Below are 56,612 nucleotides of genomic sequence, written 5' to 3'. Positions count from 1 at the left end.
CACGAAACGCTCGTGCCGGAGCGATGCGGCTTCGCCTGGCGGGGCGCGCATCTGGGGAGTGGCTTCAACGTGGCGAGGTGGTTCATCGAGGAGCGGCACATTCGCCGTCGTCGATGCTGCCCGCCATCTGAAATCCAATGCAGTTCCGGAGGAACGAAACATGGCGGGTCACACACGCGGTTCGGGTCGGCCGAACCAGTGGCTGCGGAACCTGAATGCGAAGCTGGCTTCTATCCCGATGATCCTGACGGCCGTCGTCATCTTTCTCGGCGGCACGGTCTGGACGGTGGTCTATTCCTTCACCAATTCCAAGCTGCTGCCGCGGCTTTCCTTCGTCGGCCTTGACCAGTACGAGCGGCTGTGGGCGGCGCCACGATGGCTGATCTCGGTCCAGAATCTGGTGATCTACGGCTTTTTCTCGCTGATCTTCAGTCTCGTGATCGGCTTTCTGCTGGCGGCGCTGATGGATCAGAAGATCCGCTTCGAAAACACCTTCCGCACGATCATGCTCTATCCCTTCGCGCTGTCCTTCATCGTGACGGGTCTCGTGTGGCAATGGCTGCTCAATCCGGAATACGGCATCCAGTCGGTGGTGCGCTCGCTCGGCTGGACGAGCTTTGCCTTCGATCCGCTCTATAACTCCAACATCGTCATCTACGGCATCCTGATTGCGGCCCTTTGGCAGGGAACCGGCCTTGTGATGTGCCTGATGCTCGCGGGCTTGCGCGGTATCGACGAGGATATCTGGAAGGCTGCCCGCGTCGACGGCATCCCGATGTGGAAGACCTATCTTTTGGTGATCATCCCGATGATGCGCGGCGTGTTCATCACCACGCTGGTGATCATCGCAAGCGGCATCGTCAAGGTGTACGACCTCGTGGTGGCGCAGACGAGCGGCGGCCCGGGCATCGCCTCGGAAGTGCCGGCCAAATATGTCTACGACTACATGTTCCAGGCACAGAATCTCGGCCAGGGATTCGCGGCCTCGACCATGATGCTCGTGACTGTTGCCATCATCATCGTGCCCTGGGCCTATCTCGAATTTGGGGGAGGGCGCAAGCGTGCCTGAGATCGTCGCTTTCAACGCTATTGCCGCAGGCATCGAACCGGAGGCCGAAAAGGACCCGGTTGCCCTATCGGGACCCTGGGGACGCAAACCGCGCCGGGCGCTCTCGCCGCGCAACATCATTATCTACGGCACGCTGATCGTCGTGGCGCTCTACTATCTGCTGCCGCTCTACGTGATGGTCATGACGTCGCTGAAGGGCATGCCGGAAATCCGGCTCGGCAACATCTTTGCGCCGCCGCTCGAAATCACCTTCGAGCCCTGGGCCAAGGCCTGGTCGAGCGCCTGCACCGGCCTCAATTGCGACGGGCTTTCGCGCGGTTTCTGGAACTCGGTGCGCATCACCGTCCCTTCGACGATCGTGTCGATCGCGATTGCTTCGGTGAATGGCTATGCGCTGGCAAACTGGCGCTTCAAGGGCGCCGATCTGTTCTTCACCATCCTGATCGTCGGCGCCTTCATTCCCTATCAGGTAATGATCTATCCGATCGTCATCGTGCTCAGGGAGCTTGGCGTCTATGGCTCGCTGACCGGCCTGATCATCGTGCACACCATCTTCGGCATGCCGATCCTGACGCTTCTGTTCCGCAACTATTTCGCCGGCCTTCCGGAGGAATTGTTCAAGGCGGCGCGTGTCGACGGCGCGGGCTTCTGGACCATCTATTTCCGCATCATGCTGCCGATGTCGATGCCGATCTTCGTCGTGGCGATGATCCTGCAGGTCACCGGCATCTGGAACGACTTCCTGTTCGGCGTGGTGTTCACCCGGCCGGAATACTACCCGATGACCGTCCAGCTCAACAACATCGTCAACTCGGTGCAGGGCGTGAAGGAATACAACGTCAACATGGCGGCCACCATCCTCACCGGTGCCGTTCCGCTCATCGTCTACTTCGTCTCCGGGCGGCTATTTGTCCGCGGCATCGCCGCCGGCGCAGTGAAAGGGTAAGGGCATGGAAAACGTCAGCGTATCGGTCAAGGATCTGTCGTTGAGCTTCGGTGCCGTCACGGTGCTGGACACGCTCAACCTCGACATCAAGGACGGAGAATTCCTGGTTCTACTCGGCTCGTCCGGCTGCGGCAAGTCGACCTTGCTCAACTGCATCGCTGGCCTCCTGGATGTCAGCGAGGGCCAGATCTTCATCAAGAACAAGAACGTCACCTGGGAGGAGCCGAAGGACCGCGGCATCGGCATGGTGTTCCAGTCCTACGCGCTCTATCCGCAGATGTCGGTGGAGAAGAACCTGTCCTTCGGCCTGAAGGTCGCCAAGGTGGAAAAGGCCGAGATCGACAAGCGCGTCAGCCGTGCCGCCGAAATATTGCAGATTCAGCCGCTGCTGAAGCGCAAGCCGGCCGAACTTTCCGGTGGCCAGCGCCAGCGCGTGGCGATCGGCCGGGCGCTGGTGCGCGATGTCGACGTGTTCCTGTTCGACGAGCCGCTGTCGAACCTCGACGCCAAGCTGCGCTCGGAACTGCGCGTCGAGATCAAGCGGCTGCATCAATCGCTGAAGAACACGATGATCTACGTCACCCACGACCAGATCGAGGCGCTGACGCTCGCCGATCGCATCGCGGTCATGAAGAGCGGCGTCATCCAGCAGCTTGCCGACCCGATGACGATCTACAACGCGCCGGAAAACCTGTTCGTCGCCGGCTTCATCGGTTCGCCGTCGATGAACTTCTTCCGTGGCGAGCTGCAGTTGAGGGATGAGCGGGCCTTCGTGCATGCCAATGGTGTCGATTTCGACGTGTCGGCCTATCCGTCGCGCGGACCTTTCAGGGACGGGCAGAAGGTCGTCCTGGGTGTCAGGCCGGAGCATGTGCGTGTCGACGAGGCGCTGAGCCGCCAGCTGTCGCACCAGGCGGTCGTCGATATCGAGGAACCGATGGGCGCCGACAACCTGCTTTGGCTGAAGCTAGCCGGCCAGTCGATGTCCGTGCGCATCGCCGGCCAGCGCCGCTACAAGCCGGGCACGGCGGTCACGCTCTCCTTCGACATGGCGGTCGCCTCGATCTTCGACGCGGTCAGCGAAAACCGTCTGTGAGCAACGAGGGAACGCGCCGGCTTCCATCATCCGGCGCGTTTCGACACACTGGCATGCCGGCACTGTCGCCGGCGATCAACGGAATATGGAAATGCTCTCTGAGGATCTGAACCGAACCGCTGTCCATCTCAACCTGGCGGGCGAATGGCAGCTCGCCTCCGGCGATCGAAACCACGCGACCACCATGGTCTTGCCGGGCGACGTGCACACGGCGCTGCAGAAGGCCGGCGTCATCGACGATCCCTATGCCGGCCGCAACGAGGACGACGTGCAGTGGGTGGCCCACAAGGACTGGGTGATCGAGCGCACGGTGTCGATCGATGCCGGTGATCTCGGCGGCTACTGGTATCTCGACCTCGAATGCATCGACACCGTCGCCTCGGTCTTCGTCAACGACCGCCCCGTGCTTGAGGCCGACAACTGCTTCCGCCGCCATCGCCCCGACGTTTCCCGCGCGCTGGTTGCCGGTGAGAACCGTATTCGCATCGTGCTGCCGTCCGCGATAACAGAGGGCGCGCGCCGGCAGGCGGCGCAACCCTTCTACGTGCCCTACCATCCGGGCAATTCGCCGATCGCCAACGGCAACATGCTGCGCAAGCCGCAGTGCCATTTCGGCTGGGACTGGAACATCGCCATCGCGCCGCTCGGCGTCTACGGCACACTCGCCCTGCGTCGGCTAGAGATCGCCCGCATCGAGCATGTGACGACACGGCAGGTCTGGCTCGACGACGGCTCGGTCGACCTGCAGGTAACTGTCACCCTCTTTGCCGACGGCCCCGGCATCGTCCCGGTTCATTTTTCGCTCGACGGTCAGAGGGAGCGGCTCGATTGCGCCGTCGGTGCCGGCGAGACCCGCATCACCCATGTCTTTACCGTCAGCGACCCGAAACGCTGGTGGCCGGCCGGTAGCGGCGAACAGAACCTTTCGATGCTGACGGTGGAAGTGCCGCAGGAGCAGGTGAGCCGCCAGATCGGTTTCCGCACAATCGAGCTTCTGACCGATAGGGACGAGGCGGGCAGCCGCTTTGCCTTTCGCGTCAACGGCCGCGAGATCTTCTGCCGGGGGGCCAACTGGATCCCGGCCGATGCGCTGATGTCGCGCGTGACGCAGGAGGGCGTAGAGGATCTGCTCACCTCGGCGGTCGACGCCAACATGAACATGATCCGCGTCTGGGGCGGCGGGTTCTACGAGCCGGACTGGTTCTACGATCTCTGCGACCGGCTGGGCCTGATGGTCTGGCAGGACTTCATGTTCGCCTGCAACCTCTACCCCTCGACGCCCGATTTTCTCGACAATGTCGCAGCCGAGGTCGACTATCAGGTCAAACGTCTGTCGTCCCACCCGTCGATCGCGCTCTGGTGTGGCGACAACGAGCTGGTCGGCGCGCTCACCTGGTTCGACGAGCCGCGCAAGGACCGCGACCGTTATCTCGTTTCCTACGACCGGCTGAACCGCACGGTGGAGGTGGCACTGAAGGCGGCCTTGCCGGAGGCGCTGTGGTGGCCGTCGAGCCCGGCGTCGGGCTATCTCGATTTTGGCGATGCCTGGCATTCGGACGGTTCCGGCGACATGCACTACTGGTCGGTGTGGCACGAGAACAAATCCTTCGACAATTACCGCGCCGTGCGCCCGCGCTTCTGCTCGGAGTTCGGTTTCCAGTCCTATACCTCGATGCCGGTGATCCGGCAGTTCGCGGCGGAGAAGGACCTCAACATCGCCGCGCCCGTGATCGAGAGCCACCAGAAGAATGTCGGCGGCAACGAGCGCATCGCCGGCACGATGTTTCGCTATTTCCGCTTCCCCAAGGATTTCCCGAGTTTCGTCTATCTCAGCCAGGTCCAGCAGGGCCTGGCGATCCGCACCGCTGTCGACTATTGGCGCTCGCTGAAGCCCCATTGCATGGGCACGCTCTACTGGCAGCTCAACGACACCTGGCCGGTCGCCTCCTGGTCGAGCCTCGATTACGGCGGCAGCTGGAAGGCGATGCACTACATGGTGCGGCGCTTCTTCCAGCCTGTTTCCGTCGCGGCGATCCCATCCGCCGACGGCAAGGAAATTGCCTTTTCGATGGTCAATGACACGGCCGCGCCGGTGACGGTGGAGCTGCAGGCCTTCGTCGTCACGCTCGATGGCGTGCGCACGCCGTTGATGGCGGCAGCCGGAACCTGCCCGCCGGACCGGGCGGCAACGCTGGTGAGCATCGCGGCGCGCGACATTCCCGCAAACGCGCTGTTGTTCTGGTCCTTCGAGGCGTCGAACGGCATGCGCGGCGCGGGGCATCACGTGCCCGGCACCTACAAGGCGCTCGACCTTCAGCCCTCCGGGCTTTCGCTTGAGGTCCTGCCGGTCGGCGACGGCAGCTACGATGTTTCGGTCACGGCGAGCGGCCTGGCGCTGCACGTGATGATCGAGGCCGATGTCGCCGGGCGCTACTCCGACAATGCCTTCGATCTCACCGCCGGCGAAACGAAGGTCATTCGCTTCACGCCGAAAACACCGCTTGCCGGAGGCACATTGCCGCGCTTTGCCGCCTTCGATCTCGAATCCTGCCAGGGAAAGGGGTGACCCACCATGAAACGCAGCCACGTCAACGACATCATCGCCCGCAGCGATGCCTTCATGAAGAGCTTCGGCTTCGTGCTTCCGCCCTTTGCCTATTGGTCGCCTGAAGAAATGAAGTCACGCGTCGCTTCCGATTGCCCGACGATCTATGATGCCCGTCTCGGCTGGGACATCACCGATTACGGCAAGGGTCGTTTCGACGAATTCGGTCTCGTGCTCTTCACGCTGCGCAACGGCGATGCTTCCAATCTGAAGACGGGGCAGGGCATGGTCTATGCCGAGAAGCTGATGATTACCCGTAACGGCCAAGTCAATCCGCTGCATCGCCACGCTGTCAAGACCGAGGACATCATCAACCGCGGCGGCGGAACGCTGGTCCTGCAGATGTACAATTCGCGCTCCGACGGCACCGTCGACGAGGAAAGCGATGTCGAGGTGGCGACCGATGCGCGGCTGAGAAGGCTGAGGGCCGGCGATCTGCTGAAGCTCTTGCCCGGCGAAAGCGTGACGTTGCTGCCCGGCAACTGGCACGCTTTCTGGGCAGAAGACGGCGACGTGTTGATGGGCGAGGTTTCGACCGTCAACGACGACCTGACCGACAACTACTTCCGCGAACCCGTCGGTCGCTTCTCGGCGATCGAGGAGGATGCAGCACCCGTCCATCTGCTGGTGTCGGACTACGACGGCTGGCTCAGGGCCGGATGACAACAAACGCGGGCGGTTCTTGTTCCGCCCTTACCGTTCAGACCGATCACGATGATTTCCCAAGGAGGATTTTCGATGAAAGACGTCAGTTTCCAGCTCTATAGCGCCCGCAACTTCCCGCCCTTCGCCGATGTGCTGAAGGCGCTCGGCGAGGCCGGTTACAGCCAGGTCGAAGGCTATGGCGCGCTCTATGCAGCGCTCAGCGATGCGGAGATCGTCAGCTTCAAGCACGGCCTCGACGAGAATGGCCTGGCGATGCCGACAGCGCATTTCGGCCTTGATATGCTCGAGAGCGATCCGGCGCGGGTGCTGGAAATCGCCAAGGCGCTCGGCATCCGGGCGATCTATTGCCCCTATCTCCTGCCGGAGCATCGCCCGACCGACGCTGCCGGCTGGCGCGCTTTCGGAGAGCGACTGCAGGCGGCCGGCAAGCCTTATCGCGATGCCGGCCTGATCTTCGGCTGGCACAACCACGATTTCGAATTCTTCGCCCTGCCGGATGGCAGCATCCCGCAGGACCTGATCTTTGCGGGCGGGCCGGACCTTTCCTGGGAAGCCGATATCGCCTGGATCATCCGCGGCGGCGCCGACCCGATCGCCTGGATCCGGAAATATGCCGACCGGATCACCGCCGTGCACGTGAAGGACATTGCGCCGGCGGGTGAGAAGAAGGACGAGGACGGTTGGGCCGATGTCGGCGAAGGCACGGTCGACTGGAAGGGCCTGTTCCAGGCGCTCTCGGGCACCAAGGCTCGCTACTTCATCGCCGAACACGACAACCCGAGCGATTTCCAGCGCTTTGCCAAGCGCTCGCTCGCCTCCATCCAATCCTACTGAAAAACAGGTAGATCCATGACCAAGGAACTTGGCGTCGGCATCATCGGATGCGGCAACATCTCCACCACCTATTTCAAGCTTGCTCCCCTTTTCAGGGGCATCAAGGTCATTGCCTGCGCGGACATCAATCCGGCGGCGGCTGAAGCGCGCGCGACTGAGTATGGCGTCGAAGCCCAGAGCATCGAGGCGCTTCTGGCAAATCCGGATGTCGACATCGTCGTCAACCTGACCATCCCTGATGCGCATTTCCCGGTATCAAAGAGCATTCTCGAGGCCGGCAAACACGTCTACTCGGAAAAGCCGCTGGTGCTGTCGCTCGCCCAGGGCGAGGAGCTGCGCGCTATCGCCAGGGCCAAGGGGCTGACGGTCGGTTGCGCCCCCGATACATTCCTTGGCGGTGCGCACCAGCTTGCCCGCAGCTACATCGACGCCGGCAAGATCGGCCGCGTCACGTCGGGCACCTGCCATGTGCTCAGCCCGGGCATGGAGATGTGGCATCCGAACCCGGACTTCTTCTTCCTGCCGGGCGGCGGTCCGATCCTCGATCTCGGGCCTTACTACATTGCCAACCTGATCAACCTCATCGGCCCGGTGAAGCGCGTCGCGGCGCTGTCGTCCATGGCCAACCCGACGCGCACCATCACCAGCGAGCCGCGCAACGGCGAGGTCATTCCGGTGAAGACGCCGACCAACATCCATGCGCTGCTGGAGTTCCAGAACGGCGCGACGATCACGCTGTCGGCGAGCTGGGATGTCTGGTCGCATCGCCACGCCAACATGGAGCTTTACGGTACGGAAGGCTCGATCTTCGTGCCCGATCCCAACTTCTTCGGCGGCAAGGTGGAAGCAAGCGGCCGCGACAAGGATATCCAGCCGCTCGAAATGTGGGATCATCCTTTTGCCGTCGAAAACCAGGAACACCCGCAGGGCCCGATGGCGAACTACCGCACTGCCGGCCTTGCCGACATGGCGATCGCCATTCTCGAAGGCCGCGATGCCCGCTGCTCGCTCGACCGGGCGCTGCACGGCGTCGACGTGATGGTATCGATCCTGAAGTCGGGCGAGGAAGGGCGGTTCATCGAACTGTCGACCACCTGCACCCAGCCGGCCGCGCTCGGGATCGAGGAGGCGCGGGCGCTGCTCATCGAGCCGCTGGAAGAAATATCGGGAAATCGTGCCGCTGCTGCTTCATAGCCGCGCCGGACCAGTTTAGACGTTTGTGAACAGGGGTTTCCGCAGCCGCGGAAACCTTTCTCATTTGCAGGATGGCGGACACTTGTCGCCATCGGGACCTGATCGCGGAGGAATTGCGATGACCTGGCAGCCGGCGGAAAACCGCTACGACACCATGAAGTACAACCGCGTCGGACGGTCCGGCCTGAAGCTGCCGGCGATCTCGCTCGGGCTATGGCACAATTTCGGCGGCGACACGCCGCATGATCGCAAGATCGACATGTGCCGCACCGCCTTCGATCTCGGCATCACCCATTTCGACCTCGCCAACAATTATGGCCCGCCTCCGGGATCCGCCGAAACCGCCTTCGGCGAGATCATGCGCACGGACTTCGCGCATCTGCGCGACGAGCTGATCATCTCGTCCAAGGCCGGCTACGACATGTGGCCGGGTCCCTATGGCGAGTGGGGCAGCCGCAAGTATCTGATCGCGTCCTGCGACCAGAGCCTGAAGCGCATGGGCCTCGACTATGTCGATATCTTCTACTCGCACCGCTTCGATCCGGATACGCCACTGGAGGAAACCTGCGGCGCCCTCGACCATATCGTGCGGTCCGGCCGGGCGCTTTATGTCGGCATCTCCTCCTACAACTCGCAGCGCACCCGCGAGGCGGCCGCGATCCTGAAGGACCTTGGCACGCCCTGCCTGATCCACCAGCCGAGCTATTCCATGCTCAATCGCTGGATCGAGGACGACGGCCTCGTTCACACGCTCGAAGATCTCGGCATCGGCTCGATCGTCTTCTCGCCGCTCGCCCAGGGCATGCTGACGACGAAGTATCTCGGTGGCATTCCGCAGGATAGCCGCGCGGCGCAGAACCACTTCCTCAAGAAGGACTTCATCCGTCCTGAGATCATCGACAATATCCGCAAGCTGAACGGAATTGCCGAAAAGCGCGGCCAGACGCTGGCGCAGATGGCGCTCGCCTGGGTGCTGCGCGGCGGGCGCATCACCTCGGCGCTGATCGGCGCCAGCCGCTCCGAGCAGATCGTCGATTGCGTCAAGGCGCTAGACAATGACTCGTTCACGGCGGAGGAACTGGCCGAGATCGACCTTTATGCGCGCGAGGCCGACGTCAATCTCTGGGCCTCTTCGGCCGAGCGCTGAGTTTGGCTGAAAACATTGATTTGCCTTGATTTTAGGCAAAGAACACAGCTTTCCGGCGCATTAGACAAAAGTCGAATAGGCGCCGGAAGGCGCCTTCTGGACATGGACCAGCGAGCGTGTAAGGTGCGCTCCTGCCGATGGTTTGCGGGGCTGCTTTGCTGCTCTCGCCACGGTGGAAAGAGGAGGAGAGGGACCAATCGACTGTCCGTTGCGGCAGCGGGTCTCATTGGACGCGGCGCAGCGTCTGCTGCGCCGGAGTCTGCCCCGGCGGAAATAGGGAGGAACCATGGATCGCCGTTCATTCATCAAAAACGCAAGCCTCGGTGGTCTGGCTGCGGCCGGCGCATCCGCGCTTGCCTCGCCGGCCATTGCGCAGGCAAACCCGAAAATCAACTGGCGCCTCGCCTCGTCGTTCCCGAAGTCGCTCGACACGATCTACGGCGGCGGCGAAGTGCTGGCCAAACACATCTCCGAAGCGACCGACGGCAATTTCCAGATCCAGGTCTTTGCTGCCGGTGAAATCGTGCCCGGCCTGCAGGCCGCTGACGCGGCTGCGGCCGGTACGGTCGAAGCCTGCCACACGGTCGCCTACTACTACTGGGGCAAGGACCCGACCTGGGCGCTCGGTGCAGCCGTTCCCTTCGCGCTCAATGCGCGCGGCATGAACGCCTGGCACTATCATGGCGGCGGCATCGATCTCTTCAACGAATTCCTCGGAACCCAGGGCCTCGTCGGCTTCCCCAACGGCAACACCGGCGTGCAGATGGGCGGTTGGTTCCGCAAGGAGATCAAGACGGTTGCCGACATGCAGGGCCTGAAGATGCGCATCGGCGGCTTCGCCGGCAAGGTCGTCGAAAAGCTGGGCGTCGTGCCGCAGCAGATCGCCGGCGGCGACATCTATCCGGCGCTGGAAAAGGGCACGATCGACGCGGCCGAATGGGTCGGACCCTATGACGACGAGAAGCTCGGCTTCTACAAAGTCGCGCCGTACTACTACTATCCCGGCTGGTGGGAAGGTGGCCCGACGGTCCATGCCATGTTCAACAAGGCGGCCTTCGACGGCCTGCCGAAGAACTACCAGTCGCTGCTGCGCACCGCCTGCCAGGCGACCGACGCGAACATGCTGCAGAAGTACGACTACCTGAACCCGTCGGCGATCAAGCGGCTTGTCGCCTCCGGTGCGAAGCTCAGCCCGTTCAGCGCGGAAATCCTTTCGGCCTGCTTCGACAAGGCGAACGAAGTCTACGGCGAAATGGAAGACTCGAACCCGAACTTCAAAAAGATCTGGGACTCGATCAAGGCGTTCCGCGGCGAGTACTACCTGAACGCCCAGATCGCCGAATACAACTACGACACCTTCATGATGATCCAGCAGCGGGGCGGCAAGCTCTAGGCTTGCATCCGCCAAGGGTGCTTTCCATCCCTGATGGGAAGCGGCATCAAGCTGAAATGAAAGCCGCCCGCAACCTCGGTTGCGGGCGGCTTTTTGCTTCCTGCTACCGGCGGGATACGGTCTCTTGTTTTCGTGGTAGGGTTGCTGCCTCAACGCTCGAGCAGGAGGATGCCATGGCGAGCGAAAGCCAATCGATCGTGCTCGGGCCGGATGGCGGCCGGCGCTACGACATGGGCGCGATACAGGCCGTCTTCAAAGCCGACGGCCCGGAAACCCAGGGCCGGTTCTCAATCTCCGAATGGTGGGTCGAGGCGCGGCATGAAGGGCCGGGGGCGCACAAGCACGACGGCAATGACGAGATCTTCTACGTGATCGAGGGGACCGCCAGCATCCTGGTTGGCGACGCCTGGCACCAAATGGCGAAGGGATCGATCTGCGTCATCCCGCGCGGAACCATGCACGACTTCCGTAACGAGAGCACGGCCCGCATGGGCCTGCTCAACGTTTTTGTGGGGGGCCCATTTGAGGAAATGATGCCTGCCATCGTCGACTGGTATTGCGACAATCCGGCGAAGCGGCTGGACTGATGCAGGTTGCCCTGCCTACTGAATGTCTCCTTAAATCGTCGCCGATTTAGGGACAAAACATGCAGCCATTCAATGGTCGCTGTCGGTCGGGTGGGGCCGGAAAGAAAAACGGGCGGCCCTTTGTGAGGCCGCCCGGCGCTGGTCTCACTTGAACGATGGTGGCTGACTGAGATCGTTCGCAGGCGGAGTTTGCGTGCCGCCATTTGGGTCCGCGGGCTTCTGGTCGAGCGGACTGCCGCCCGGAAGCTGGAGGCCGCCGGGAAGGCCGAGGCCGCCGCCATTGTCGGGCAGGGTGAGCCCGCCGCCGCCGGCCCCGAAGCCGGGCACCTCGATCTTGATCGTATTCGGATCGATGACCTCGCCGCCTCCCTTGTAGTGCATGACCATCTGCGGGAACATGATCGTCAGCGCCACCATCAGGAGCTGGATGCCGACAAAGGGTACGGCGCCCCAGTAGATCTGGCCGGTGGTCACCGGTTGGATCTTCTTGCCGGTGATCTTATCCAGATAGGGCACCCTGGCTGCGACCGAGCGCAGATAGAAGAGCGCGAAGCCGAAGGGCGGATGCATGAAGCTCGTCTGCATGTTGATGCCCAGCAGCACGCCGAACCAGATGAGGTCGATGCCGAGCTTGTCGGCGGCCGGCGCCAAGAGCGGCACGATGATGAAGGCGAGCTCGAAGAAATCCAGGAAGAAGGCCAGGAAGAAGACGAGGACGTTGACGGTGATGAGGAAGCCGGTCTCGCCGCCCGGCATCGCCGTCAGCAGATGTTCGACCCATATGTGGCCGTTGACCCCGTAGAAGGTGAGCGAGAAGACGCGCGCACCGATCAGGATGAACAGCACGAAAGCTGAAAGCCGGGTGGTCGCCGTCAGCGCGCCGCGTACGACATCCATGGTGAGGCGACCCTTGGCCGCGGCCATGATCAGTGCTCCGACAGCGCCCATGGCGCCGCCTTCCGTCGGCGTGGCAATGCCGAGGAAGATGGTGCCGAGTACGAGGAAGATCAGGGCCAGCGGCGGGATCAGCACGATGATGACCTGCTGGGCCAGCCGCGACATCGCGTTGATCTTGAACCCGCGATCGAGCAGCGCGACGACATAGATGAAGGCCACACCCACTGTTCCGCCGAGGATGTCGGCGTTCTCGCCCTGGGTCGGCGAGAGATAGACATGGGCGGCATAGGCGATGCCCGCCGCGACGGCGAGGGCAATGAACAGCGAGGTCACACCCGAGCCGAGCGTGCGCGCCTCCAGCGGCAGGGCCGGCATGGAGTCCCGCTTGAGGACCGTCATGATCAGGATATAGATCATGTAGAGGCCGGTCAGCACCAGGCCGGGGATGAGAGCGCCGGCATACATGTCGCCGACCGAGCGGCCGAGCTGGTCGGCAAGAACGATCAGCACCAGCGACGGCGGAATGATCTGGGCGAGCGTGCCGGATGCGGCGATGACGCCCGAGGCGACCTTCCGGTCGTAGCCGTAGCGCAGCATGATCGGTAGCGAGATCAGGCCCATGGCGATGACCGAAGCGGCGACGACGCCGGTGGTGGCTGCAAGCAGCGCACCGACGAAGATGACCGCATAGGCGAGACCGCCGCGGATCGGGCCGAAGAGCTGGCCGATCGTGTCGAGCAGGTCTTCCGCCATGCCCGATTTTTCGAGCACGATTCCCATGAAGGTGAAGAAGGGGATGGCAAGCAATGTGTCGTTCGACATCACCCCCCAGAACCGGTCGGGAAGTGCATTGAGCAATGGCCAGGACAGATTGATCGAATCCGACAGCGGAGCCAGTTCCACGCCGATGATGAAGAACAGGAGGCCGTTGGCAGCGAGCGAGAAGGCGACGGGATAGCCCAAGAGCAGGAACACGATCAGCGAGACGAACATGATCGGTGCCAGGTTTTCAGCAATGAATTCGATCATGGACGGGCCTCCGGGGACACGACGTCATCAAGCGGCGCATGGGTCGGCACGTAAGGTGTCGGGTCCTCCATGTTGCCGGTCATGATCGCGATTTTCTTGATGATCTCCGACACGCCCTGGAAAGCGAGCAGCAGGAAGCCGAAGAGCAGGATGGCCTTTGCCGGCCAGATGATCAGGCCGCCGGCGCTGGAAGAGACTTCGCCCGAGGCGTAGGACATCGTCACATAGGGGACGAGGTAATAGAGCATCAGCAGGACGAAGGGCATCAGGAAGAGGAGGTGCCCGAGAAGATCGATCCAGTGCTGTACGCGGCGCGAGAACTGGCCGTAGACCACGTCGATGCGGATATGTTCGTTCTGGCTGAGCGTATAGGCGGCCGCGAACATGAAGGCGGCCCCGAACAGATACCACTGCGCCTCGAGCCAGGCGTTCGACGACATGTTGAACATTTTCCGGATGACGGCATTACCGGCGCTGACAAGCACAGCGATCAGAATGAGCCAGGACACCGATTTGCCGATGAACTCGGTAATCGTGTCTATGAGTCGGCTGAAGCCGAGTAACGCTTTCATCGATTTCCTCCCCGCAGTGGCTGTTTTGGTTTTTGTGCCAAGCACAGGCAGAGTGCCGATTTCAAGCCCGCGTTCAAGTCCGAGGCCCGGTTTTCCCTGTTAGTTCCGCGACCCCAGACTAAAGTCGAATAGAGCTGTCTGGCGATTGCCCAAACATTGGGCACAACAGGGCATCGCCCAGTATCGCCAATCGGTTTCACTTGCAGACGCAAAGGGCGTTGACGGCGATACTGCGGGAATCACGCATGCGGCGGCGGCTGTCGGCCCATCGACTGCAACGTTGCAGTCTTGAAAAAGGCGATGGTTTGGGGCTGGATGCGGCCGACAAACGGAGGAGCCCTCGGTATGACCGCCCTGATTCGCAACCCGATCCTGCCGGGCTTCAACCCTGACCCGTCCATCTGCCGGGTCGGCGACGACTACTACATCGCCACGTCCACATTCGAGTGGTACCCGGGCGTGCAGATTCGCCATTCGCGCGACCTGGTGAACTGGCGGCTGGTGCGCCGGCCGCTGGAGCGGGCAAGCCAGCTCGACATGCGCGGCAACCCCGACAGCTGCGGCGTCTGGGCGCCGTGCCTGTCCTATGACGACGGCCTGTTCTTTCTTGTCTATACCGACGTCAAGCGCTTCGACGGCAACTTCAAGGACGCGCACAACTACATCGTCACGGCAGAGGCGGTCGAGGCGGTCTGGTCCGATCCGGTCTATGTCAATTCCTCGGGCTTCGACCCGTCGCTGTTCCATGACGACGACGGTCGCAAGTGGTTCCTCAACATGCAGTGGAACCATCGCAGCGAGAGTTTTGGCGGCTCGCCGAAGCACCCGGCCTTTGACGGCATCCTTCTGCAGGAATGGGACGAGCGCACGCGCAAGCTCACCGGACCGGTGAAGAACATCTTTGCCGGCTCGCCGCTCGGCCTGGTCGAAGGACCGCACCTCTTCAAGCGCAATGGCTGGTACTACCTGACGACGGCGGAAGGCGGCACCGGATACGATCATGCCGTGACCATGGCACGGTCGCGCACGATCGACGGTCCATACGAGATGCATCCGGATACCTACCTGATCACGTCCAAGGATCAACCGGATGCGCCGTTGCAGCGGGCGGGTCACGGGCAATATGTCGAGACCCCGGACGGGCAGGCCTATCACACGCATCTCTGCGGCCGGCCGCTGCGACCTCAGCGTCGCTGCACGCTTGGCCGCGAGACGGCACTGCAGAAGTGCGTCTGGCGCGACGACGGCTGGCTCTATCTCGAAAACGGTGGGCCGGTTCCCGCGATCACGGTTGCAGCCCCGGGCCCGGTCGAGGCCGTGGCGGTGCGGCGGGTGGTCGAGACCGACTTCGATGAAAGGGCGTTGCCCGGCGAGTTCCAGTGGCTGCGCACGCCGCTGCCGGAGCGGATCTTTTCGCTGGAAAGGCGGGCAGGGCATCTGAGGCTCTTTGGCCGCGAAAGCATCGGCAGCTGGTTCGAGCAGGCGCTCGTCGCTCGCCGGCAGGAACATCATTCTTTCCGTGCTGAAACCACCGTCGAATTCGCGCCTGAGACCTATCAGCAGGTGGCCGGGCTGACGCACTATTACAACCGCCACAAGTTCCATGCGCTGGGCGTGACCTGGCACGAGACGCTTGGGCGGGCGCTGACGATCCTGTCCTGCCCGGGCGACTTCCCGCATGGCCGGCTGCAATTTCCTGTCGGAAGCGGCGTCGCCGTGCCGGACGGGCCGATCGGGCTTGCCATGGAGGTCCGCGACAATGACCTGCAGTTTTTCTGGCGACCGGCCGGCGTGGGCGGCTGGCAGGCGATCGGCCCGGTTCTCGACGCCGGTGTGGTGTCGGACGAGGGCGGCCGCGGCGAACACGGATCCTTCACCGGCGCCTTCGCCGGCATGTTCGCCTTCGACACATCAGGCTCGGGACAGGCGGCCGACTTCGACCTATTCCGTTACGTCAGCCTTTCGAAGTGAGAACGTCATTTTGTAAGGAGACGCTTATAAGTATGGAATATCATTACGCATTTGTAATGTAGCGTTTCATTTTCGGTTCAGGAAGTCGGGCCTATTTTCGGGGTGCAAATAACGAAAGGATACCCCGATGAAACGCCTCCTGACCGCTCTGGTCGCCAGCTCCTTCCTGATCACGCCGGTAGCGGCCTTTGCCCAGCCGGCAGGTTCCTTCGAGGTAGCGCAGAACCATGACCGCTATCAGCGCCGGCCGGTCGATCGTCACATGGACCGGAACGGGGATCGGCACGGCAACAAGCACGTGACCATCGAAAAGCGCGTCATCGTCAAGAAGAAGGAACGCTGGACCCGCGGCCATCGCCTCAGCCCCGCCGAGCGCCGCCATATGGCGCAGGTGCGCGATTATCGCCGCTACAAGCTGCGCCAGCCGCCGCGCGGCCAGCAGTGGGTTCGCGTCGACAACGACTTTCTGCTGATCAGCCTGGCGACCGGCGTCATCGTCGGCCTGGTGTCCGCGCACTAAAACACGACTGGGGCAGCCTTTCGGGCTGCCCCTTCGGCGTTCCTTACACTGTCGTTCGGCGCATCGGCGAGACGTCCGCGCCTTCGGTTCGATCCCGCTCGCCGAAAAGCAGTCGCTCCAGCGGACCGACCGGCATGAGAACTTCTTCCACCTCATCCTGTCCGTCGAAGAACGGGTCGAACATCGGCACCGGCCTGCCGGCCGCGTTAAGGCCCATGCAGGTGAAGCGCGGCCGACGCGGCCCTTGTCCCGCCGCCGCCATCAGGCCGCCCGCTGCGACCAGCTCGCGAAGGGATCCGGCAGGTCCCGCCAGCGGTCCGGCCGGAAGCCGGTGTCATCGATCAGGCAGGCGTCGAGTTCGGCCGTCAACAGGGCTTGATCCATCGGGTCGGCGCCGATGAAGACGATCTCCTGGCGGCGGTCGCCCCAGACGGGATCGATATAGGGGCCGACGGCCTTCAGGAAGCCCGGGTCGCGTGGCCATTGTTCCCTAGGCACGGCCGCCCACCACAGGCCCATCTTCGAGGTTCTGACCAGCGGCCCGGCCTGGCTCAACTCGCCGACATGATAGGGCCTCGTCGCCAGCCAGAAAAAGCCCTTGGCGCGCACCACGCCCTTCCAGGAGCGATTGAGAAACGCCTGGAACCGGGTGGGGTCGAACGGGCGGCGGGCCTTATAGACGAAGGAGCGGATGCCGTATTCCTCGGTTTCCGGAATATGATCCTTGAAGCCATGCAGCTCCTTGTACCAGAGCGGGTGTTGCTCGGCCCTGGCAAGGTCGAAACGGCCGGTGCCGAGCACCTCGCGCAGCTCAACCTGGCCGAAATCCGCCTCGATCAGCCGCGCATCCGGGTTCAGTCCGACGATGATCTTCAGCGCCGCATCGCGCTGCTCGGGCGTGGCCGTGCCGATCTTGTTGAGCACAACGACATCGGCGAACTCGATCTGTTCAACCAGCAGGTCGACCAATGTGCGCGTATCGCCTTCACCGGCCGTCTCGCCGCGATCGGCAAGGAAATCGAGCGAGGAATAGTCCGCGAGCAGATTGGCGGCGTCGACCACCGTCACCATGGTATCGAGCCGGGCGACGTCGGCAAGGCTCTCGCCATTCTCATCGCGAAAATCGAAGGTGGTGGCAACGGGCAGGGGCTCGGAAATGCCGCTCGATTCGATCAAGAGGTAGTCGAACCGGTTCTGTTCGGCGAGGTCACGGACTTCGCGCAAGAGATCGTCGCGCAGCGTGCAACAGATGCAGCCATTGGTCATTTCGACAAGCTGCTCTTCGGTGCGCGACAGGTTGGCGCCGCCGTCGCGGATCAGCGCGGCATCGATATTGATCTCGCTCATGTCGTTGACGATGACGGCGACGCGCAGGCCGTCGCGGTTGGTCAGCACATGGTTGAGCAGCGTCGTCTTGCCGGCGCCGAGGAAGCCGGACAGCACGGTAACGGGAAGCTTTTCCATAATCGGTTCCTATATGTTATACCATTACGTATTCGTCGAATTTAAAAAGCGAGCGCGAACGCCCGCCTGGACAATCCCGTAGCTGGGGGGCCGGCGTTTCAATTGACCTGGAGGCTCTGGCATCTGGCGCCGTTTCTGCCTCGACCGGTCTCAGTCATCGGTTTGCCTCCTCCTCTGGTCGCTCCCGGGTCAGGTCTCCCGCTTCGTCATCCTCCCGCTTGACCTCTCCTCCCGTCATCCTCGGGCTTGACCTCTCCTCCCGTCATCCTCGGGCTTGACCTCTCCTCCCGTCATCCTCGGGCTTGACCCGAGGATCCAACTGTGAGGCGCTGTACGAGGAGGCATGCTGGATGCTCGGGTCAAGCCCGAGCATGACCGAGCGAGGGGGAGCACGGCCGCCCACCCTAGCCGCATTGGGAGGACGGCCTTGCCGCCTTGGGAGGACGGCCTTGTCGCCGTGGGAGGGCGGATCAGCTTGCCGAGGCGAGGCAGGTCTTGAGCGATGTGCCGATGTTTTCCATCAGCTGGAAGTAGAGGTCCGGGCCTGCGTCGAGTGTCGCCGCTTCCGGATCTAGCGTGCCGGATTTCGCCGGCGTGCCTTCGATCACTACATTGATCAGCTTCGGTTCGAACTGCGGTTCGGCAAAGACGCAGGTTGCGCCCAGTTCCTTGATCTTGGCGTGAATCTGCGAGAGCCGCTCGGCGCCAGGCAAAACCTCCGGGCTGACCGTGATCGAGCCGGCAACCCGCACCTGGTAGCGGTGCTCGAAGTACTGGTAGGCATCGTGGAAGACGATGAACGGCTTGTCCTTCACCGGCGCGAGGGTGGTCGTCAGGCTCTTGTCGAGCGAGTCGAGGCGCTGGTTGAACTTGTCGAGGTTCGCCTTGTAGGCGGCGGCATTGTCCGGGTCGGCCTCGGTGAGCGTCTTTTCAATCTCGGCTGCCATCGCCCTGGCGTTCTGCGGATCGAGCCACATGTGCATGTCGAAGCCGTCGTGATCATGATCGTGCCCCTCGTGCGCGTGATCATCGGCGGTAGCGGCTTCGGGTGCTGCGGCATGGTCGTGTTCTGCTTCGCCCTCCGTGTGCTTGTGCCCTTCTTCCCCGTGACCAGCGTCGGTATGGGCTTCGCCATGGCCTTCGTCGCCATGATCATCCGCCTCGAAGGCGCCGCCTTCGCGGAATTTCAGCTTCTCAAGTCCAGGCGCCTCGCCGAGCTCCACCACCTTGGCGCCGCCGCTGAGCGCATCGAGCGGCTTGTCCAGAAAAGCTTCGAGCCCGGGGCCGACCCAGAAGACCACCTTGGCCGCCTGAAGTGCTGCGGCATTGGAGGGTTTCATGTTGTAGGTATGCGGGGAGGCGGCACCCTCGACGATCAGCGACGGCTCGCCGACGCCCTGCATGATCGAGGCGACGAGCGAGTGGACAGGCTTGATCGAAGCCACCACATTGGGACCAGCCGCCGCAACGGGCGACGACAAGAGGATGGTGGAGGCAAAGAGCAGGGCGGAAGTCGATTTCATCGGTTTCTCCGGGCTTGAATGTCACGCAAGCCCCTGAACCGAATGTGTTTTTCGGCCAGGGACAGGCGCAGTTCGGACATCTAAAACGCCGAGTGCACGTCCGGTTGAACGTGTGGACGTTTTAATGTAATGTTATTACATCAATTGCGTTATGCTATAACGTGTGCGATAGCCAGTGGCAACCGCCAATCCGGAATTTTTTGATGCTGAATTTCCGATCCCCAGAAACGACACCGCTGGTCCGGCTGAACGATGCCGGCGTCAGCCGCAACGGCCGCTGGCTGGTGCGCGGCGTCGAATTTTCGATCAGCCCCGGTGAGATCGTCACCCTGATTGGCCCCAACGGCTCGGGCAAATCGACGACGGCAAAGACCGCGATCGGCGTGCTGAAGGCCGACGAGGGCTATGTTGAGCGCAAACCAGGCCTGAAGGTCGGCTACGTCCCGCAGAAGCTGGCGGTCGACTGGACGCTGCCCTTGACGGTCGAGCGGCTGATGACGCTGACCGGACCTCTGAAGGGCCGGGAGATCGAGGAGGCGTTGTCGGCGACCGGGGTTTTGCATCTCGCCAAAGCCGAGGTGCAGCACCTGTCGGGCGGCGAATTCCAGCGGGCTCTCTTGGCGCGGGCGATCGCCCGCAAGCCGGACCTGCTGGTGCTCGACGAGCCGGTGCAGGGCGTCGACTTCAGCGGCGAGATCGCGCTCTACGAACTGATCAAGCAGATCCGCAATCGCACCGGCTGCGGCATTCTGCTGATCTCGCACGATCTGCATATCGTGATGGCGGAGACCGACACGGTTGTCTGCCTCAATGGCCATGTCTGCTGCCGCGGCACGCCGCAGGCGGTCAGCCAGAGCCCGGAGTACCAGAAGCTTTTCGGCCGCCGCGCCGCCGGCGCGCTTGCGGTCTACAGCCACAATCACGACCACACTCATCTGCCTGACGGGCGCGTGCTGCATGCGGACGGCTCGATCACCGAGCATTGCTACCCCGGCGACGGCCATCACCACGACGAGGACGACAACGTGCACGACCATGGCGAGGATTGCGGCTGCGGCCACCATACCCGCCTGCATGGCTTTGAACTGAAGGAGAAGCGCGATGCTTGACGATTTCTTCGTCCGGGCGCTGATCGCCGGCATCGGCATCGCCGTCATGGCCGGGCCGCTCGGCTGCTTCGTGATCTGGCGGCGCATGGCCTATTTCGGCGATACCATGGCGCATTCGGCGCTGCTCGGCGTCGCCCTGTCCTTGCTTCTCGACCTCAACCTGATGGTGGCGGTGTTCATCGTTGCGGCTGCCGTGTCGGTATTGCTGCTCTTTCTGCAGCGGCGCGGGGCGCTGTCGACCGATGCGCTGCTCGGCATTCTGTCGCATTCGGCGCTGTCGATCGGCCTCGTCATCGTCGCCTTCATGACCTGGGTGCGTATCGATCTCGTCGGCTTTCTCTTCGGCGACATTCTTGCGGTGTCGGAGGCCGACATCGACATCATCTGGGGTGGTGGCATCCTCGTGATCTTCGCCATCGTCTATCTCTGGCGGCCGCTGCTTGCGTCCACGGTCAATCCGGAGCTCGCCGAGGCCGAGGGCATGAGGCCGGAGCGGGCGCGGCTGTTCTTCATGCTCTTGATGGCGCTGGTGATCGCCATCGCCATGAAGATCGTCGGCATCCTGCTGATCACCTCGCTGTTGATCATCCCGGCGGCCACGGCCCGGCGCTTTGCGACATCCCCCGAGGTGATGGCGGTTCTGGCCTCGGTGATCGGCGCGTTTGCCGTGACCGGTGGACTTTTCGGCTCGCTGCACTGGGATACGCCATCGGGACCGTCTATCGTGGTTGCCGCACTTGCGCTTTTCGTCCTGAGTCTGCTGCCGATCGGGCGGCGCCGGTTGGAGACAGCGTCTCATTCCACGCCTGGAGGGCATCACTGATGGCGACCCCGCAACTGACCAAGAACCAGACGATGGTGATGGATGCGCTCAGCCATTCCGAGGGCCCGATGAGCGCCTACACCATTCTTGACAAGCTGCGCGATCAGGGGTTTCGCGCGCCGCTGCAGGTCTATCGCGCGCTCGACAAGCTGCTCGAATACGGCCTCGTGCACCGGCTCGAAAGCCTCAACGCCTTCGTCGCCTGCACGTGCCCACACGAGCATGAGCAAGACCACGGGGTAACGGCCTTCACGATCTGCGAAGGTTGCGGGCAGGTGACCGAATTCCACGACACTGCGATCGAGCAGCGGTTGTCGGCGCTGACGCGCGCCCAGAATTTCAAGACGGAAAAGACCACCATCGAGATCCGCGGCCATTGCCAGAGCTGCGCCTGACAGGCCGCTGATGCGGAGCAGAGGGGCTTGGCGTGCACGAGAGCATGCGCGCAGGCCGGCTTTGGATATTCCCTTAAACAGCGTCACATCTGACGCGCGGCGCGTTCAGTCGAGCTTCGTCAGCTGCATCGCATAACGCTGCCAGTTCTTGACGTAGTGGCTGGCCGAGCGTTTCAAGCCTTCGACCGCGGCATCGTCCAGCACGCGGATCGCCTTGGCGGGCGCACCGACGATCAGCGAATTATCGGGGAATTCCTTGCCCTCGGTCACCAGCGCGTTGGCGCCGACCAGGCAGTTGCGGCCGATCTTCGCGCCGTTCAGCACCGTTGCGCCCATGCCGATCAGCGAGTTGTCGCCGATGGTGCAGCCATGGATAATCGCGCCGTGGCCGATGGTGCAGCCTTCTCCAATGGTCACGGGAAAGCCGGGGTCGACGTGGATCACGGTGTTTTCCTGAATGTTGGTGCGGGCGCCGAGCCGGATCGGCTCGTTGTCGCCGCGCAGCGTCGCGCCAAACCAGATGCCGACATCCTCGCCGATCTCGACCTGGCCGATGACGTTGGCGTCTGGCGCCACCCAGTAGCTGCCCTCGGGCGGGGTTTGTGGGCGCAGTGGTCCAAGGGCGTAGAGCGGCATCGAGCGATCCTTGTGGCCAGAGCATTTCCAGGAAAAGTGCGTAGCGGTTTTCCGCGGGGAAATGCGTCGAGGGCGGTTAGAGCATTTCCAGGAAAAGTGCGTAGCGGTTTTCCGTAGGAAATGGATCGAAACAAGCGAAAGGGCGCTTCCATGACTCCGTCTAGAACGAAAGCGGAAGCGCTCCGATTTTAGAGAACGGTGACGGCAAGGGCCGCCACGCCATCGACACCGCAGGTCACCGTGTCGCCGCGAACCACAGGGCCGACGCCTGAAGGGGTCCCGGTCATGATGATATCACCGGGGGCGAGGGTAAACAGCCGCGAAAGCTCCGAGATGACTTCGGGTATCTTCCAGATCATCTGGTCGAGATCGCCGTGCTGGCGCAGCTCGCCATTGACCTTCAGCCAGATATTGCCGTTGACGGGGTGGCCGATCGCTTCGACCGGCACGATTTCGGAAACGGGGGCCGAATGCTCGAAGGCCTTGGCGGCCGCCCACGGCTTGCCGGCCTTCTTGGCTTCGGCCTGCAGGTCGCGGCGGGTGAAGTCGATGCCGACGGCATAGCCATAGACGCAATCGAGCGCCTGTTCGACCGGGATGTCGGCGCCGCCGCGCTTCAAGGCGACAACCAGCTCGACCTCGTGATGCACATCCGTCGTGCGCGGCGGGTAGGGGAAGGCCCTGTCGGCCACCAGCAGATTATCCGGGTTCTTCTGGAAGAAGAACGGCGGCTCGCGGTCCGGGTCGTGACCCATCTCGATGGCGTGGGCCGCATAGTTGCGGCCCACGCAATAAACCCGGCGCACCGGAAAACCCACGAGGCTGCCGGCGATCGGCAGCAGGACGGGTGGCGAAAGTGGAATGATTGTTTGCATGATGGTCCGGCTGTTTCGAATCCCAGCCGGACGTTAACACCCTGTTCGGGTGCTGCAAGGGTTTATCTCAGGCGCAGCAGGCGTAGGCCTGCAACTGGTCGCGCGTGAGAAACCGGCCGTCGGACCGAGAGTTCAGTTCCGGATGGCTGTATTCTAGGCTTGGTACTTGAAGTTCCAGGGCTTGTCGCACGGTCATGATGCCGACATCGCGACGGTCGCCGTCGCGCTTCACACTGACTTCAACGATGCGATAGAGATTCTGCTCGCTCATGATATCTCTCCCGTTTTCGTTGTCCCTTGTCCGGGACATTATGCTTTTCCCTTAATGGAATTGAGGCGCTTCGAAATTGGTTTTTATGAGGCACCTCACGATATAGCGGAGAGAAATGAACGCTTCACGACAGAAATCGGGCCATTTCCGGGAAATTTGCGAGCGATTTGAAGATGGTGCACCTAAACGGCGCGCTACCTCAATCACCGAACCCCATGTGCAGGCTCTGTCCGGGCGCGCGGTCGCGCCGCCACAAGTCATTTCTCTCAAAAGGCGCCAGACGCCAATCGAAACAACATCCAGCGTGCTCTTCGCATGCTGGCGGCAAGAGGCGAGTGCAGAGGCACCCGGCCCGGGCGGCAAACCCTCTCAGTGGGCTTTCAGTTCGGCTTCGCGTGCGGCAGAGATAAACAGCGATCGCGCTTCTTCGACCGTGCGGCGGCCGTCGATCGCAGCGCGGCAGGCGCTGCGGGCGGCGACATAACTCGGTCCGCGGCGCGGCCACTGGTCGGCAAGGCAGGCGAGCGCGTCTGAAGGGCCTTTGACGGTGCGAACGTCTCCGGTCACGAGATCGAGTTCGATCGGCTGGTTCCAGATGATTTGATGCATGCGTCTCCTCCTCGAGATCATCTCAATGAATGTCGGCATTGCGACCGCTTGCGACAGGGCTCCTCCCACGCGGCAAGCGGTCAATCGTGCTAATGTAACGCAGGATAACGCTTTTGTAAGCAGCTTTTGAGGGTGTGTGTTGCTGCGGTGCAACCTCTAGCTCATGACTCTAGGAAGAGGTCGATGTCTCCGCCGGCAGGCGTGAGGCGAACCAGCGGCCAACGACGAGCAGCAACTGCTCATTTGTCGTGCCTGCCAGATATTCGTCGATCAGCATGCGCGCATGCCGGCGGGCGTGCTCGCTGTCGCGTGGCCAGTGATGTTCGGCGCAGATATTGTCGAAAACGCGCTGCAGCGTGTCGATGTCCGGCTGCGACAGCGCAATACATTGTGTCGAGCGCAAAGGGTTCACGTCTGTCTCCCCCGGCACCCAAGTCCCGGTGCCCGACGAACTATGCCACAACGCCCTATAATTGAACCCCTGGGGAATGAGGGGTTCCCGGAGCAGGTCGGAATCGGAAAGCGCCGGCGTTGGCCCGCCGGGTCACCCGGGACCGCGACGTCTTTGGTGTCTCAGGCCGGTCCGACGCCTGCCACCTTGGTCTGGCGTCCGCCTTCCTCGATCCTGACATAGTCGGGTCCGATCTGCGCGAACTGGTCGCAGCGCCTGCCGCCATCCTCGAATGTGATGCAGACCTCGTCGCCTGCGATCGTGTAGGTTCCGCCGTCGCGCACTTCGTAGTCGCGGTAGCCATAGCGGCCGTCGGCAAAGTAGGAGGAGACGACGCCATTGACCGTGTAGCGCAGCGACTTGCCGACGATGAGGGCCTGAAGATCGGCTCCGGAGAGCGTCGGCACGGAGGGGGGCTTCGGCTTTGCGATCTCCTGGTCTTCGAGCGCCATCGACTGGCAACCCGCGAGCTGGAGAGTGAGGAGTGCCACGATCGCGCGTTTCATACCGTCTTCCCTTGTTCCTGCCTTCTGTATCGATACAGGGACGCTGGCCTAATCGCCCGTGACGCTGCCTGTCAACCCGGTGATATTTACATCGGTCGTTTTGTGCCGCCCGGCTGCGCGTGAATTCGTTTCCGTGCCGCACGTCGAGCGGTGTCAGCCGCCTTGCGGCGTCGCTTCAATAGTGCGGAGGTCGCAAGCGCCGGGTGGCCAGTCCGGCCATCTCGTGCTATGGGGCTGCGGGCGGCGCCCGACCCGACACCAATTGGGTGCGTTCGTTTCAATGCCGTCCTCCTGGATTGCTACAAAATCGGCCGCTCTGCACCTATCTGACAGGGGCGGCCGCACGAAGGTCGAATTCGCGCGCTCGCCGCGCACCGATCGGTTATGAGAGACTTGCCTGATATGGCCGAAATTTTGCGCAACAGCCGCTATTTCAAAAGCCCGGTCTTTGCCGTGGCGCCTATGATCGATTGGACCGATCGGCACTACCGCTTTTTCGCGCGCCGGCTTACGCGGCATGCGCTGCTCTATACCGAGATGATCGTTGCCGATGCGATCCTGCGCGGTGATCGCGGCAAGCTGCTTGGCCATGACGTCTCGGAGCATCCGCTGGCGCTGCAGCTTGGCGGCAACGATCCGCGCAAGATGGCGGAAGCCGCGCGCATTGCCGAAGAGTGCGGCTATGACGAGATCAATATGAATGTCGGCTGCCCGTCGGACCGGGTGCAATCCGGCACGTTCGGCGCCTGCCTGATGCAGGAGCCCGGCGTGGTGGCGGAATGCGTGGCGGCGATGAAGGCAGCGGCCAAGATTCCGGTGACGGTAAAATGCCGCATCGGCGTCGACGAGCAGGATCCGGAAGTGGCGCTGCGGGATCTGGTGTCGCGCGTGACCGACGCCGGCACGGACGCCGTCTGGGTGCATGCCCGCAAGGCCTGGCTGCAGGGGCTGTCGCCAAAGGAAAACCGCGACATCCCGCCGCTCGACTACGACCTCGTGCATCGTTTGAAGGCGGAAAATCCCAATCTTTTCATCGGCCTCAATGGCGGACTTCAGACTTTGAGTCAGTCTCTTGCGGAGCTGAAACACCTCGACGGCGTGATGCTCGGCCGCGCCGCCTATCATGACAGTGCCATGCTGTCGGCGGTCGATGGCTTCTTCGCCCATCCGCTGACCGATGCGCCGGCGCTCATCCGCGACGGCGCCGATTTTTCAGAACGCGGCCACCGGCTCGACCTCGCCTTCTGGGCAGAACTGCGCGACGCGATGGCCGATTATGCTGCCGGCCATATTGCCGCCGGCGGGCGGCTGGCCCATGTCACGCGGCATATGGTCGGGCTGTTCCAGGGCTGGCCGGGTGCGCGGCGCTATCGCCAGATCCTTTCGTCCGACGCCACCCGGCCAGGCGCGGGGCCGGAGGTCATCCACGCGGCCTTCGACGCCGTGTTCGAGGCGGCCGCTGCCAAGCAGGCGGCTGAGTAGGTCCGAGTTCGCCTCGGAAACAGTCGCTGTTCCTTCACCATCCCGTGCCTGTCACAGGGACAGTGGCGGTGCGTGTGAAGGACGGGAAGCTCCGACGGGGCCATCTTCGCTGTCATCCTCGGCCTTGAGCCGAGGATCGATGCCCGCCCGGCAGATCCGGTGCAGGCCAAAGGGTCTCGTTGGCGCTGTAGGTGGCTCGGCCAGCGTGCTGGAGCACGTCCGACGCGAACCATTACAGCGCCGCGCGTCAAACATGACGCGCTAAGGACGCTGTAACACTTTAAACTTGCTGCATAATTTATCCTTAAATCGATTCCGATTTAAGGAATTATGCAGTAGCCCAAACGAAAACGGCGCCCCCTGGGGAGCGCCGCTTCCAAAAAGTCCAGTCGGACGATCCGGCTTACGAAGCCTGGATGTTGACGGCCTTCGGGCCCTTGCCCATGCGGTCAGCTTCGGTGTCGAACGTGACAACCTGGCCGTCCTTCAGCGTAGCAAGGCCAGCGGCCTGTACAGCGGAGATGTGGACGAAAACGTCCTTAGCGCCGCCGTCCGGCGTGATGAAACCAAAACCCTTGTCCTGGTTGAAGAATTTTACGGTGCCCTTAGTGGCCATGGAAGAAGTCCTTTTCCTTCAGTCTTAAAGCTATACCCGCGCCCCCGGGGGGATGTGGGTGTGTCGTCTTCCGCATACAAGCGGATAGGCGTCGAGTAGTCACGATAACGGGGAAAGAACGTCCATTTGCCGCTTCCGGCCGGCCCGGCAAGCCGGGCACAAAAGAGAAAGTCCAGTCTCCGGGATTGAAAACGCCCGAACGGTAGCAGCAGTGACAGTATTTGCACAAAAACGCAAGAGCCATTCGCGCGGCTTATTTCGGGAAAATGTGGCGCCAACCACAGCATTCTCAGGGGTTTTAGACTTCGGTCCGCGTCGAGGGCTGCCGCTCGGCCAAGCGGACCGCGGAGCCGGCCCGACCGCAAGTCGGTTTTCGGGGGCGGGCCAGAGTGCGTTGCCCGCATTGTCGAAAACGCCCATCGGCGATCGCCGCTCGGGCCGCGACACGAATTCACCACCATCGACCCCGCATGGAAAAATCGGGGACGGCCCGGTTCTGACCACAATTTCGTCCCGGCCACGGCCGAACGTGCGCGCCGCTTCGGGCGGGCGTTGACACAGCGAACCCGGCAGCGTGCGGTGCTGATCGCCATCACATCGCATCAGCACTTGAACAAGTTTGGGATAACGCGCAGGCTTTACCGGTGATTGGTTCCGGTCTTCGGATGCGTGCGTTAGGTCAGGCGGAGAAATCGGAATGCGAGACGAACAGGGGGCAGCGTGATCGATCCCTACGAGATGCTTGGCGTGGACCGCGACGCGAATGACCAGACCATCCGCACGGCCTATCGCAAGGCAGCCAAGGCGGCTCATCCCGACTCGGGCGGCGATGCCGAGCAGTTTGCCCGGCTGCAGGCGGTCTATGATCTCCTGAAGGACCCGGTGCGCCGGAAGGTCTTTGACGACACCGGCTACGACCCGCAGCTCGCCGAGCCGCGCGACCTCAAGGGCCTGATGATGCTGGAGACGCTGGTCAACGACTTCATCCTCGACGAGCGCGAACCCGGCAGCTTCGACCCCGTTGCCGCCATGCGCCGCAAGCTTTCCGACGATATCGTCAAAAGCCGCTTCCACATCCTGGAGCTGGAGCGTCACCGCGCCCGCGTGCGCAAACACCTCGACCGCCTCGGCCGCCGGCCGGAGACCGACGTGCTTGGCTCGATGCTGCGCGCCCGCTCACGCTCGATCGCCGAAGCGATCAAGACGACCGAAGAGCAGATCAAGACCATCGAACAGGCCTATGAAATGCTGGAGGGCTATTCCTACGAGTTGGAGGCGCTGGAGGCAAAGGCGCACGCGGCGGAGTAGGGCAGCTCGCATCTTGCGGCAGGAGAGGCGCTACAGCGCCGCGCGTCTTTTAAGACGCGCCAAGGTCGCTGTAACATTTTGAATTGCTGCATGTTTTTCGCCTTAAATCGAATACGATTTAAGGAAACATGCAGTAGGTTCAGAGCGCAAGGAATGGTCTGCGGCGACGATGGCGGATCGGAGGCGGGCGCGGGTCAGGATCGGCACGATTGTCGCCACGCGTTGCATTCCAAGCCGTGTCAGGTTTAGCTTATATGGCCGCACCGGGACTTGGGGGGAATGCAGATGACCCGTCGCAGGAAACTTCATGCATTGCTGAGCGTTCTGGCGGCCGTGCTGGTTGCCTATCTGCTGGTCAGCTACTTCCTGCTGCCGGAACTCTGGATTTTTCGCGACCGGAGCCGGGTCGACGATTTCAGCTCCATGGTCACCACCACCGAGCAGGATATCCCCGGCGACCCGATCAATGTCGGGCTCGTCGGCTCCAGGGAGCAGATAATCCGCGCCTTCGCCGCGGCCGGCTGGGATCCGGCCGACAAGATCACGCTGCGCTCCTCGGTCGATATCGGCTTGAGCGTGGTGCTCGATCGGCCGGATCTTGATGCGCCGGTCAGCCCTTTGTTCTTCGAGGGCCGGAAACAGGATCTGGCGTTCGAAAAGCCTGTCGGTAACAGCGCCGACGAGCGCAACCACGTGCGCTTCTGGCTGAGCAAACAAACCGGTGCGGATGGCAGGCCGCTCTGGCTCGCTTCGGCAAGTTTCGACCGCGGCGTCGGCTTCAGTCACGACACCGGGCAGATCACCCACCATATCGGCCCGGATCTGGACGCCGAGAGAAACCTGGTGATCGCCGACCTGCAAAAGGCCGGGCAGGTCTCGTCGACCTATGACATCCCCGGTATCGGTGCCACCAAGACCGGCCGCAACGGCGGCGGCGATCCCTATTATACCGATGGCAAGGCGCTGGTTGGCGTGCTGAAGTAAGCGACAACCGCCACCGGCGTTCAAAGTGCGGCGCTACAGCGCCGCGCGTCTATTTAGACGCGCAAAGGTCGCTGTAACACTTTGAGTTGCTGCATAATTTTGCCCTTAAATCGATTCCGATTTAAGGAATTATGCAGGAGGTGGCAGCACGACGGCGCAACCTTCAAGGGCGGCGTCGCGATCCTTGGCTTTCATCGGTCATGTCGGTTGTTGCCGTTACCGTTGCCTGCGGCAACGATTGCCTTTGCCCGCCGGGAACGTCAAAGTTCCCTTGCAGGACGGGCAGAATGCAGCGGGGGGATGGGAGCGGTATCCATGAGCGCGATCCTGATTGCCGTTGCCGCCTTTCTCTGCCTGAGCGTGGCGGCGCTCGGCATGATGCATCTCTATCCGAAGCTGCCGGCCCGCCATCGCGACGAGGATACCAATACCGTCGTGCGGCTCGTTGCCAATATCTTCGTGGTCATGGCGTCGCTGGTCTTCGGCCTGATGATCAATTCGGCCAAGAACACATTCGAGGGCATCGACGACAATGTGCATTCCTTCGCCATCAACCTGATCCTGCTCGACCGCACCCTCAGGACCTACGGCCTCGCCGGCAACGATGCGCGGCAATATCTGATCGCCTATGTCGAAGGCGCGATCGACAATCCCGAGCGCGTCAACGACGCACTGCACGAGGCGCGTAATGCCGGTCAGCAACGGCTTGACACCATCGGCAACAGCCTGGCGGCCATCCAGCCCGCCGACAGCTTGCATGAATCCATGCTGGCGGACGCGCGCCAGCAGTACAACCGCATCGTCGAACAGCGCTGGACGATCGTCGAGCAATCGGAGCGCGCGATCCCCATGCCGGTCATCGGCATACTGATCGCCTGGATGGCACTGATCTTCGCCAGCTTCGGCTACCGCGCCCCGCAAAATGTCGTGGTCGTTTCCATGTTCGTGGTTTCAGCGATGTTCATCGCCGCCTCTGTCTATGTCGTGCTCGACATGGACATCCCGTTCAGCGGCGCGATCCAGATTTCTGATGCGCCGCTGCATCGGGCGCTGGCGGAGATGAAGGTGTAGAGGAGGGTGGCAATGGGCGTGGGCGGTGGCCGAAGAAACCCAGAACGCTGGCGAGCAGAGGCTGAAGCTGCGAGCCAAGATCCGGTGAAGGGTGAAGTCCGTGCGGTCGCGCAAGACGGCCCACTTCGAATGGGGCCGCCCGAGTGGGCTGTATCGAACGAATTCAGAATTGAGGAGCGATTGGTATCGACCCCGGTGTTCCAAGACTATGCTTTTATGTAGCGGAAATTGAATGCCGATGCATTTTCATTCACTGGTTTGATGCGGCCGGCACCTCTCAGTTTCTGTAGAGCTAGTTTAACTTTTTGCATATCATCTTCACCGCTCAGCTTCCTAACAAGCTTATTTGTCAATTCTGCCGTAGGATTTTCATCAATATAGCTTAATATTACATCTTCGATGGAAGCGATTTTCTGATGTTTTATGATAACAAGAAATGCGTTCTCTTTCTCTTGAAAGACAGGATCTACCAGACCGGCCTTTTTCAACTCATTTTTTGCTGTATCGAGGCCTTCGCCTATGTCGTGATTTACCGGATTAGGAAGATTGTGAAGCATCCTCACTACATTTGGATTTCTGGAAAATCTCTCCTCATAGAGGTTTTCTATCTTCATATAACCTGGAAGCTTTCCTGGGCTCTGTACCTCTATTCTATTATCAAATATCCTGACATGGATGTCGTCATTTAAGCTGTAATCTCGATGTATAACTGCATTAACCAATATTTCTTTGAGTGCTTCTGAGGGGTATTGTAGCTTTACGAGCTTTCCATCGTCTTGGAAGGATGCTCCATCAATATACTCTGATGCTTTATCAATTGTTTTCTTTATGACCTGCTCAATTACTCCATTTATAGTTATGGGCATTTCCTCAAGCTGTTCTCGTTTGTACTCTGTATCTGTTGTCCTCAGTCGATAAACTTTGACCGCGCATCGTGTTTCTAGTGTTGCTTGCGGAGATTCATCGAACAGGAGGATGCAGCCAACATTTGGAACTCGCTCGCCGCTCCTCAAGCTCAAAAGTCTTTGTTTTCTCAGGAATACATCCGCTGCGAGGTGAGTTTGCACCCGGTTCATATAATCTTGGAGAATATAGCTTTCAGTAAGGTCTTTTAAATCTACGTCAGCAACAGCTTTCACTTCATATGGTTCTGCTCCCTTTGAATACCCAAGTTGGGTAATTCTCTCTCCTTTTATCTTCCTTTTTTGCGCATTGACGCGGATGAAGCAATCACCAGACGCGGCGTAGTGAACTTTCGGACTCTTTGGAACGCCCAGATGCAGAATCATACCCTTTCCATCTACTCGTAGAAACTCCAACAACACATTCTCGACAGCAGGTAGTGTTTCCTCCAGTAGCGTAGATATTATCGCGTTTGCTTCCTCTTGCTCATGGAATCCGTCTATTCTTTCACCGTTAATGGACTTATCTTCGATCCCAATGTACAAGTCCCCTCCGTCGGAGTTGGCAAATGCAATAAATGTTTCTTGAGCTTTTGCTGGTGCTATTCTTTTGCTTTTCACATCGTTAAAATGATCTTCATTTAGCGACAGTAAGGAAGTAATTTCATTTTGATCGATATTTCTAACTTCCACCAGCTTTCCCTTTGCAATTTAGCGGCACTGCTTAGCGTATGCATCCTTAACTGACTCGAAGTTTATTGCAATTATAAGGATGCATGTCAGAGCATGCGCAATTTTCCGTCGAGGGATTTCGTCGTCAAGGCTTTTATGGGCATGAGGCAGTAGCTGACCAAACGGTGCGCCATGGGGCAACGCGCGGTGCACGGCTTAATGCCCTGGCCGCCCTGTCTTGCCCTTCGTCCGCCCCTTCTGCCGCTTCTCGTCGACCGGGTCCTCGTAGGAGCCGACGCCCGGTTTGGCGCGGATGAGGGGCTTGTCCGGCACTTTGCCGATGACGGGCTTTTCGGTGCGGCCGACGGTCATTTCATCAAGGGTATTTTTGCGGAACAGCGACTGCTCCGATGAGCGGCCAGCCGGTGTCGCCACGTCGCGGCCCATTTCGTCGAGTGACGGTTTCTGGAACAAAGATTTTTCGTCGGCGGTGATGGATCCTCGGGTCGAGCCCGAGGATGACGGAGAAGCGGACGCCTGACCGTTCTTGGATACCGCTTCTTTCTTCCGTCCGGTTCCGCCCTCAATCGCCTTTGCCTCTTCCCTTGCCATCGGGTCGTCCATGGCGGCGAGTTCGGCGGCCTTCAGGCGCTTGATTTCGTCGCGCAGGCGGGCGGCCTTTTCGAAGTCGAGGTCGGCGGCGGCGTCGCGCATCTGCTTTTCCAGCGCATTGAGGTGCGCCTGCAGGTTGTTGCCGACGAGGTGGCCGCCGTCGGCAAAACCCTTGCCGGCGACGCCGGAGATGTCGGCGCGCACGTGGTCCTTCTCGTAGACCGAGTCGAGGATGTCGGAGATCTTTGCCTTCACCGATTCCGGGGTGATGCCGTTGGCCTCGTTAAAGGCCATCTGCTTTTCGCGGCGGCGGCTGGTCTCGTCCATGGCGCGCTGCATCGAGCCGGTGATCTGGTCGGCGTAGAGGATGACCTTGCCGTCGACATTGCGCGCGGCGCGGCCGATGGTCTGCACCAGCGAGGTTTCCGAACGCAAAAAGCCTTCCTTGTCGGCATCGAGAATGGCGACGAAGCCGCATTCGGGAATGTCGAGACCTTCGCGCAGAAGGTTGATGCCGACGAGCACGTCGAAAGCACCCAGACGAAGATCGCGGATGATCTCGATGCGCTCCAGCGTGTCGATGTCGGAGTGCATGTAGCGCACGCGAATGCCCTGTTCATGCAGGTATTCGGTCAGATCCTCGGCCATGCGCTTGGTCAGTACCGTTACCAGCGTGCGGTAGCCGGCAGCGGCCGTCTCGCGGATTTCGCCCAAGACGTCGTCGACCTGGGTCTTTGCCGAGCGGACTTCTACCGGCGGGTCGATCAGGCCGGTCGGGCGAATGACCTGTTCGGCAAAGACGCCGCCGGACTGCTCCAGTTCCCAGCCGCCGGGAGTGGCCGACACGGCGATCGTGTCGGGGCGCATGGCGTCCCATTCCTCGAAGCGCAGCGGACGGTTGTCCATGCACGAGGGCAGGCGGAAGCCGTATTCGGCCAGCGTCGCCTTGCGGCGGAAGTCGCCGCGATACATGCCGCCGATCTGGCTGACGGAGACGTGGCTCTCGTCGATGAACAGCAGCGCGTTGTCGGGGATATATTCGAACAGCGTCGGCGGCGGCTCACCGGGATTGCGGCCGGTGAGATAGCGCGAATAGTTCTCGATGCCGGCGCAGGAGCCGGTGGCCTCCAGCATCTCGATGTCGTAGCGGGTGCGCTGCTCCAGCCGTTGGGCCTCGAGCAGGCGGCCGCCCTTTTCCAGCTCGGCCAGCCGGTGCTTCAGTTCTTCCTTGATCGCCTTGATGGCGCCGTTCAGCGTCGGGCGCGGGGTGACATAGTGCGAGTTGGCGTAGATTTTCACCGACTTCAGGTCGCCGGTCTTCTGGCCGGTCAAGGGATCGAACTCGGTGATAGCGTCGATCTCATCGCCGAACATGGAGATGCGCCAGGCGGCATCCTCCAGGTGGGCCGGGAAAATCTCGATGGTATCGCCGCGCACGCGAAACGAGCCGCGCTGGAAATCCATGTCGCGGCGCTTGTATTGCTGTGCCACCAGATCGGCCAGCAGCTGGCGCTGGTCGAGCGTGTCGCCGACATTCATCTGGAAGGTCATGGCGGTATAGGTCTCGACCGAGCCGATACCGTAGATGCAGGAGACCGAGGCGACGATGATGCAGTCGTCGCGCTCGAGCAGCGAGCGCGTGGCCGAGTGGCGCATGCGGTCGATCTGCTCGTTGATCGAGGATTCCTTCTCGATGAAGGTATCGGAGCGCGGCACGTAGGCTTCCGGCTGGTAGTAGTCGTAGTAGGAGACGAAGTACTCGACCGCGTTGTCGGGGAAGAAGTTCTTGAACTCGGAATAGAGCTGGGCGGCCAGCGTCTTGTTGGGCGCGAGGATGACGGCGGGGCGCTGCGTCGCCTCGATCACCTTGGCCATGGTGAAGGTCTTGCCGGAGCCGGTGACGCCGAGCAGCACCTGGCTGCGCTCGCCGGAGGACAGGCCCTCGACGAGATCGGCGATCGCCGTCGGCTGGTCGCCGGCGGGCTCGTAGTCGGAGACCATGCGGATCTCGATGCCGCCTTCGGATTTCGGCGGCCGGGCAGGGCGGTGCGGCGTCCAGAGCTTGCCGTCCTTGAACAGCGGATTGCCGCTCTCGATCAGCGCCGACAGCGCCTCCACCGTGGCGGTGACGCCCGAAGTGGACAGCTTGTCGGCATCCTCCAGCGACACGTCGAGGCCAGCGACCGGGTTGAGGCCGGCCGCGGCGCGCGTCTTCGGGTCGGTCGTGCCGCCCATCGAGGTGCCCCGAGCAGATTTGGAAGCCGCGATCTCCACCTTCTTGCGGTGCTTGCCGGCCTTGGAGGCAACCTCGCGCTGGCTCTCGAAGGCAGAGGCCTCGGCATCCGCTTCGAGCTGTTTCACCCAATCGGAGACATTGCCTGACAGCGGCGTTCCGGACAGCGGCGCCTGCGGGGCTTCCTCGAAGCCGCCGGGCACTGTGCTTTTGCTGGGGGGATTTTTTGCAGACTTCTTCGGATCCTTGGCCATGGCGGGAATATGGACAGAGTCATTGCGAAAATAAAGAGGGAATGAGTACAAAAGGGAAACGAAATGTCCGGATTTTCGCCGGTGGCGAGGGCCGGCTTATTGCATTTTGGTTGGCCAATGGCGCGCGGTCGCCGATGGGACCGATTTGTCCGTCGTTTTCACATCTAAGGGTGGCGTTGATTGGCCACTGCAAGTTCCGATTGCTAGCCGCTTACCTCGAATGGGCGAGCAGACACCCGGCCGAACAGCATGATAATAGTAATAATAATAGAGGTTTGGAGGGGACCATGTCGTGTTTGCGTGGTGCCGCCCTTATCGCTTTTCGTGCCATGCTCCTTTGCCCTGCCTCGAGCTTTGCGGCCGAACCTGTCGGCCAGGCAGTCTCGATCAGGACCGAGGTGTCCGGCGCGCGCGGTCCGCTGGCGGTCAGGGACCCGGTCTACCGGGACGAACGGATCCGGACGTCAAAGTCCGGCCTTGGCCAGTTCGTCTTTCAGGACGGCACCAAGCTCGCCGTCGGCTGGGGCTCGTCGGTTGTGATCGATCAATTCGTCTACGACGGCAGCAAGTCGGTGAAAAAGCTGACGATCATGGCCGCCAAGGGCACTTTTCGCTGGGTCAGCGGCAAATCGAACCATTCCGCCTATGAAATCGTCACGCCCGCCGGCACGATCGGCGTGCGCGGTACGGCCTTCGATTTCTATGTCGGCCGCGACGGCACGACTGCGGTCGTGCTGCTCAACGGCGCGGCCAGCTTCTGCGGTGCCGGCGGTTGCCGGCAGTTGACGCGGCGCTGCGACTGTGTCGTTGCCACACCCGGCGGCGGGGTCAGCCAAGCGGCGCGCGTCAGCCAGCGCACGCTGCGCAGCCTTGGCAATAGCCAGGCCCTGCCTTTCCTTTCCGGCGGTCAGAGGCTTTCCGGCACGATAGGCGCGGTCGGCGCTGGCTGCGGGCTGCAGGCCGCGGTTCGCGACGATCTAGAGCGTCCGCCGGCGCGGATCGTGCCGGAGCAGGCGCCGATCGTGCGCGAGGAGCCCAAGCCGGAAAAACCCCGACCGGAAAAGCCGCATCATGAGAAACCCCACCATGACAAACCGGATCGCGACAAACCCGACCACGACAAGCCGGATCGGGACAAGGAGCACGAGCATCACGACAGGGACCATGAGGACCGCGACGATGATCATGACGCCTCCGGCGGCGACAACGGGTACGGTGGCGGCGATGACGATGGCGGGAACGGTGGAGACCGCGCCGATCGCAACGGAAACAACGATCGCCATGGTGGACGTGACCGCGATCGAAGCGATCACGACAACGACGACGATTGATCGCTATTCGGCGATGCGGCTGGCCTGATCGGCGGGGATATCGATGAAATGTTCGGAGCGGCGGGTGATCCTGCCATAGAACGGCACGAGGCCGGGCGTGATCGCCGCCGCCTTGAGCTTTGCCGCATTGGCAAGGCTGCGGCTGGTCGAGGCGCGTGCACGCAGGTTTTCGACCAGTCTCGAATGCAGCCGCTGCAGTTCGCCGAAGTCGGGCGAAGAGGCGACGCCTTCGTCGCCGACGACGGCAAAGAGCCGGGTTCGTGTCGTCTTTCCCTTCAGCCCCAGGGCGCCTGCTTCCAGCAGCGCGCAACCGGGCAGGGCCTGCGCCGTCGCCTCTGACACGAGAACGTCGAAGCTCACCTCCTTGCAAGCTGCCTCAATGCGGGCGGCGATGTTGACGGTATCGCCGACAGCCGAATAGTTGAAGCGCGTCTCGGCACCCATATTGCCGACGCAAGCGATCCCCGTATGAATCCCAATGCCGATGCCGATATCCTGCGCCGCACCGAATCCGAAGGCATCGTCGGCATTGAGCCGCGCCAGGGTCTCGCGCATGCCGAGCGCTGCCCGCAGCGCCTTTCGCGGATGGTTGGCGACGTCGACCGGCGCGTTCCAGAAGGCCATGATCGAATCGCCGATGAACTTGTCGAGGGTGCCCTCGTTGGCAATGACGTGCCGGCTCAGGGCGTCGAGCAGCGTGTTGAGAAAGGCAACGACATCGGTCGGCGCCATGCGCTCGCTGATCTCGGTGAAGTTGCGCACGTCGACGAACATGACGGTGAGTTCGCGATCGTCGCCGCCGAGCCTCAGGGCGTTGCGGTTGTGCTCGATGCGGTAGAGCAGAGAAGGCGAGAGGTAGCGGCCGAAGGCCTGGCGGACCTCGCGGCGCTCGCGGTCGGTGACCAGGAAGCGGAAGGCGGTCGCGGAGAAGTGGGTGATCGACGCCGCAAGGATCGGTGCCAGCGGGTCGAAGAGCAGGCCTGCATAGGAGAACGCGACCCAGGAGGCGACCAGCCCCAGCGCCGTGATCGCCAGACCGCAGGCGAGCGCCATTACCGGGCTGACGAAGGTCGTCAGCAGCACGAGCAGGCAGCCGGCAATCGCGATCACCAGGATTTCCAGGCCATTTGCCCAGTCCGGGCGCGAGAGGTAGCGGCCGGAGAGGATCTGCTCGACGATCTGGGCGTGCAGCGAGACGCCGGGCACGTTCTGGCCGAGCGCCGTCGTGCGCACGTCCTGCAGGCCGGCGGCAGAGGTGCCGATGAACACGATGCTGCCCGCGATCGCCGCACTGACATCGGGGGATATGTCATCGTCTTCGAGAATGCGCCGGGCGGAGACATAGCGCTCGGTCGTATCGGGACTGACATAGAGCCAGAGTTCGCCGGAGGCGGTCAGCGGCACGACGAAATCGCCGATCTTGGCGGCTGTCAGCGTATCCGGCAGATCGGGCGCACCGGCAAGGACATAGGTCGAAGCGCCTTGCGCCACGCGCAGTGCCTCCATTGCGAGGCTGGGGTAGAGTTGCTGACCGTCGCTCAGAAACAGGGGTGCCGCGCGTACGACAGCCGAGGAACCGCCGGGGTTGAGACTGATATGGCCGAGGCCGGCGGCATTGCTCTCCAGTTGCGGCCGCAGCGGCGTGGCCGCCCGGATGCGCGGCGGCGCACCGATCGGGCTTTCGCCGGTGAACGCGAATCCGGCCTTGACCGGTGGTAGGTAGCTTCCGTCGTTGGTCAGCCCAAAGCCGAGGACGACGGGCTTTTCCACGATCGACGTGGCAAAGATCTCGTCATTGTCGGGCAGGCGCTCGAGCAGCGACTGGTCGAGTTCGGGGACGTCGCGCAATACGCTGCGCGGCGACAGCCGGTCCGGTTCGGCAAACAGGATGTCGAAAGCGATCGCCGAGGCGCCCATCTCCGCGAGCCTGTCGGTGAGCTTTGCCAGTCGGTCTCGCGGCCAGGGCCATTGTCCGAAGGCGCGCAGCGAGGCCTCGTCGATATCGACGACCTTGACCGGCATCGCCTCGTAGGCGCGTGGCGACAGCCGTTGATATTCATCGAAGGTGACGTCGCGCGCCTGCCTCAGAAGCTGCGGGTCGCTGGCGCGCAGCAACGTGAGGACCAAAACGATAGCCAGACCGATCACGACACCAAGCGGTTGCGCACGTGTCATGGCGCCTCACGGAACGGCAGGCAGGCCCGCCTTGCGCAGACCGTCGGTGAAATGCGTGTAATCGGCGGGATCGACGTAGGCGGTGAAGATCTGCCAGTAGCGTGGAAGATCCAGCGGGGCGTTGGCGACTGCTTCGTCGATGAGCTTGCCGGCATCCGCCGTGCGTCCAAGCTGGCCGAGACAGGCGAGCACCACCACCAGATTGAAATAGGTGCGCCGCAATAGCAGCCCGCGTTCGGCATGGTGCTGCGCCTCCTCGTAATTGCCGAGATGATAGTGGGCAAGCGCGAGCCGATTGAGGAAGAGATAGGTCAGCGGATCGTGCGGGCTCAACCGCAAGGCCTTGTGCAATGGATCGAGCGCCTCGGCGAAGCGGCCGATGAATATGCGGGCCCAGCCGAGTGCCATATAGGCCAGTGCGAGATTGGGGTTGATGTCGATCGCCTGCTGCGCTTCGGCAACAGCGGCATGCGGGCGGTGGGCCGCAAAATTGGCAAGGCACATGACGTAATGCGAGTAAGGATCCCGGTCTTCGAGCGCGATGGCGCGCTCGGCTGCGGCGAGCAGTTCGGTGCTGTCGCGGTCGATATCGTCGCTGAAACCGAAGAAACATCGGGCGTACAGCGAACGCGCGAGCATCATGTGGGCGCGGCCGAAGTCCGGATCGAGCGCGATGGCGCGGCGATGCCAGTCGATCGCCTCGGAAAAATGCGCGGCCGTGTCCTGGGCATTGTGCAGCAGCGTGCCGCGCATATGGCATTCGTAGGCGTCGAGGTTTTCGGTGCCGCGCAACAGCGCGCGGCGGTTTTCACCGATGAGGATTTCCGGTTCGATGGCGGCGACCACGTGCTGGGTGAGTTCGTCCTGGATGGCGAAGATGTCAGCCACCTCGCGATCGAAGCGCTGCGCCCAGAGATGCACGCCGGTCTCGGCCTCGATCAGCTGCCCGGTGACACGCACGCGGCTTCCCGACCGGCGCACACTGCCCTCGACGATATAGCGCACGCCGAGATCACGGCCGATCTGCTTCACGTCCATTGCATGCCCCTTGTAGGCGAAGGATGAGTTGCGGGCGATGACGAAGAACCAGCGACAGAGCGAGAGCCCGGTGATGATGTCCTCGGTCAGCCCGTCGGCAAAGTAGTCCTGGCCCGGATCGTCCGACATGTTGACGAACGGGAGGACGGCGATCGACGGCTTGTTCGGCAGACGGAGCGGCATGCCGGGCAGATCGGGTACCGTCGGATCTTCGCGCCAGTCGACGCTGTGCACCAGCACCGGCCGCGGCATGTTTTTGAGCGTCTGCTCGCCGAGCTTGACCATGGGGAAGTCGAGCTTGCCTTCGATCTGGTCATGCAGGGTTCCGGAAATGCAGACGCCGGCCGGTCGTGCCACCTGCTGCAGCCGTGCCGCGACGTTGACGCCGTCGCCCAAAAGGTTCGTGCCCTCGACCACGACGTCACCGAGATTGATGCCGATGCGGAACTCCATGCGTTTCTCCGGCGCCAGATCGGCATTGCGACGTTGCAGAGCGCGCTGGATGGCAACGGCGGCGCGTACCCCCTGGACGGCGCTGTGGAATTCGGCGACGACGCTGTCGCCGGCAGTGCTGAAAATGCGGCCGCCATGCTCGGCGACGAGGTCGCCGATCGTGGCGCAATAGGTGCCGAGCGTCGCAAGCGTACCTTCCTCGTCGGTCGCGACGAGGCGACTATAGCCAGCGACATCGGCAGCGAGGATGACTGCGAGCTTCCGTTCCAAGGGGGCAAATCCCTCCTGTGGCGTACAGCTAGAGGAAATTAAGGGTAGCGTAATTTAGCAATATCTAGAAGGGTGAAAAAGCGCGGCGATCGTGTGTCGGCATCGATTGATGCGCTGATTTTGAGACCATTTGCGGGCCAAGCGCCCTTTCGTCCGTGGATTGCGCGCTTGAGACGACGAAGAGTCTGCGTTGTGGGTTCTTCAAACGCCGTTTTCACCGAGCGGCGTAACGTGCGAGATATGTCGACGGCGGGTGACTGACACTGGTCGCGAAGCTCAAAACCAGCGTGAGGAAAAACATCTTGATCATCGCCTGCCTGCACACCGCCGATAGCAACGTCGCCGTTTTCGAATCTGCTGCGCGCGAGCTCGGCCTTGCAACGGAGGTGTTCCGCCACGCCGTGCGGCCGGACCTGCTCGAGGCTGCGGAACGGGCAGGCGGGCTCACGGACGCCATAGCCCGCGAGACGGCCGCAGCGCTGACGGCACTGGCGGCCCGGGCTGATGCTGTACTTCTTACCTGTTCGACGCTTGGGCCGAGCATGGCGAATGTTCGTGAGGCGCCGGTGCCGGTGTTGCGGACCGATGCGGCGCTTGCCGAAAAGGCATCGGCAGTCGGCGGCAAGGTGGTGGCGCTTTGCGCCGTCGAAACGACCGTGGCGCCGACCACCGCGCTTTTTGCCGAGGCCGCGAAGCGAAGGGGTGTTGCGCTTGAGGTACGCCTCGTCGCCGGCGCCTGGGCCTTGTTTAGAGCGGGTGACCGCGATGGCTATCTCGCCGCAATCGCCGCTGCTGCCGACGCCGCCTATGGCGATGGCACGGCAATCGTTGCCCTTGCTCAAGCCTCCATGGCCGGTGCGGCGGACCTCGTGCGTGGAGGACCGCGCCCATTGACGAGCCCGAGAGCCGGTTTGAGTGCGGCGCTGGAACGGATCGCGCAGATGGCCGCGCCGGTTGCGCGGTGATTAGACGTTTGGTAGTCGATTCAGGTGTTTACGAGGAAAGTCTAAATTTCGGAATCCGGTTGCCGACATCGCGGATTAGCGTTGACAGGGTCGAGTCGATGCGGGGAGGATCGTTCGCTTGATGCATGTCGCCCAAAAGTGCGCAGCGGTTTTGTGATCACGACATAACACCCGTGTGGATGGCGAAGAGATTGGGATAAGCGATTGTCTTCATGTAGAAAGCTCCAGTCGTGCATTGTCCGCACATCTTACCTGACGGTCCTATCGCAGGACTGTATCGACGGAGCCGCTGCCGCCGGTAGGATGCCGCCATGAACGCCTTGATTCGACTGACCCGTGAAGATGACACACCCGTGCTGCCCGATATCGAAAGATCGTCGGGAGAGGCTTTTCGCAGCGTTTCCGACCTGGCCTGGATTGCCGACGACGACGTGCAATCGGTCGATGCGCATCTGGATTTCGTTCGCTCCGGCCTCTCCTGGGTGACCGTCGATAATCGCGACCATCCGCTTGGATTTCTCTGCGCCGAGATTAGCGATGGCGCGCTGCACATCTGGCAACTGGCGGTACTGCACGAGCGGCAAGGCCATGGGCTTGGACGTGGCTTGATCGCAGCCGCCATCGCCCATGCGCGCGACCGCTCGCTTGGCGAGGTAACGCTGACCACCTTCCGCGACCTCGCATGGAACGAGCGCTTCTATCGCAAGCTCGGGTTCCGGACGCTCGACGAAGAAGGGCTCGACGCGCGGCTGGCGCAGATCCTGGCGAAAGAGGCGACCTACGGCCTGCCGACCGATCGACGTTGCGCGATGCGCCTATCGCTCGACGACAGGCGGTCAAACGCCCCCACGATCCCCTAGGTAGCAAACTGCAAATCCGTTTCCTTCGCCGGCTAACGTCTGACGGCGACGACCTGACCGCGGTTGAACTGCGAAACCGTAACGCGGCCCGACTGGTTGCCGCCCATCACCTTCGCCGTCGATTTCGACAGGGCGGAGATGATGCCGACGTGATAGCTGCGGCCGGTGCGCACGACGATGATATCGCCGGGGCGCGCGTAGGATAGCTTGACCGGGGCACCGAAGCGCAGCCAGGAGCGGGCGATACCGAAACTCTGTGGCGGGGTTCGACCGGCCTTGCGGGCAACCAGGCCCATGAAGTGCCCGCACCAGGGGGTGCGGGCCGGATTGATGCCGAGTGCGGCGCGCAGTCGCCTGTTGTTCTTGACCTCGTGCAGGCCTTTGTATTGCTGGGCCTGGGCCAACATGCCCGCCGTGGCCACATCCGGTATCAAAAGCGCGGCATAGGCAGCCGCGAGAAACGCCAGGACCTTCATGGTCAGGTCTCCTTGCCAAGTTGTTTGGTGCGTGCATCCCGGATGAGCCTGGCGATCGCCGGCACTGCCCCCGGTTTTTCATCTGCATCGGTCATTGTGTTCGGGGATATCGGCGGTTCGCGCCTGCGCGTTGCACCTTGAACGCAGCATCAGCGCGCCGGCGAACCGCGCTGAAACGCGGAGCCAACTTCACGGCAATTGCCGTCGGAGTGTGGTATTCCCCTGCCTGTCCCGTCGGACAGTGCGCGGACTTTGCCTATGGGCTGGAGCAAAATTGTGGCAAAGCGCGCAAAAGGCGAATTTTCGTGCGCAACCTAACCAATTTGGATTATATATCGCCGATTTTCGGGGGTTTGGTGCACTATTTTTGTGTCCTGCCTGGCTGCTGGCTTCGGTGCAGCGATCCATTGATCGCATGTTCGAGCCCTAATTAAGGCAGCAATTTTCAACTGTGGCCGAATACGGTAGAACGGGCAAAGCCATGGAAAGGAACAGGATTTGACGCAGGCGGCCGAAGCCGGGGCCGGCTGGCGGCGCTGATTGCCGAGGGCGCAAGGCAAGGCGCATGGGCGATCGATGATCCACGGATGCTGGCGACCTTCCTCTTTAACGGCGAGCATTGCGTCGCCGACGGCAAGGACCGCACTGCACTGGTCGAGGGGCTGCAACGGTCCGATTCCAGACTGCTTGGGATTGGGGAATGATCGCCTATACGCCGCGTGTCGACGCAAAACAAAGTCTTTAAAAGAGTTTATCGAAGCTCCTTGAGAGAGTCATTCAGGTTTCGCACGCCGCCGATTGCGCTCCTCGACTGATGTTCACGCTTGTCAGAGCGCGTGCGGCAAGATCATCCTGCCGGAGCGATTCGCGCCTTCGAGGATACTCATGCCGTTTACCGTAAACCCGACCTATCTCTGGCCGATCCTGCTGCTCCTGATCTCCAACGTCTTCATGACATTTGCCTGGTATGGGCACCTGAAGTACACCTCGTCGCCGCTTTACATGGCGATCGTCGCGAGCTGGGGCATCGCCTTCTTCGAATATTGCCTGGCCGTGCCGGCAAACCGCATCGGTCACGAGGTCTATTCGGCAGCGCAACTGAAGACGATGCAGGAGGTGATCACGCTGTTGGTGTTCGCGGCGTTTTCAGTCTTCTGGCTGAAGGAGTCGATCGGCTGGAACCACCTCGTCGGCTTCTCCCTGATCGCGATCGGTGCCTCGTTCATCTTCAAGGGATGAGCCGGGCAGCAGTGGGGCACCATGCGGCCGAAGTGATCATTGCGATCACAGTCGAGCTGCCTGCGAAGACCGCCCGATGGCGTCATCCGTTGATCAAGGGGCCAGGCCCGTCGTTCGCACGACGGGGCGCCGAATGACGTGGCATCCTGTCAGGCGATCGTAGATTGTCTGGCCGCGCCAGCGCATGAAGGGAAAGACCCACCAGATTATTGCGGGCAAGGGGGAGAGCAGGCCGCCGACAAGCAGGATGACGTGAACCGGCGCGCCAAAGATGGTCACGGCGTCGATCGCATCCCTGAGAATGTCACCGGTGCCAAAAATCGCAAGCGACAGCAGCAATAGCGGAGCGCTAAATGCCGCAAGGATTGTCGGCAGCATGCGCAACACCTCCCGCTTGGCGGCCTTGGCAAACGGCAGCGGTTCGCCATTGTCTTGGACAACGCGCAAAGCGAAGAGCCTCTTGCCGGGTGTGGTGCCGAAGCGCGCGATCAGAGCGGCGCCGGACAGGCAGAAGAGAAGAATCGGCGCTAGTTCGCTAAGCACTGCGCGTCCTACCTGCATCGCTTCAAGTTCGAGCGGATTGCCGGCCTCGTCGATCTCGAACCTGATCGACCGTTGCGTTGGCATATCGCCAGCGTCGATCACCGTTGAAACAAGCGACCTGCTGTCGGGCACGCCCCAAAAGGAGGTGGTGCAGATCTGGTTTTCGCGCGATTGACCGGGCGCCAGTGGCCATTCGCGGTCGATTCTTTGTGCAAACGCACTTGGCGCGGCCGGTTCGCATATGGTCGTCGCGGACATGAAAAAGCGCGGCGCCCAGGGAAGCACGAACATGAGGACGATCGAAATAGCGACTGCGACGACGCAAAATAGGAGGGAGTCGACAACAAAGGCCGCCAGTCGCCGCCAAAAGAAGCGTGGGAGGTTGGTGCCGGCGACCGTAGTGTTCATGTTTCAACCTTCAATGCATGCCATGATTGCATTGCTTTCATGGAAGGTTGTGTTCGTCAATGCACGGCGCAACAAACAAAGATCGGAAGCGGCACGTCATCCCCGTCCGAATAGCCGGTCCAGGATCTGGCCTTCGAACCTGGCAGTTTCGGCGCTGCCGTGACCGCGAGGGCGCGCGAGCGGGATCGGCAGATCGAGCGCGATGCGGCCTTTATCGATGACGACGACGCGGTCGGCAAGCGCCACGGCCTCAGTGACATCGTGGGTGACGAGCACGGCGGTAAAGCTCTGTTGCTGCCAGATGCGCTCCAGCAGCTGCTGCATCTCGATGCGCGTCAGTGCGTCCAGCGCGCCGAGCGGCTCGTCGAGCGCCAGGATGAAGGGGTGGGCGACGAGCGCCCGGGCAAGCGCCACGCGCTGCTTCTGTCCGCCCGACAGTACCGACGGCCACTCCTCGGCACGGTCGGCAAGGCCGACCTCCTTCAGGATCTGCAGCGAGAGATCGCGGGCGACTTCGCCCTTGGCGATACCGGTCAGGCCGATTTCGACATTGCGGGCGATCCGTGCCCAGGGAAGCAGCCGTGGTTCCTGGAACATGATGCGGCTGCGCCGCTCCGACGCGCTGCCGCCGGCAACAGTCAGGCTGCCGCTCGTTGGGCTGTCCAATCCCGCAAGAATGCGCAGCAAGGTGCTCTTGCCGCAGCCGCTCTTGCCGATGACGGCGACGAACTGACCCTGGGGTACGTCGAGATCGATGCCGTCGAGCACGGTCTTTTCGCCGAAACGCTTGGCGATGCCCCGTAAGGAGAAGGCGAGTGGAGCGGATGGCGAAGCCGGTGAAGGTGTCCGCATGGTCGCGGACGGGCCGTTCGCTTCCTGTGGCTGTTTCGGATGAAGGGCGATGACGGACATCGGATTGCTCCTTTTTTCGTCGGGATCGGGCTCGTCCAGTTTAGCTGCATCAAGCCGGCTGGAAGGCCGGGTGCCACTGCAGCGTCAGTCGCTCGAGCAAGCGTGCAAAGCTGTCGGCGAGCTTGCCGAGCAGGGCGTAGATCAGGATGGACAGGATGACGACATCGATCAGCAGGAACTCCCGCGCCTGCATCGCCATGTAGCCGAGGCCCGAGGAGGCAGCGATCGTCTCGGCAACAATCAGCGTCAGCCACATGATGCCGAGCGCATAGCGAAGGCCGACGAAGATCGCCGGCAGGGCGCCGGGTAGAATGACGCGGAAGAAGAGCTGACGCCGCGACATGCCGTAGATCCGGCCCATCTCGACGAGCTGCGGGTCGACGCCCTGAATGCCGAGTAGCGTGTTGACATAGATCGGGAAGAAGACGCCGAGCGCGACGAGGAACAGCTTGGCTTCTTCGTCGATGCCGAACCACAGGATGACCAGTGGAATCAGCGCCAGATGCGGAATGTTGCGCACCATCTGCAGCGTCGTGTCGGTCAGGTCCCGGCTCAAGCGCGAAAGGCCGTTGGCCAGCCCGAAGGCAAAGCCGATCGCGCCGCCGATGGCAAAGCCCGAGAGCGCCCGCAGGGTGCTGATGCCGATGTTTTCGACAAGCTCTCCGGAGGCGAGCAGCCGGATAAAGGCGGCAAGCACGGCCGAGGGCGGCGCCATCACGCTTTCCGAGATCAAGCCGCTGCGCGAAGCCGCTTCCCAAGCGAGGATCAAAGCGGCGGGCAGCAGCCAGCCCGCGAGGTTTCGCGCAATGGTGTTCGTTGCGGTCTTCGCCATGACTTGGGTCCTCGTTTGCTCAGAGCCTTCTGTCTTCGCGGCGCCGGCGCCGAAACTTCCGTCCCGACGCCGGCCGGTTCTCGCCTTGGGAGGGAGAGGGATTAGTTGCCCGGTGCGTTCCAGACCGCATCGGAGATGGTGATCTGCTTGGGGATGAGCCCGAGCTTGAAGAAGCGATCGGCGGTCTGCTGCTGGCCGGCGACGATGTCGTCGTTGATGGGGCCGATCGAAAAGACGGTGCGGTTGGCCGCAATCGTCTGCGCCTCGAGCGGCACGCCGGTCACTTCATGCAAGGCGGCCGCCACCTTGTCGCGATTGGCGTCAGCCCAGACGGAGGCCTCCTTCAGGGCTGCAATCGTTGTGGTGACCGTCTCTGCATGGCTGGCCGCGAAGTCGCGGTTGGCGAGGAAGTAGGTATTGACCTCCAAGGTCTCGGCCGATGTCGTCAGAATGCGCGGCTTGTAGCGCGTTTCTGCGATCGCGAAGAACGGGTCCCAGACGGCCCAGGCGTCGATCTTGTCGCTGGCGAAAGCGGCTGCCGCATCGGCGGGGCTCAGATAGACCGGGGTGACGTCGCCAAAGCCGATGCCGGCCTTTTCCAGTGCCGCGACCACGAGATTGTGGGCGCTGGTGCCCTTGCCGACGCCGATCTTCTTGCCCTTCAGGTCCGCGAGCGACTGGATCGGCGAGCCCGGCTTGACGAAGATCGCCTCGCCCTTGCCGTTGGAAGGAAGCGCTGCGGCATAGACGATCGAGGAGCCGGCCGCCTGGCCGAAGATCGGCGGCGCGTCGCCGGTCCAACCGACATCGATGGAGCCGACGTTCAAGGCCTCGACCAGTGGTGGCCCGGCGGTGAACTCTACCCAGGAAACGGCGATGCCTTTCGGCTCCAACGCCTTCTCGATGACCTTCTGTTGCTGGGCGACGACGGGGAGGCCGGTCTTTTGAAAGCCGATGCGGAATTCCCCAAGGTCTTCGGCCATGACGCCGAAGGAGGCGAGCACCGCGGCGGTGAAGAGGCCGGTGCCGAAAAGCCGTCTGGTCAGTTTGAACATCTGTCCCGCTCCTGTTTGCTGGAGGGCGAAGGGCGCCGTCCGCTGAACTGGGATCAGTGTAAAAGAAGAATATAAAATTTATGGAGTTTATTTGTTTTGTTGTTGGCGCGCTTTGCGGAACGCTTTTGCGGCAGGACAGGCAGCTTGGGGATAATCCTCATTGTGGTGATCGGGCGGCTGGCTGGTCGTTACATCCTGCTTTTCGATTTTTTTCGTGCCGTGCGCTTGCTGTCTGTTCGATTGCAGGGGAAAACGCTGGCGAAGCGAGGCTTCCGGCCGATTCAGAAATATTTCTTCGGTGCCGGTAACAAAAATGCGTGCCTCGTTCGTAGAGGATGATGTCGGGTGAAGTATTCGGCGCGTGACCAGGAATGGGCAGAGTGGATGCGCAGCGCCATAAAAGGCGACACGCAGGCCTATCACCGCTTTCTCTCCGCCGTTACGCCGCATCTGCGCGCCATGGCGCGCAGGCGCTGCGACCAGTTCGGGGCGCCGGCGAGCGAGGCGGAGGACGTGGTGCAGGAGGTCCTGCTGGCCGTCCACCTCAAGCGCGGTACCTGGGATCCGGATCGCCCGATCGGCCCATGGCTGTCGGCGATCGTGCGCAACAAGCTGATCGACAGCCTGCGTCGGCGGGGTCGACACGTGAATGTGCCGATCGAGGACGTGATTGCGACATTGGAAGCGGAAGAGCAGAGCGACGGGTTGGATCGGCTGGACGCGCAGCACATGCTGGAGCGCCTGAAGGATCCGCAGCGTGATATTGTCCGCTCGATTTCGCTGGAGGGTGCCGGGGTGCGCGAGACGGCCGAACGACTGAAGATGAGCGAAGGAGCAGTGCGCGTGGCGCTGCACAGGGCGTTGAAGTCACTGGCAGCCCTTTATCGGAGTGATGCACGTGAAGACGAATGACTTGATCAGCCTGTTGGCAGAGGATGCGCCCGTCGGGATGCGGCTTGGCCGCATGCTGGCGATTGCCCTTCTGGTCGGCGTCGTCGTGTCCGCTCTGGTGCTCCTGTCGACAGTGGGTGTGCGTCCCAACCTGGCAGCGGCCATCGAGACGGCGCGCGTCCTGTTCAAGATCGGCTTCACGCTGGTTCTCGCCGCTGCCGCCTGCCGCCTGGTCTTCATCGTCGGCCGGCCGGGGCTGTCGCTCAAGGCGCGCGGACTTCAACTCGCCGTTCCCCTCGTGTTTCTTGCCATTGCTGTCGCTTCCGAGCTTTCCGTTCTGCCCTCGGAGGCGTGGACGGCGAGCATGCTCGGCAGGAACGCCGCCTTCTGCCTGTTCTTCATCCCTGTCCTGTCGCTGGCGCCGCTCGCCGGTTTTCTGCTTGTGCTGAAAAACGGTGCGCCTGAAAGTCCCGGTCTCGCCGGTGCGTCGGCCGGTCTTGCCGCCGGCGCCATTGCCGCTTCGCTCTATGCCTTCCACTGCCCGGACGATAGTCCGCTGTTCCTGGCTGTTTGGTACTCGATCGCCGTGCTGCTGGTGACCACGATCGGCTACCTCATCGGGCGGCGCTGGCTGCGCTGGTAGGCGACGCCTCCGGCCTCGGCCACCGCGCTCAATCCAGGAGGTCGAATGCCCGGTACATCCACACCAATTGATAGGTGACCGCGCCGATGAGGAACGCGGCGTGAAAGCGCCGGTTCGGTGTCCAGGCCGCGATCAGGCACAGGACGATGTAGGTCACGTTGCGCATCGGGTATTCCAGCCCGTAGGACGCGAAATAGGCCTTTCCCTTGAGCGCGGTGTCGAAGAGGTCGACGGCAAAGGCAAGCGCCAGAAAGGCGAAGAACCAGCTTCGCCGCGACATGAAGTAGTGCTCGTAGTCGCTGTAATCCTCCAGTGTCGTCGGAAACAGCAGCACGCAAAGAAAGAAGAAGACGCAGCAATAGAGGATGACGAAGAGATAGACGGTCACGTCGAGAACGGGCAGGGCATGGAGGTGGAATTCCCACCACCAGAAATGCACGAGGAAGACGAACATGAACAGGACCCAGCCGAGGTGGATCCAGTACACCCTGGTCTTTCCCGGATGCTGTACGAAGAGCGCGAGCCCGCTCAGGAGTCTGGCGAGGCTGAGACTGACGACCATGCCCATGACGACGCGAATATGCGAGAAAATCGCCGGGTCAGGCTGGGTCGGGTCCATGAACGCTGCTCCTATTCGTCCGGTACCGCCTTCGGCTTGCCGTTCTCGTCGAGCGCGACCATGACGAAGATCGCGTCGGTGACCTTTTCCATCAAATGCGAGAGATAGCGCTGCGCCCAGGCCTCGACCTTGAGTGTCATCGAGGTCCGGCCGACCTTGACGACATCGGTGTAGATGCAGAGCGTATCGCCGATCTTGACCGGCAGCGCGAAGGCCATTTCCTTGACTGCCGCCGTTACCACGCGGCCGCGGGCCCGCTCGGCAGCACGAATACCGCAGGAAAGGTCCATCTGCGCCATGACCCAGCCACCGAAAATGTCGCCGGCGGCATTGGCGTCGGCGGGCATGGCGAGCGTGCGCAAGGTCAGCTCGCCGGTCGGTTTGTTGTCTGCGGTCATGCGGCCTGTCTCCCTGTGTCGGGAAAGATGTAGCGCATGGTTGCTTCGTCAGGGAAGAGCGCCGGACGACAAATCGCGCCAGGTCAGCGATCGCAAACTTCATTCCTTTCGAAGGCATTATTTGAGAATTGTCAAAATTAGGGATCGTTTGTTAGGGGCTTTGCAAAGAGCCCTCCCTATCCTGCACGCTTCTACTGGAGGCAGGGGACAGGGGATGAAACGATTCAGGATTTCGGTGCGGCTTTACGCGCTCGTCGCGTTCGCACTTTTGACCATGGCGGCGGCGCTGACCTTCGGTCTGTTTCAAGCGCAGGACAAGCTCGTCGGCGAACGCAAGGCGATGCTGTCGGCAATGAACGAGAACGCCATTGCGGTGTTCGACGCCTACCACAAACAGGAGGTTGCCGGCACGTTGTCGCGCGAGGATGCGCAGAAGCGTGCGCTCGAAGCGATCAAGGCGATGCGCTATCAGGGCAGCGGCTATTTCTGGATCAACGACATGCATCCGACGATGATCATGCATCCGATCAAGCCGGAAATGGATGGCCGCGATCTTTCCGCCAACAAGGATCCGAATGGCAAGCACCTCTTCGTCGAATTCGTCAAGACGGTGGAAAAGAGCGGACAGGGCTTCGTCGATTACTATTGGCCGAAGCCGGGCGCCGACGAGCCGGTGCTGAAATACTCCCATGTCGCCGGCTTCAAGCCCTGGGGCTGGGTGGTCGGCACCGGCGTCTATTCCGACGATCTCACAGCCATGTTCCGCGAGCGCGCCTGGCAGGTTGCCGGCATTCTTCTCGCTGCAGCGCTGGCGATCCTGATGGCGGCGCTGGCGATCGTGCGCAGCGTGGTCAAACCGGTCGAGAAGCTGAAGGCGTCGATGCGGTCGATTGCCGATGAGGATCTGTCATCCGACGTGCCGGAAACCGACCGTGGCGACGAGATCGGCCAGATGGCCAAGGTGCTCGTCGTCCTGCGCGACTCGGTGCGCGAGCGGCTGGAGCTGCGCTCACGCGAAGCCGAGCAGCAGGACAGGCTGGAGTCCGAGCGGCGCGGCAACGAACAGCGCCGGCGGGCAACGGCTGACGCACAGGCCGACGCGATGGAAATCGTGGGCGCTGCGCTCGAGCTGCTCGCAAGCGGTGATCTGACGGCCGAAATCGGCCATATCGCCCCGGAATACGGTAAGCTGCGGCAGGACTTCAACACGGCGGTTGCAGCTCTTCGCGACGTCATCGGTTCAATCTCGCATTCGACCGAGATCGTCACCGCCAGCGCCGGCGACATTTCGGAAGCGGCCAACAACCTGTCGCGCCGCACCGAACAGCAGGCCGCGGCACTGGAAGAGACGGCCGCGGCGCTTGACGAGATCACCTCGACGGTGCGCCATTCCTCCGACCGGGCCAACGAAGCGCGCGGCATGGTCAGCGAGACCAAGGCGAGTGCGGCAAAATCCGGCGGCATCGTGCGCAACGCCATCGACGCCATGGGGCGGATCGAGGCGTCGTCGAGTCGGATCAGCCAGATCATCGGCGTGATCGACGAAATCGCCTTCCAGACCAATCTTCTGGCGCTGAACGCCGGCGTCGAGGCAGCGCGGGCAGGCGAGGCTGGTCGTGGTTTTGCCGTTGTCGCACAGGAGGTGCGCGAACTGGCGCAACGCTCCGCCGGTGCCGCCAAGGAGATCAAGGAACTGATCGGAACATCGGTGCGCGAAGTCGGCGCCGGCGTCGAGCTTGTCCGCTCGACCGGTGATGCGCTGACGGAGATCGAAGCCCTGGTCAACCGTGTCAACGAACAGGTTGCCTCGATCGCAACCGCAGCCCGCGAACAGGCGACCGGTCTGGCGGAAGTGAATACCGCCGTCAACAGCATGGACCAGATGACCCAGCAGAACGCGGCAATGGTGGAAGAGACGACGGCGGCAAGCCAGACGCTCGCTGCCGAGAGCCGCGAACTGAAGATGTTGCTGACGAAGTTCCGGCTGCAGGAAACGGCCCGGCAGACGGCCTACGGCCGCGCCGCCTGAACGCAACGGCCATGGCGATCAATGAAGGCCTGCGTGCGGAAGCACGCAGGCTTTTCGGCATTTCGGCGCTTACAGCGCCGCGCGTCAAACATGACACGCTGGGGACGCTGTAACACTTTAAACTTGCTGCATAATTTATCCCTAAATCGAATCCGATTTAAGGAATTACGCAGTAGGCGGCGCGAGCTAACCGATCGGAAGCGCGGGTGTGCGCTGGGGCGGCTCGGCCTTCTCCAATCGTTGACGATTTGGCTTCCGTTCAACCGTTGGTCACTCCGGCGAAGGGCGGGCTTGACCAATCCGTGTATGGAGATAGATACGGCTGAACGGGAGGTGGAATGACGCGGCATGGCGCCGGGTCGCCCGTCTGCCTGTGCTAGAGGGGATATTCATGGCGCTTCTCAGACTTCTTTTTACGCGGGCGGGGGCGGCTATTTTGCTGGCGTTCGGATTTCTGTCCGCGTGTACCGTCGTGGTTGACGAGCCAAGACCCGGTCCGGGGCCGATCCGTCCGCCGATGTGCACGATGGAATATGCGCCGGTCTGTGGCGCGCGGGGCAGCCGCATGCGCACCTTCTCGAATTCGTGCCAGGCGCGCGCCGACGGCTTCAACGTCATCCACCGTGGCGAGTGCCGGCCGGATTACCGTCCGCCGGAGCGGGAGCCGCAGGCCTGCACGCGTGAATACGCTCCGGTGTGCGGCCAGCGCGGCCGCCAGCAGCAGACGTTCTCGAATGCCTGCATGGCGCGGGCTGATGGCTTCCGCGTGGTTGCGCCCGGCGAATGCCGCCGCGATGACGACCGCCCGCCGCAGGGCCAGTTCTGCACCCGCGAGTATGCGCCGGTCTGCGGCCAACGCGGCAACCGGATCCAGACCTTCCCGAATTCCTGCGAGGCAGGTGGCGCCGGTTTCCGGATCGTGCACCCCGGTGAGTGCCGCTAATCACGCGTCAGCGGGAAAAGTGAAACGGGCCTGCGCAGAGCGATCTGCGCAGGCCATTTTGCTGTGCGCCGTCAGCGCATTGCGAAGCCGTCGACCTGCCGGATGTTGGATGCATGTCGCAAGGCTTCATTTACCGTGTTTGCTTAAAATGCGCCCCAGAACGGGCTTTTTCGGCGGCGTGCCCGGCTCGCGACACAGGCGGACTGCACCGTTTTGATGTTGGGTGGGTGCGGCGTGGCGGTGTCTTCGATACCGCCCTAGAGCGCTGCGCGTCCATTTGGACGCGCTAAGGTCGCTCTAGCACTTTGAATGAGCGTATGAGCCTTTTCGAAAATCGATACCGATTTTCTGGCCTATACGCGGGATGAAGGCGGCAAATCGGTATGGCGTATGTTCCCTCTCTCCATCGTCCATTGACGGCGTTCGTGCTGTCGATCTCGCTTGTTGCCTGCACGACTGATGTGTTGACGCCCTCGGCCCGCATCGACGGCAGCGAACGCGTCGGCGCGATCAGGCCCGTTCCGGTCGATGCCGTGCCGGAGCAGGAGGTTGCGGCGTATCCCTCCGGAGAGCCGGTTTCGACTTTCAGGAATGGCGGTGGCAATGAAATGGCCGTTGAGCCGCGCCAGCAGACACGCCGCGCCCTGCCGATGATCGACAGCGAAGAGGCGAGCCTTTCCGGCGCCCAACAGGTCGATACCGGCTCGACCGCCATTCCTTCCGAAGGCGTCAACATGGACGCGATGCTCGGCGTGCAGCCGGTGGTCGGGCTGGCGGAGGAGCAGAGCAGCGAGATTGCCGAGGGCAATGCCAGCCAGCCCGTCGTCGGTGGCATCGGCGAGGACAATGTCCGCCAGCTCGGCAGCCCGCCGCAGACCTTAGATGAGGCCCAGGCGAGCCTTGGCGGCGACCCGGATCTGCCTGCATTGACCGCCGAACAGATTTCAGCGGAAGAGGCGCAGCGCGCCCGCGCCTTCGAGCGGCAGAGGGCCATGCAGAGAGCCCAGGAACCGCAGCAGGTGGCGATGCTGCCACGCGCGCGCAATCCGCTATCGACGCCGGAGAGGCAATATACCGGTCAGATGCCGGGCTCGGAGATTGCCTGCCGCCAGCGCCTGCGCAAGCTCGGCGTCGAGTTCCGCGATATCCCGCGCATCAGCAACGGCCCTTCCTGCGGCATCGACTATCCGATCGAACTCAGCGGCCTGTCCGGCGGCATCGACGTCAAGCCCGCAGTCAAGCTCAACTGCGAAGTGACCGAGGCCTTTGCGAAATGGGTGAAATACGAGCTGGCGCCATCGTCGCGCTATCGCTACTGGTCCGGCGTCAAGACGATCAAGCCGCTCGGCGGCTATTCCTGCCGCACCATGAACTCGCGCCGGGGCAACCCGATGTCCGAGCATGCGCATGGCAACGCCATCGATGTCGGCAAGTTCGTGTTGAAGAACGGCAAGGAAATCGACGTGCGCAAGAAGGGCTTCTTCGCCTTTCGCGAGAAGGGGCTTTTGAAGGCTGTTCGCACCGACAGCTGCAAATACTTCAACACGGTCCTCGGCCCGGGCAGCGATCCCTTTCACAAGGATCATTTCCACTTCGACCTGAGGACACGCAAGACCGGCTACCGCCATTGCGATTGAGGGGCCGTCAGAACCGCGCATATCGTGAGCCGGCAAAAAAAGAGGCCGGCGGGGAGCCGGCCGATGTCCGGATAAGGGGTCTCCGGAACTAAAGCGATGCGTGCAAATCACGTGGCGGGTGGGCCGCGTGCGACGCCAAACTGATTGAAAAGCATCACCGTTTCGTGACAGAACAGGCGCGTCGGCGGCAATATTGCGTTCCTTTGCCGGATTCTCACCGTCACGATTGGAGCGGGTGGCGCGCGCCAGCCTGCCGGCGCTTTCAACCGGTTTCATCAACGCGATCGCCGTTGGCCTGATCATTCCGATCATATGGCTGATTGCACCGCTCGGTGTGGCGGCGGCCCATGCCATGGACCGACGCCAGCTCGAGGCGGATTCGGCATTTTCAAAATTCTGGTTGATGTATGGCTTTTATACATCTTATGCGTGTAAGTCGTTTTTATACCGTAGGTTTTAGCGCTTGCTCTTGGTTGATTCCAGAAATTAGCCCAATTTTGGCGCGCTACTTTCCGATGACCTACAATTGTAACAATCTGAATTTACTATATGATTTTCATCGTCCTCGTCGGTGCGGGCCGACTGTCGGTGGTAACGCGTTTGTGTGTCGTCTGGCTTGCGAATAAGTATTACCATAATATATTACTTCATATAACAATCATGGATAGAATCCGGGCTTGTCCCGGACGCGTCATTTTCGGGGCTCCACTCACTCCTTGGCACGACAGGAGGAAGGCATGGGAACTGTAATGCGATTTCCAGGGATGCGCGCCGACATGACTGCGCATGCCACCGAAGTTTCACAGATCCTGCGCACGCTTGCCAATCGCAACCGACTGCTGATCGTCACCACGCTTCTCGAAGGGGAACATTCGGTGGCGGCACTGGAGGAATTGCTCGGTATCCGCCAACCGACGCTGTCACAGCAACTGACCGTGCTGCGCGATGCGGGCGTCGTTTCGACGCGGCGCCAAGCCAAGCAGGTTTTCTATCGCCTGAGCCATGATAAGGTCGCCCGGCTCGTGGGCGCGCTTTGTCAAATCTTCTGTCGCGAAGGCAAGAAAACATGAATGAGTACTGGAATGCGCTTGCCGGAGGCCTGCTGATCGGGCTTTCGGCGGCGATCCTGATGGTAGCCAACGGTCGTGTGGCCGGTATCAGCGGAATTGCCGGAAGGCTGTTGCAAGGGGTCCAGGCCACCACCGGGATCGTCTTTGTTCTTGGCCTGATAGCGGGTCCCGTGATCTACCGTCTTTTCGCCGGCACTTGGCCAGCGGTTACTGTCACGTCCTCCTGGCCGCTGTTGGTGATTGGCGGGCTGCTTGTCGGTTTTGGCTCGCGCATGGGCTCAGGCTGCACCAGCGGTCACGGCGTCGTCGGTCTCGCCCGGCTTTCGCGTCGCTCGGTCGCGGCGGTTGCCACCTTCATGATCGCGGCCGTCGCCACCGTCTATCTCCAAGGTTTCCTCCAATGAACGGCAGCGCCTTCTCGCGCCTGGTGGCAACGCTTGCCTCCGGCGTCATCTTCGGAATTGGCCTGTCGCTCTCCGGCATGCTGGATCCGGCCCGCGTTC

56 protein-coding genes (1 of these 56 cut by a window edge) are annotated in these 56,612 nt (G+C 62.1%); 33 read left to right on the top strand and 23 right to left on the bottom strand.

Annotation, left to right across the window (positions count from 1 at the left end):
* The first annotated feature begins 160 nt into the window (after positions 1-160).
* The 10 genes from BC360_RS15060 to BC360_RS15015 all read left to right on the top strand — a co-directional run bounded on the left by BC360_RS15060 (position 161) and on the right by BC360_RS15015 (position 11,537).
* Entirely contained in the window at positions 161-1,069 is a 909-nt protein-coding gene (locus BC360_RS15060) for a carbohydrate ABC transporter permease (RefSeq protein WP_065779872.1), read from the top strand.
* A 19-nt stretch (positions 1,070-1,088) separates the two neighbouring features.
* A complete protein-coding gene (locus BC360_RS15055) occupies positions 1,089-2,015 on the top strand; it encodes a carbohydrate ABC transporter permease (RefSeq protein WP_161952495.1) in 927 nt (308 codons plus the stop codon).
* A gap of 4 nt (positions 2,016-2,019) precedes the next feature.
* Positions 2,020-3,111: an ABC transporter ATP-binding protein gene (locus BC360_RS15050; protein ID WP_065795744.1), complete on the top strand. Its 1,092-nt coding sequence runs from the start codon at positions 2,020-2,022 to the stop codon at positions 3,109-3,111.
* Positions 3,112-3,202: 91 nt separating this feature from the next.
* Positions 3,203-5,677: a beta-mannosidase gene (locus BC360_RS15045; RefSeq protein ID WP_065779878.1), complete on the top strand. Its 2,475-nt coding sequence runs from the start codon at positions 3,203-3,205 to the stop codon at positions 5,675-5,677.
* A 6-nt stretch (positions 5,678-5,683) separates the two neighbouring features.
* Entirely contained in the window at positions 5,684-6,379 is a 696-nt protein-coding gene (locus BC360_RS15040) for a D-lyxose/D-mannose family sugar isomerase (protein ID WP_065795743.1), read from the top strand.
* A 75-nt stretch (positions 6,380-6,454) separates the two neighbouring features.
* Positions 6,455-7,216, top strand: coding sequence for a sugar phosphate isomerase/epimerase family protein (locus tag BC360_RS15035; RefSeq protein ID WP_065795742.1), 762 nt, complete (start codon positions 6,455-6,457; stop codon positions 7,214-7,216).
* Between the two features lie 15 nt (positions 7,217-7,231).
* Complete coding sequence (locus tag BC360_RS15030; protein ID WP_065795741.1) at positions 7,232-8,410, top strand: Gfo/Idh/MocA family protein; 1,179 nt, start codon at positions 7,232-7,234, stop codon at positions 8,408-8,410.
* A 118-nt stretch (positions 8,411-8,528) separates the two neighbouring features.
* Positions 8,529-9,557 carry an L-glyceraldehyde 3-phosphate reductase gene (mgrA, locus tag BC360_RS15025; protein WP_065795740.1) on the top strand — a complete coding sequence of 343 codons (1,029 nt, stop codon included), beginning with the start codon at positions 8,529-8,531 and terminating at the stop codon, positions 9,555-9,557.
* 286 nt (positions 9,558-9,843) lie between these two features.
* Entirely contained in the window at positions 9,844-10,950 is a 1,107-nt protein-coding gene (locus tag BC360_RS15020) for a TRAP transporter substrate-binding protein (RefSeq protein WP_065795739.1), read from the top strand.
* 173 nt (positions 10,951-11,123) lie between these two features.
* Positions 11,124-11,537 carry a cupin domain-containing protein gene (locus BC360_RS15015; RefSeq protein ID WP_065795738.1) on the top strand — a complete coding sequence of 138 codons (414 nt, stop codon included), beginning with the start codon at positions 11,124-11,126 and terminating at the stop codon, positions 11,535-11,537.
* A gap of 144 nt (positions 11,538-11,681) precedes the next feature.
* Here the strand turns inward: BC360_RS15015 and BC360_RS15010 are convergent, their stop codons facing one another.
* Both BC360_RS15010 and BC360_RS15005 read right to left on the bottom strand, forming a co-directional pair.
* Entirely contained in the window at positions 11,682-13,463 is a 1,782-nt protein-coding gene (locus BC360_RS15010) for a TRAP transporter large permease (RefSeq protein ID WP_065795737.1), read from the bottom strand.
* Positions 13,460-14,035, bottom strand: coding sequence for a TRAP transporter small permease subunit (locus BC360_RS15005; RefSeq protein ID WP_065779894.1), 576 nt, complete (start codon positions 14,033-14,035; stop codon positions 13,460-13,462). The genes BC360_RS15010 and BC360_RS15005 overlap by 4 nt, the downstream gene beginning before the upstream one ends.
* 345 nt (positions 14,036-14,380) lie before the next feature.
* On the opposite strand from BC360_RS15005, the gene BC360_RS15000 reads away from it, so the two are divergent.
* Positions 14,381-16,006: a glycoside hydrolase family 43 protein gene (locus tag BC360_RS15000; protein ID WP_065795736.1), complete on the top strand. Its 1,626-nt coding sequence runs from the start codon at positions 14,381-14,383 to the stop codon at positions 16,004-16,006.
* A gap of 127 nt (positions 16,007-16,133) precedes the next feature.
* Positions 16,134-16,526: an RcnB family protein gene (locus BC360_RS14995; protein WP_065795735.1), complete on the top strand. Its 393-nt coding sequence runs from the start codon at positions 16,134-16,136 to the stop codon at positions 16,524-16,526.
* A gap of 43 nt (positions 16,527-16,569) precedes the next feature.
* On the opposite strand, the gene BC360_RS31570 is transcribed toward BC360_RS14995, so the two are convergent.
* The 3 genes from BC360_RS31570 to znuA all read right to left on the bottom strand — a co-directional run bounded on the left by BC360_RS31570 (position 16,570) and on the right by znuA (position 19,513).
* The gene (locus BC360_RS31570) at positions 16,570-16,788 is read right to left on the bottom strand and encodes a hypothetical protein (RefSeq protein WP_139110053.1); all 219 of its coding nucleotides are present in this window, start codon (positions 16,786-16,788) and stop codon (positions 16,570-16,572) included.
* On the bottom strand, positions 16,788-17,993 hold the full coding sequence (zigA, locus tag BC360_RS14990) for a zinc metallochaperone GTPase ZigA (protein WP_139110052.1): 1,206 nt from the start codon (positions 17,991-17,993) through the stop codon (positions 16,788-16,790). Before zigA ends, BC360_RS31570 begins: the two co-directional genes overlap by 1 nt.
* Positions 17,994-18,460: 467 nt before the next feature.
* Entirely contained in the window at positions 18,461-19,513 is a 1,053-nt protein-coding gene (znuA, locus tag BC360_RS14985) for a zinc ABC transporter substrate-binding protein ZnuA (protein ID WP_065795733.1), read from the bottom strand.
* A gap of 203 nt (positions 19,514-19,716) precedes the next feature.
* Here znuA and BC360_RS14980 point away from each other — a divergent pair, with 203 nt between their 5' ends.
* Genes BC360_RS14980 through BC360_RS14970 form a run of 3 tightly spaced genes read left to right on the top strand, consistent with a single transcriptional unit; the run spans position 19,717 to position 21,840 of the window.
* A complete protein-coding gene (locus BC360_RS14980) occupies positions 19,717-20,622 on the top strand; it encodes an ATP-binding cassette domain-containing protein (protein WP_065795732.1) in 906 nt (301 codons plus the stop codon).
* Positions 20,615-21,445 carry a zinc ABC transporter permease subunit ZnuB gene (gene znuB / locus BC360_RS14975; RefSeq protein WP_065795731.1) on the top strand — a complete coding sequence of 277 codons (831 nt, stop codon included), beginning with the start codon at positions 20,615-20,617 and terminating at the stop codon, positions 21,443-21,445. Before BC360_RS14980 ends, znuB begins: the two co-directional genes overlap by 8 nt.
* A complete protein-coding gene (locus BC360_RS14970) occupies positions 21,445-21,840 on the top strand; it encodes a Fur family transcriptional regulator (protein ID WP_065779906.1) in 396 nt (131 codons plus the stop codon). Before znuB ends, BC360_RS14970 begins: the two co-directional genes overlap by 1 nt.
* 105 nt (positions 21,841-21,945) lie before the next feature.
* Here the strand turns inward: BC360_RS14970 and BC360_RS14965 are convergent, their stop codons facing one another.
* The 6 genes from BC360_RS14965 to BC360_RS14940 form a co-directional block, all read right to left on the bottom strand.
* Positions 21,946-22,476 (bottom strand): gamma carbonic anhydrase family protein, encoded by a 531-nt coding sequence (locus BC360_RS14965; protein WP_065779908.1) that lies wholly within the window; start codon positions 22,474-22,476, stop codon positions 21,946-21,948.
* Between the two features lie 188 nt (positions 22,477-22,664).
* Positions 22,665-23,351, bottom strand: coding sequence for a fumarylacetoacetate hydrolase family protein (locus BC360_RS14960; RefSeq protein WP_065779910.1), 687 nt, complete (start codon positions 23,349-23,351; stop codon positions 22,665-22,667).
* 67 nt (positions 23,352-23,418) lie between these two features.
* On the bottom strand, positions 23,419-23,622 hold the full coding sequence (locus BC360_RS14955) for a hypothetical protein (RefSeq protein WP_063934152.1): 204 nt from the start codon (positions 23,620-23,622) through the stop codon (positions 23,419-23,421).
* 369 nt (positions 23,623-23,991) lie between these two features.
* A complete protein-coding gene (locus BC360_RS14950; protein ID WP_053251758.1) occupies positions 23,992-24,231 on the bottom strand; it encodes a DUF982 domain-containing protein in 240 nt (79 codons plus the stop codon).
* Positions 24,232-24,400: 169 nt separating this feature from the next.
* Complete coding sequence (locus BC360_RS14945; RefSeq protein ID WP_202618617.1) at positions 24,401-24,643, bottom strand: hypothetical protein; 243 nt, start codon at positions 24,641-24,643, stop codon at positions 24,401-24,403.
* 161 nt (positions 24,644-24,804) lie between these two features.
* A complete protein-coding gene (locus BC360_RS14940; protein WP_065795730.1) occupies positions 24,805-25,188 on the bottom strand; it encodes a hypothetical protein in 384 nt (127 codons plus the stop codon).
* Positions 25,189-25,572: 384 nt separating this feature from the next.
* Here BC360_RS14940 and dusA point away from each other — a divergent pair, with 384 nt between their 5' ends.
* Complete coding sequence (gene dusA / locus BC360_RS14935; protein ID WP_139110051.1) at positions 25,573-26,670, top strand: tRNA dihydrouridine(20/20a) synthase DusA; 1,098 nt, start codon at positions 25,573-25,575, stop codon at positions 26,668-26,670.
* Between the two features lie 403 nt (positions 26,671-27,073).
* Here the strand turns inward: dusA and BC360_RS14930 are convergent, their stop codons facing one another.
* Positions 27,074-27,286, bottom strand: a complete 213-nt coding sequence (locus BC360_RS14930) for a cold-shock protein (RefSeq protein ID WP_025427309.1) — start codon at positions 27,284-27,286, stop codon at positions 27,074-27,076.
* 738 nt (positions 27,287-28,024) lie between these two features.
* On the opposite strand from BC360_RS14930, the gene BC360_RS14925 reads away from it, so the two are divergent.
* From BC360_RS14925 to BC360_RS14915, 3 genes are all read left to right on the top strand, one after another.
* Complete coding sequence (locus BC360_RS14925) at positions 28,025-28,594, top strand: J domain-containing protein (RefSeq protein WP_139110054.1); 570 nt, start codon at positions 28,025-28,027, stop codon at positions 28,592-28,594.
* Positions 28,595-28,879: 285 nt separating this feature from the next.
* Entirely contained in the window at positions 28,880-29,578 is a 699-nt protein-coding gene (locus BC360_RS14920; protein ID WP_083222564.1) for an LssY C-terminal domain-containing protein, read from the top strand.
* Positions 29,579-29,893: 315 nt separating this feature from the next.
* Positions 29,894-30,649: a DUF4239 domain-containing protein gene (locus BC360_RS14915; protein ID WP_065795726.1), complete on the top strand. Its 756-nt coding sequence runs from the start codon at positions 29,894-29,896 to the stop codon at positions 30,647-30,649.
* A 206-nt stretch (positions 30,650-30,855) separates the two neighbouring features.
* Here the strand turns inward: BC360_RS14915 and BC360_RS30750 are convergent, their stop codons facing one another.
* Entirely contained in the window at positions 30,856-32,244 is a 1,389-nt protein-coding gene (locus BC360_RS30750; RefSeq protein WP_139110049.1) for an ATP-binding protein, read from the bottom strand.
* A gap of 195 nt (positions 32,245-32,439) precedes the next feature.
* Positions 32,440-35,322 carry an excinuclease ABC subunit UvrB gene (gene uvrB, locus BC360_RS14905; protein ID WP_065795724.1) on the bottom strand — a complete coding sequence of 961 codons (2,883 nt, stop codon included), beginning with the start codon at positions 35,320-35,322 and terminating at the stop codon, positions 32,440-32,442.
* A 287-nt stretch (positions 35,323-35,609) separates the two neighbouring features.
* On the opposite strand from uvrB, the gene BC360_RS14900 reads away from it, so the two are divergent.
* Positions 35,610-36,653, top strand: coding sequence for a FecR domain-containing protein (locus BC360_RS14900; protein WP_083222562.1), 1,044 nt, complete (start codon positions 35,610-35,612; stop codon positions 36,651-36,653).
* A 3-nt stretch (positions 36,654-36,656) separates the two neighbouring features.
* On the opposite strand, the gene BC360_RS14895 is transcribed toward BC360_RS14900, so the two are convergent.
* Both BC360_RS14895 and BC360_RS14890 read right to left on the bottom strand, forming a co-directional pair.
* Positions 36,657-38,828 (bottom strand): CHASE2 domain-containing protein, encoded by a 2,172-nt coding sequence (locus tag BC360_RS14895; protein WP_065795723.1) that lies wholly within the window; start codon positions 38,826-38,828, stop codon positions 36,657-36,659.
* Between the two features lie 6 nt (positions 38,829-38,834).
* Complete coding sequence (locus BC360_RS14890; RefSeq protein ID WP_065795722.1) at positions 38,835-40,589, bottom strand: adenylate/guanylate cyclase domain-containing protein; 1,755 nt, start codon at positions 40,587-40,589, stop codon at positions 38,835-38,837.
* A 302-nt stretch (positions 40,590-40,891) separates the two neighbouring features.
* Here BC360_RS14890 and BC360_RS14885 point away from each other — a divergent pair, with 302 nt between their 5' ends.
* The gene (locus BC360_RS14885) at positions 40,892-41,554 is read left to right on the top strand and encodes an Asp/Glu racemase (RefSeq protein WP_065795721.1); all 663 of its coding nucleotides are present in this window, start codon (positions 40,892-40,894) and stop codon (positions 41,552-41,554) included.
* Positions 41,555-41,865: 311 nt separating this feature from the next.
* Positions 41,866-42,414 (top strand): GNAT family N-acetyltransferase, encoded by a 549-nt coding sequence (locus BC360_RS14880; RefSeq protein WP_065779942.1) that lies wholly within the window; start codon positions 41,866-41,868, stop codon positions 42,412-42,414.
* Positions 42,415-42,446: 32 nt separating this feature from the next.
* Here BC360_RS14880 and BC360_RS14875 read toward each other — a convergent pair whose 3' ends face one another.
* Complete coding sequence (locus tag BC360_RS14875; protein ID WP_065779944.1) at positions 42,447-42,890, bottom strand: TIGR02594 family protein; 444 nt, start codon at positions 42,888-42,890, stop codon at positions 42,447-42,449.
* Positions 42,891-43,775: 885 nt separating this feature from the next.
* Here BC360_RS14875 and BC360_RS14870 point away from each other — a divergent pair.
* Entirely contained in the window at positions 43,776-44,129 is a 354-nt protein-coding gene (locus tag BC360_RS14870) for a DMT family protein (RefSeq protein WP_065795720.1), read from the top strand.
* 93 nt (positions 44,130-44,222) lie between these two features.
* Here BC360_RS14870 and BC360_RS14865 read toward each other — a convergent pair whose 3' ends face one another.
* The 4 genes from BC360_RS14865 to BC360_RS14850 form a co-directional block, all read right to left on the bottom strand.
* Positions 44,223-45,080 carry an RDD family protein gene (locus BC360_RS14865; protein ID WP_065795719.1) on the bottom strand — a complete coding sequence of 286 codons (858 nt, stop codon included), beginning with the start codon at positions 45,078-45,080 and terminating at the stop codon, positions 44,223-44,225.
* 96 nt (positions 45,081-45,176) lie between these two features.
* Complete coding sequence (locus BC360_RS14860; RefSeq protein WP_065795754.1) at positions 45,177-45,932, bottom strand: ATP-binding cassette domain-containing protein; 756 nt, start codon at positions 45,930-45,932, stop codon at positions 45,177-45,179.
* A gap of 109 nt (positions 45,933-46,041) precedes the next feature.
* Complete coding sequence (locus BC360_RS14855) at positions 46,042-46,824, bottom strand: ABC transporter permease subunit (RefSeq protein WP_065795718.1); 783 nt, start codon at positions 46,822-46,824, stop codon at positions 46,042-46,044.
* 101 nt (positions 46,825-46,925) lie between these two features.
* Positions 46,926-47,879 (bottom strand): aliphatic sulfonate ABC transporter substrate-binding protein, encoded by a 954-nt coding sequence (locus BC360_RS14850; RefSeq protein WP_065795717.1) that lies wholly within the window; start codon positions 47,877-47,879, stop codon positions 46,926-46,928.
* A gap of 96 nt (positions 47,880-47,975) precedes the next feature.
* On the opposite strand from BC360_RS14850, the gene BC360_RS31560 reads away from it, so the two are divergent.
* From BC360_RS31560 to BC360_RS14840, 3 genes are read left to right on the top strand one after another with little or no spacing between them, the layout of a single operon-like run.
* On the top strand, positions 47,976-48,218 hold the full coding sequence (locus BC360_RS31560) for a hypothetical protein (RefSeq protein WP_065793337.1): 243 nt from the start codon (positions 47,976-47,978) through the stop codon (positions 48,216-48,218).
* A gap of 6 nt (positions 48,219-48,224) precedes the next feature.
* Positions 48,225-48,791, top strand: a complete 567-nt coding sequence (locus tag BC360_RS14845; RefSeq protein WP_065779954.1) for a sigma-70 family RNA polymerase sigma factor — start codon at positions 48,225-48,227, stop codon at positions 48,789-48,791.
* Complete coding sequence (locus BC360_RS14840) at positions 48,778-49,413, top strand: NrsF family protein (protein ID WP_065780341.1); 636 nt, start codon at positions 48,778-48,780, stop codon at positions 49,411-49,413. The genes BC360_RS14845 and BC360_RS14840 overlap by 14 nt, the downstream gene beginning before the upstream one ends.
* A 28-nt stretch (positions 49,414-49,441) precedes the next feature.
* Here the strand turns inward: BC360_RS14840 and BC360_RS14835 are convergent, their stop codons facing one another.
* Together BC360_RS14835 and BC360_RS14830 are read right to left on the bottom strand one after the other, a co-directional pair.
* Complete coding sequence (locus BC360_RS14835) at positions 49,442-50,032, bottom strand: hypothetical protein (RefSeq protein WP_065795716.1); 591 nt, start codon at positions 50,030-50,032, stop codon at positions 49,442-49,444.
* Positions 50,033-50,043: 11 nt separating this feature from the next.
* Positions 50,044-50,430, bottom strand: a complete 387-nt coding sequence (locus BC360_RS14830; protein WP_053251737.1) for an acyl-CoA thioesterase — start codon at positions 50,428-50,430, stop codon at positions 50,044-50,046.
* Positions 50,431-50,644: 214 nt separating this feature from the next.
* Between BC360_RS14830 and BC360_RS14825 the strand changes: the two genes are divergently transcribed.
* From BC360_RS14825 to BC360_RS14795, 7 genes are all read left to right on the top strand, one after another.
* A complete protein-coding gene (locus BC360_RS14825; protein ID WP_065779958.1) occupies positions 50,645-52,459 on the top strand; it encodes a methyl-accepting chemotaxis protein in 1,815 nt (604 codons plus the stop codon).
* 391 nt (positions 52,460-52,850) lie between these two features.
* Positions 52,851-53,402, top strand: coding sequence for a Kazal-type serine protease inhibitor family protein (locus BC360_RS14820; RefSeq protein WP_065779960.1), 552 nt, complete (start codon positions 52,851-52,853; stop codon positions 53,400-53,402).
* Positions 53,403-53,785: 383 nt separating this feature from the next.
* On the top strand, positions 53,786-55,039 hold the full coding sequence (locus BC360_RS14815) for an extensin family protein (protein ID WP_065779962.1): 1,254 nt from the start codon (positions 53,786-53,788) through the stop codon (positions 55,037-55,039).
* A 193-nt stretch (positions 55,040-55,232) separates the two neighbouring features.
* Entirely contained in the window at positions 55,233-55,499 is a 267-nt protein-coding gene (locus BC360_RS14810) for a hypothetical protein (protein WP_139110048.1), read from the top strand.
* A 277-nt stretch (positions 55,500-55,776) separates the two neighbouring features.
* Positions 55,777-56,109: an ArsR/SmtB family transcription factor gene (locus BC360_RS14805; protein WP_065779966.1), complete on the top strand. Its 333-nt coding sequence runs from the start codon at positions 55,777-55,779 to the stop codon at positions 56,107-56,109.
* Positions 56,106-56,513, top strand: coding sequence for a YeeE/YedE family protein (locus tag BC360_RS14800; protein ID WP_065779968.1), 408 nt, complete (start codon positions 56,106-56,108; stop codon positions 56,511-56,513). Before BC360_RS14805 ends, BC360_RS14800 begins: the two co-directional genes overlap by 4 nt.
* Positions 56,510-56,612, top strand: the 5' portion of a protein-coding gene (locus BC360_RS14795) for a YeeE/YedE family protein (RefSeq protein ID WP_065795715.1). Its footprint extends 386 nt past the window's final position; 103 of the gene's 489 nt are visible here — the first part of the coding sequence; its start codon is at positions 56,510-56,512; the stop codon falls past the right edge of the window. The genes BC360_RS14800 and BC360_RS14795 overlap by 4 nt, the downstream gene beginning before the upstream one ends.

The organism is Ensifer sp. LC163 (assembly GCF_001695855.1).
In the GTDB taxonomy this organism is placed as follows: domain Bacteria; phylum Pseudomonadota; class Alphaproteobacteria; order Rhizobiales; family Rhizobiaceae; genus Ensifer.
The sequence above is the reverse complement of the archived record's forward strand: the minus strand, read 5'-3'. Positions and strand labels throughout refer to the sequence as shown.

Excerpts from the sequence above, each read along its gene's own strand:
- BC360_RS14930 (WP_025427309.1), bottom strand. The coding sequence starts at position 27,286 with ATGGCCACTAAGGGCACCGTAAAATTCTTCAACCAGGACAAGGGTTTT.
- znuB (WP_065795731.1), top strand. The coding sequence starts at position 20,615 with ATGCTTGACGATTTCTTCGTCCGGGCGCTGATCGCCGGCATCGGCATC.
- BC360_RS14880 (WP_065779942.1), top strand. The coding sequence starts at position 41,866 with ATGAACGCCTTGATTCGACTGACCCGTGAAGATGACACACCCGTGCTG.
- BC360_RS14825 (WP_065779958.1), top strand. The coding sequence starts at position 50,645 with ATGAAACGATTCAGGATTTCGGTGCGGCTTTACGCGCTCGTCGCGTTC.
- BC360_RS14870 (WP_065795720.1), top strand. The coding sequence starts at position 43,776 with ATGCCGTTTACCGTAAACCCGACCTATCTCTGGCCGATCCTGCTGCTC.
- BC360_RS15045 (WP_065779878.1), top strand. The coding sequence starts at position 3,203 with ATGCTCTCTGAGGATCTGAACCGAACCGCTGTCCATCTCAACCTGGCG.
- BC360_RS31570 (WP_139110053.1), bottom strand. The coding sequence starts at position 16,788 with ATGGCGGCGGCGGGACAAGGGCCGCGTCGGCCGCGCTTCACCTGCATG.
- BC360_RS15060 (WP_065779872.1), top strand. The coding sequence starts at position 161 with ATGGCGGGTCACACACGCGGTTCGGGTCGGCCGAACCAGTGGCTGCGG.
- BC360_RS15035 (WP_065795742.1), top strand. The coding sequence starts at position 6,455 with ATGAAAGACGTCAGTTTCCAGCTCTATAGCGCCCGCAACTTCCCGCCC.
- BC360_RS14940 (WP_065795730.1), bottom strand. The coding sequence starts at position 25,188 with ATGAAACGCGCGATCGTGGCACTCCTCACTCTCCAGCTCGCGGGTTGC.
- BC360_RS14800 (WP_065779968.1), top strand. The coding sequence starts at position 56,106 with ATGAATGAGTACTGGAATGCGCTTGCCGGAGGCCTGCTGATCGGGCTT.
- BC360_RS14970 (WP_065779906.1), top strand. The coding sequence starts at position 21,445 with ATGGCGACCCCGCAACTGACCAAGAACCAGACGATGGTGATGGATGCG.
- BC360_RS14980 (WP_065795732.1), top strand. The coding sequence starts at position 19,717 with ATGCTGAATTTCCGATCCCCAGAAACGACACCGCTGGTCCGGCTGAAC.
- mgrA (WP_065795740.1), top strand. The coding sequence starts at position 8,529 with ATGACCTGGCAGCCGGCGGAAAACCGCTACGACACCATGAAGTACAAC.
- BC360_RS15005 (WP_065779894.1), bottom strand. The coding sequence starts at position 14,035 with ATGAAAGCGTTACTCGGCTTCAGCCGACTCATAGACACGATTACCGAG.
- BC360_RS14900 (WP_083222562.1), top strand. The coding sequence starts at position 35,610 with ATGTCGTGTTTGCGTGGTGCCGCCCTTATCGCTTTTCGTGCCATGCTC.
- BC360_RS15040 (WP_065795743.1), top strand. The coding sequence starts at position 5,684 with ATGAAACGCAGCCACGTCAACGACATCATCGCCCGCAGCGATGCCTTC.
- BC360_RS14920 (WP_083222564.1), top strand. The coding sequence starts at position 28,880 with ATGACCCGTCGCAGGAAACTTCATGCATTGCTGAGCGTTCTGGCGGCC.
- BC360_RS14925 (WP_139110054.1), top strand. The coding sequence starts at position 28,025 with ATGCTTGGCGTGGACCGCGACGCGAATGACCAGACCATCCGCACGGCC.
- BC360_RS15010 (WP_065795737.1), bottom strand. The coding sequence starts at position 13,463 with ATGATCGAATTCATTGCTGAAAACCTGGCACCGATCATGTTCGTCTCG.
- BC360_RS14950 (WP_053251758.1), bottom strand. The coding sequence starts at position 24,231 with ATGCATCAAATCATCTGGAACCAGCCGATCGAACTCGATCTCGTGACC.
- BC360_RS14820 (WP_065779960.1), top strand. The coding sequence starts at position 52,851 with ATGGCGCTTCTCAGACTTCTTTTTACGCGGGCGGGGGCGGCTATTTTG.
- BC360_RS14915 (WP_065795726.1), top strand. The coding sequence starts at position 29,894 with ATGAGCGCGATCCTGATTGCCGTTGCCGCCTTTCTCTGCCTGAGCGTG.
- BC360_RS14995 (WP_065795735.1), top strand. The coding sequence starts at position 16,134 with ATGAAACGCCTCCTGACCGCTCTGGTCGCCAGCTCCTTCCTGATCACG.
- BC360_RS14850 (WP_065795717.1), bottom strand. The coding sequence starts at position 47,879 with ATGTTCAAACTGACCAGACGGCTTTTCGGCACCGGCCTCTTCACCGCC.
- BC360_RS15050 (WP_065795744.1), top strand. The coding sequence starts at position 2,020 with ATGGAAAACGTCAGCGTATCGGTCAAGGATCTGTCGTTGAGCTTCGGT.
- uvrB (WP_065795724.1), bottom strand. The coding sequence starts at position 35,322 with ATGGCCAAGGATCCGAAGAAGTCTGCAAAAAATCCCCCCAGCAAAAGC.
- BC360_RS14835 (WP_065795716.1), bottom strand. The coding sequence starts at position 50,032 with ATGGACCCGACCCAGCCTGACCCGGCGATTTTCTCGCATATTCGCGTC.
- BC360_RS14965 (WP_065779908.1), bottom strand. The coding sequence starts at position 22,476 with ATGCCGCTCTACGCCCTTGGACCACTGCGCCCACAAACCCCGCCCGAG.
- BC360_RS14830 (WP_053251737.1), bottom strand. The coding sequence starts at position 50,430 with ATGACCGCAGACAACAAACCGACCGGCGAGCTGACCTTGCGCACGCTC.
- BC360_RS15000 (WP_065795736.1), top strand. The coding sequence starts at position 14,381 with ATGACCGCCCTGATTCGCAACCCGATCCTGCCGGGCTTCAACCCTGAC.
- BC360_RS15020 (WP_065795739.1), top strand. The coding sequence starts at position 9,844 with ATGGATCGCCGTTCATTCATCAAAAACGCAAGCCTCGGTGGTCTGGCT.
- BC360_RS14860 (WP_065795754.1), bottom strand. The coding sequence starts at position 45,932 with ATGCGGACACCTTCACCGGCTTCGCCATCCGCTCCACTCGCCTTCTCC.
- BC360_RS14955 (WP_063934152.1), bottom strand. The coding sequence starts at position 23,622 with ATGAGCGAGCAGAATCTCTATCGCATCGTTGAAGTCAGTGTGAAGCGC.
- BC360_RS14960 (WP_065779910.1), bottom strand. The coding sequence starts at position 23,351 with ATGCAAACAATCATTCCACTTTCGCCACCCGTCCTGCTGCCGATCGCC.
- BC360_RS14805 (WP_065779966.1), top strand. The coding sequence starts at position 55,777 with ATGGGAACTGTAATGCGATTTCCAGGGATGCGCGCCGACATGACTGCG.
- BC360_RS14855 (WP_065795718.1), bottom strand. The coding sequence starts at position 46,824 with ATGGCGAAGACCGCAACGAACACCATTGCGCGAAACCTCGCGGGCTGG.
- BC360_RS15015 (WP_065795738.1), top strand. The coding sequence starts at position 11,124 with ATGGCGAGCGAAAGCCAATCGATCGTGCTCGGGCCGGATGGCGGCCGG.
- BC360_RS14895 (WP_065795723.1), bottom strand. The coding sequence starts at position 38,828 with ATGACACGTGCGCAACCGCTTGGTGTCGTGATCGGTCTGGCTATCGTT.
- BC360_RS14865 (WP_065795719.1), bottom strand. The coding sequence starts at position 45,080 with ATGAACACTACGGTCGCCGGCACCAACCTCCCACGCTTCTTTTGGCGG.
- dusA (WP_139110051.1), top strand. The coding sequence starts at position 25,573 with ATGAGAGACTTGCCTGATATGGCCGAAATTTTGCGCAACAGCCGCTAT.
- BC360_RS15030 (WP_065795741.1), top strand. The coding sequence starts at position 7,232 with ATGACCAAGGAACTTGGCGTCGGCATCATCGGATGCGGCAACATCTCC.
- znuA (WP_065795733.1), bottom strand. The coding sequence starts at position 19,513 with ATGAAATCGACTTCCGCCCTGCTCTTTGCCTCCACCATCCTCTTGTCG.
- BC360_RS14875 (WP_065779944.1), bottom strand. The coding sequence starts at position 42,890 with ATGAAGGTCCTGGCGTTTCTCGCGGCTGCCTATGCCGCGCTTTTGATA.
- BC360_RS14815 (WP_065779962.1), top strand. The coding sequence starts at position 53,786 with ATGGCGTATGTTCCCTCTCTCCATCGTCCATTGACGGCGTTCGTGCTG.